The sequence below is a fragment of the Paraburkholderia translucens genome (assembly GCF_020881035.1).
Taxonomy (GTDB): Bacteria; Pseudomonadota; Gammaproteobacteria; order Burkholderiales; family Burkholderiaceae; genus Paraburkholderia; species Paraburkholderia translucens.
This window is the reverse complement of sequence record NZ_JAJITC010000016.1, coordinates 1-55,815: the sequence shown is the minus strand read 5'-3', so window position 1 is coordinate 55,815 and position 55,815 is coordinate 1. Positions and strand designations below refer to the sequence as shown.

55 protein-coding genes and 1 tRNA gene (1 of these 56 only partly in view) are annotated in these 55,815 nt (G+C 64.3%); 23 read left to right on the top strand and 33 right to left on the bottom strand.

Annotated elements, in window-relative coordinates; genetic code table 11:
• From LJ655_RS24675 to LJ655_RS24650, 6 genes are all read left to right on the top strand, one after another.
• Positions 1-443, top strand: partial view of a cytochrome b gene (locus tag LJ655_RS24675; protein WP_230563833.1) — the 3' end only. It extends 937 nt beyond the left edge of the window; the window shows 443 of its 1,380 coding nt (coding positions 938-1,380); the start codon falls outside the window, past its left edge; it ends in the stop codon at positions 441-443.
• A 23-nt stretch (positions 444-466) separates the two neighbouring features.
• On the top strand, positions 467-1,222 hold the full coding sequence (locus tag LJ655_RS24670; RefSeq protein WP_230563832.1) for a cytochrome c1: 756 nt from the start codon (positions 467-469) through the stop codon (positions 1,220-1,222).
• Positions 1,223-1,317: 95 nt separating this feature from the next.
• Entirely contained in the window at positions 1,318-1,929 is a 612-nt protein-coding gene (locus LJ655_RS24665) for a glutathione S-transferase N-terminal domain-containing protein (RefSeq protein ID WP_006052302.1), read from the top strand.
• Between the two features lie 66 nt (positions 1,930-1,995).
• Positions 1,996-2,490 (top strand): ClpXP protease specificity-enhancing factor, encoded by a 495-nt coding sequence (locus LJ655_RS24660; RefSeq protein ID WP_230563831.1) that lies wholly within the window; start codon positions 1,996-1,998, stop codon positions 2,488-2,490.
• Positions 2,491-2,509: 19 nt separating this feature from the next.
• Positions 2,510-2,585, top strand: a tRNA-Thr gene (locus LJ655_RS24655).
• A 428-nt stretch (positions 2,586-3,013) separates the two neighbouring features.
• Complete coding sequence (locus LJ655_RS24650; protein ID WP_230563830.1) at positions 3,014-4,138, top strand: methyltransferase; 1,125 nt, start codon at positions 3,014-3,016, stop codon at positions 4,136-4,138.
• 15 nt (positions 4,139-4,153) lie between these two features.
• On the opposite strand, the gene LJ655_RS24645 is transcribed toward LJ655_RS24650, so the two are convergent.
• Positions 4,154-5,425: a TIGR03862 family flavoprotein gene (locus LJ655_RS24645; RefSeq protein ID WP_230563896.1), complete on the bottom strand. Its 1,272-nt coding sequence runs from the start codon at positions 5,423-5,425 to the stop codon at positions 4,154-4,156.
• A 442-nt stretch (positions 5,426-5,867) separates the two neighbouring features.
• On the opposite strand from LJ655_RS24645, the gene LJ655_RS24640 reads away from it, so the two are divergent.
• A complete protein-coding gene (locus LJ655_RS24640; RefSeq protein ID WP_230563829.1) occupies positions 5,868-6,077 on the top strand; it encodes a DUF1059 domain-containing protein in 210 nt (69 codons plus the stop codon).
• A 137-nt stretch (positions 6,078-6,214) separates the two neighbouring features.
• Here the strand turns inward: LJ655_RS24640 and LJ655_RS24635 are convergent, their stop codons facing one another.
• Entirely contained in the window at positions 6,215-6,535 is a 321-nt protein-coding gene (locus LJ655_RS24635) for a type II toxin-antitoxin system HicA family toxin (protein ID WP_230563828.1), read from the bottom strand.
• A gap of 388 nt (positions 6,536-6,923) precedes the next feature.
• Between LJ655_RS24635 and LJ655_RS24630 the strand changes: the two genes are divergently transcribed.
• The gene (locus tag LJ655_RS24630) at positions 6,924-7,766 is read left to right on the top strand and encodes a class I SAM-dependent methyltransferase (RefSeq protein WP_230563827.1); all 843 of its coding nucleotides are present in this window, start codon (positions 6,924-6,926) and stop codon (positions 7,764-7,766) included.
• Between the two features lie 8 nt (positions 7,767-7,774).
• Here the strand turns inward: LJ655_RS24630 and LJ655_RS24625 are convergent, their stop codons facing one another.
• Positions 7,775-8,329: a DUF1415 domain-containing protein gene (locus LJ655_RS24625; RefSeq protein ID WP_230563826.1), complete on the bottom strand. Its 555-nt coding sequence runs from the start codon at positions 8,327-8,329 to the stop codon at positions 7,775-7,777.
• A 58-nt stretch (positions 8,330-8,387) separates the two neighbouring features.
• Positions 8,388-9,032 carry a TetR/AcrR family transcriptional regulator gene (locus tag LJ655_RS24620; protein ID WP_230563825.1) on the bottom strand — a complete coding sequence of 215 codons (645 nt, stop codon included), beginning with the start codon at positions 9,030-9,032 and terminating at the stop codon, positions 8,388-8,390.
• Between the two features lie 153 nt (positions 9,033-9,185).
• Between LJ655_RS24620 and LJ655_RS24615 the strand changes: the two genes are divergently transcribed.
• Complete coding sequence (locus tag LJ655_RS24615; RefSeq protein WP_230563824.1) at positions 9,186-10,469, top strand: MFS transporter; 1,284 nt, start codon at positions 9,186-9,188, stop codon at positions 10,467-10,469.
• 103 nt (positions 10,470-10,572) lie between these two features.
• Positions 10,573-11,166 carry a nitroreductase family protein gene (locus LJ655_RS24610; protein WP_230563823.1) on the top strand — a complete coding sequence of 198 codons (594 nt, stop codon included), beginning with the start codon at positions 10,573-10,575 and terminating at the stop codon, positions 11,164-11,166.
• Between the two features lie 103 nt (positions 11,167-11,269).
• On the opposite strand, the gene LJ655_RS24605 is transcribed toward LJ655_RS24610, so the two are convergent.
• Positions 11,270-12,763, bottom strand: a complete 1,494-nt coding sequence (locus LJ655_RS24605) for an MFS transporter (protein ID WP_230563822.1) — start codon at positions 12,761-12,763, stop codon at positions 11,270-11,272.
• Between the two features lie 190 nt (positions 12,764-12,953).
• Between LJ655_RS24605 and LJ655_RS24600 the strand changes: the two genes are divergently transcribed.
• On the top strand, positions 12,954-14,204 hold the full coding sequence (locus tag LJ655_RS24600) for an Hsp70 family protein (protein ID WP_230563821.1): 1,251 nt from the start codon (positions 12,954-12,956) through the stop codon (positions 14,202-14,204).
• 136 nt (positions 14,205-14,340) lie between these two features.
• Here the strand turns inward: LJ655_RS24600 and LJ655_RS24595 are convergent, their stop codons facing one another.
• Entirely contained in the window at positions 14,341-14,544 is a 204-nt protein-coding gene (locus LJ655_RS24595; protein ID WP_013090665.1) for a cold-shock protein, read from the bottom strand.
• A 431-nt stretch (positions 14,545-14,975) separates the two neighbouring features.
• On the opposite strand from LJ655_RS24595, the gene LJ655_RS24590 reads away from it, so the two are divergent.
• On the top strand, positions 14,976-16,571 hold the full coding sequence (locus LJ655_RS24590) for an APC family permease (protein WP_230563820.1): 1,596 nt from the start codon (positions 14,976-14,978) through the stop codon (positions 16,569-16,571).
• Between the two features lie 115 nt (positions 16,572-16,686).
• Here the strand turns inward: LJ655_RS24590 and LJ655_RS24585 are convergent, their stop codons facing one another.
• From LJ655_RS24585 to LJ655_RS24555, 7 genes are all read right to left on the bottom strand, one after another.
• The gene (locus LJ655_RS24585; protein WP_230563819.1) at positions 16,687-17,472 is read right to left on the bottom strand and encodes a DODA-type extradiol aromatic ring-opening family dioxygenase; all 786 of its coding nucleotides are present in this window, start codon (positions 17,470-17,472) and stop codon (positions 16,687-16,689) included.
• A 130-nt stretch (positions 17,473-17,602) separates the two neighbouring features.
• A complete protein-coding gene (locus LJ655_RS24580) occupies positions 17,603-18,205 on the bottom strand; it encodes a UbiX family flavin prenyltransferase (RefSeq protein WP_230563818.1) in 603 nt (200 codons plus the stop codon).
• A gap of 40 nt (positions 18,206-18,245) precedes the next feature.
• Positions 18,246-18,557: a Grx4 family monothiol glutaredoxin gene (gene grxD / locus LJ655_RS24575; protein WP_008918687.1), complete on the bottom strand. Its 312-nt coding sequence runs from the start codon at positions 18,555-18,557 to the stop codon at positions 18,246-18,248.
• Positions 18,558-18,669: 112 nt separating this feature from the next.
• Positions 18,670-19,557 carry a peptide chain release factor N(5)-glutamine methyltransferase gene (prmC, locus tag LJ655_RS24570; protein ID WP_230563817.1) on the bottom strand — a complete coding sequence of 296 codons (888 nt, stop codon included), beginning with the start codon at positions 19,555-19,557 and terminating at the stop codon, positions 18,670-18,672.
• A gap of 10 nt (positions 19,558-19,567) precedes the next feature.
• On the bottom strand, positions 19,568-20,650 hold the full coding sequence (prfA, locus tag LJ655_RS24565; RefSeq protein ID WP_230563816.1) for a peptide chain release factor 1: 1,083 nt from the start codon (positions 20,648-20,650) through the stop codon (positions 19,568-19,570).
• 120 nt (positions 20,651-20,770) lie between these two features.
• A complete protein-coding gene (hemA, locus tag LJ655_RS24560; RefSeq protein WP_230563815.1) occupies positions 20,771-22,057 on the bottom strand; it encodes a glutamyl-tRNA reductase in 1,287 nt (428 codons plus the stop codon).
• A gap of 79 nt (positions 22,058-22,136) precedes the next feature.
• Entirely contained in the window at positions 22,137-22,847 is a 711-nt protein-coding gene (locus LJ655_RS24555; RefSeq protein ID WP_230563814.1) for a response regulator transcription factor, read from the bottom strand.
• Positions 22,848-23,074: 227 nt separating this feature from the next.
• Between LJ655_RS24555 and LJ655_RS24550 the strand changes: the two genes are divergently transcribed.
• The 3 genes from LJ655_RS24550 to LJ655_RS24540 are packed head-to-tail and all read left to right on the top strand — an operon-like array spanning position 23,075 to position 25,828.
• A complete protein-coding gene (locus tag LJ655_RS24550; RefSeq protein WP_230563813.1) occupies positions 23,075-23,341 on the top strand; it encodes a hypothetical protein in 267 nt (88 codons plus the stop codon).
• Positions 23,342-23,359: 18 nt separating this feature from the next.
• Positions 23,360-25,174, top strand: coding sequence for an aminopeptidase P family protein (locus LJ655_RS24545; RefSeq protein ID WP_230563812.1), 1,815 nt, complete (start codon positions 23,360-23,362; stop codon positions 25,172-25,174).
• Between the two features lie 30 nt (positions 25,175-25,204).
• The gene (locus LJ655_RS24540) at positions 25,205-25,828 is read left to right on the top strand and encodes an HAD family hydrolase (protein WP_230563811.1); all 624 of its coding nucleotides are present in this window, start codon (positions 25,205-25,207) and stop codon (positions 25,826-25,828) included.
• 8 nt (positions 25,829-25,836) lie between these two features.
• On the opposite strand, the gene LJ655_RS24535 is transcribed toward LJ655_RS24540, so the two are convergent.
• From LJ655_RS24535 to ychF, 7 genes are all read right to left on the bottom strand, one after another.
• Positions 25,837-26,961: a DUF748 domain-containing protein gene (locus LJ655_RS24535; RefSeq protein ID WP_230563810.1), complete on the bottom strand. Its 1,125-nt coding sequence runs from the start codon at positions 26,959-26,961 to the stop codon at positions 25,837-25,839.
• A gap of 209 nt (positions 26,962-27,170) precedes the next feature.
• A complete protein-coding gene (ettA, locus tag LJ655_RS24530; RefSeq protein ID WP_230563809.1) occupies positions 27,171-28,835 on the bottom strand; it encodes an energy-dependent translational throttle protein EttA in 1,665 nt (554 codons plus the stop codon).
• Between the two features lie 236 nt (positions 28,836-29,071).
• Positions 29,072-30,160: a sn-glycerol-3-phosphate import ATP-binding protein UgpC gene (locus tag LJ655_RS24525; RefSeq protein ID WP_230563808.1), complete on the bottom strand. Its 1,089-nt coding sequence runs from the start codon at positions 30,158-30,160 to the stop codon at positions 29,072-29,074.
• A 50-nt stretch (positions 30,161-30,210) separates the two neighbouring features.
• Positions 30,211-31,056 (bottom strand): sn-glycerol-3-phosphate ABC transporter permease UgpE, encoded by an 846-nt coding sequence (gene ugpE / locus LJ655_RS24520; RefSeq protein WP_230563807.1) that lies wholly within the window; start codon positions 31,054-31,056, stop codon positions 30,211-30,213.
• Entirely contained in the window at positions 31,053-31,937 is an 885-nt protein-coding gene (gene ugpA, locus LJ655_RS24515; RefSeq protein ID WP_230563806.1) for a sn-glycerol-3-phosphate ABC transporter permease UgpA, read from the bottom strand. The genes ugpE and ugpA overlap by 4 nt, the downstream gene beginning before the upstream one ends.
• Positions 31,938-32,012: 75 nt before the next feature.
• On the bottom strand, positions 32,013-33,338 hold the full coding sequence (gene ugpB / locus LJ655_RS24510) for a sn-glycerol-3-phosphate ABC transporter substrate-binding protein UgpB (protein WP_230563805.1): 1,326 nt from the start codon (positions 33,336-33,338) through the stop codon (positions 32,013-32,015).
• Positions 33,339-33,643: 305 nt separating this feature from the next.
• Positions 33,644-34,738 carry a redox-regulated ATPase YchF gene (gene ychF / locus LJ655_RS24505; RefSeq protein ID WP_230563804.1) on the bottom strand — a complete coding sequence of 365 codons (1,095 nt, stop codon included), beginning with the start codon at positions 34,736-34,738 and terminating at the stop codon, positions 33,644-33,646.
• A 270-nt stretch (positions 34,739-35,008) separates the two neighbouring features.
• Here ychF and LJ655_RS24500 point away from each other — a divergent pair, with 270 nt between their 5' ends.
• From LJ655_RS24500 to LJ655_RS24480, 5 genes are all read left to right on the top strand, one after another.
• Positions 35,009-35,377 (top strand): hypothetical protein, encoded by a 369-nt coding sequence (locus LJ655_RS24500; protein ID WP_230563803.1) that lies wholly within the window; start codon positions 35,009-35,011, stop codon positions 35,375-35,377.
• 85 nt (positions 35,378-35,462) lie between these two features.
• Positions 35,463-36,635 (top strand): UbiH/UbiF family hydroxylase, encoded by a 1,173-nt coding sequence (locus tag LJ655_RS24495; RefSeq protein WP_230563802.1) that lies wholly within the window; start codon positions 35,463-35,465, stop codon positions 36,633-36,635.
• A 196-nt stretch (positions 36,636-36,831) separates the two neighbouring features.
• The gene (locus LJ655_RS24490; RefSeq protein WP_230563801.1) at positions 36,832-37,557 is read left to right on the top strand and encodes a DsbC family protein; all 726 of its coding nucleotides are present in this window, start codon (positions 36,832-36,834) and stop codon (positions 37,555-37,557) included.
• A 146-nt stretch (positions 37,558-37,703) separates the two neighbouring features.
• Positions 37,704-39,494 (top strand): M61 family metallopeptidase, encoded by a 1,791-nt coding sequence (locus LJ655_RS24485; RefSeq protein ID WP_230563800.1) that lies wholly within the window; start codon positions 37,704-37,706, stop codon positions 39,492-39,494.
• Between the two features lie 191 nt (positions 39,495-39,685).
• Complete coding sequence (locus LJ655_RS24480; protein WP_230563799.1) at positions 39,686-40,282, top strand: FMN-dependent NADH-azoreductase; 597 nt, start codon at positions 39,686-39,688, stop codon at positions 40,280-40,282.
• A 121-nt stretch (positions 40,283-40,403) separates the two neighbouring features.
• Here LJ655_RS24480 and LJ655_RS24475 read toward each other — a convergent pair whose 3' ends face one another.
• The 8 genes from LJ655_RS24475 to rpe all read right to left on the bottom strand — a co-directional run bounded on the left by LJ655_RS24475 (position 40,404) and on the right by rpe (position 47,706).
• Positions 40,404-41,225: a uracil-DNA glycosylase gene (locus LJ655_RS24475; protein ID WP_230563798.1), complete on the bottom strand. Its 822-nt coding sequence runs from the start codon at positions 41,223-41,225 to the stop codon at positions 40,404-40,406.
• 33 nt (positions 41,226-41,258) lie between these two features.
• The gene (locus LJ655_RS24470; protein ID WP_230563797.1) at positions 41,259-41,885 is read right to left on the bottom strand and encodes a CYTH domain-containing protein; all 627 of its coding nucleotides are present in this window, start codon (positions 41,883-41,885) and stop codon (positions 41,259-41,261) included.
• A 53-nt stretch (positions 41,886-41,938) separates the two neighbouring features.
• Positions 41,939-42,724 carry an indole-3-glycerol phosphate synthase TrpC gene (gene trpC, locus LJ655_RS24465; protein WP_230563796.1) on the bottom strand — a complete coding sequence of 262 codons (786 nt, stop codon included), beginning with the start codon at positions 42,722-42,724 and terminating at the stop codon, positions 41,939-41,941.
• An 18-nt stretch (positions 42,725-42,742) separates the two neighbouring features.
• A complete protein-coding gene (trpD, locus tag LJ655_RS24460) occupies positions 42,743-43,774 on the bottom strand; it encodes an anthranilate phosphoribosyltransferase (protein WP_230563795.1) in 1,032 nt (343 codons plus the stop codon).
• 19 nt (positions 43,775-43,793) lie between these two features.
• The gene (locus tag LJ655_RS24455; RefSeq protein ID WP_230563794.1) at positions 43,794-44,411 is read right to left on the bottom strand and encodes an aminodeoxychorismate/anthranilate synthase component II; all 618 of its coding nucleotides are present in this window, start codon (positions 44,409-44,411) and stop codon (positions 43,794-43,796) included.
• Between the two features lie 13 nt (positions 44,412-44,424).
• Complete coding sequence (gene trpE, locus LJ655_RS24450; protein WP_230563793.1) at positions 44,425-45,918, bottom strand: anthranilate synthase component I; 1,494 nt, start codon at positions 45,916-45,918, stop codon at positions 44,425-44,427.
• Positions 45,919-46,293: 375 nt separating this feature from the next.
• A complete protein-coding gene (locus tag LJ655_RS24445; RefSeq protein ID WP_230563792.1) occupies positions 46,294-47,010 on the bottom strand; it encodes a phosphoglycolate phosphatase in 717 nt (238 codons plus the stop codon).
• A gap of 12 nt (positions 47,011-47,022) precedes the next feature.
• Complete coding sequence (gene rpe, locus LJ655_RS24440) at positions 47,023-47,706, bottom strand: ribulose-phosphate 3-epimerase (RefSeq protein ID WP_230563895.1); 684 nt, start codon at positions 47,704-47,706, stop codon at positions 47,023-47,025.
• A 315-nt stretch (positions 47,707-48,021) separates the two neighbouring features.
• On the opposite strand from rpe, the gene apaG reads away from it, so the two are divergent.
• Positions 48,022-48,396 (top strand): Co2+/Mg2+ efflux protein ApaG, encoded by a 375-nt coding sequence (gene apaG / locus LJ655_RS24435; RefSeq protein WP_230563791.1) that lies wholly within the window; start codon positions 48,022-48,024, stop codon positions 48,394-48,396.
• A 94-nt stretch (positions 48,397-48,490) separates the two neighbouring features.
• Here the strand turns inward: apaG and LJ655_RS24430 are convergent, their stop codons facing one another.
• Complete coding sequence (locus tag LJ655_RS24430) at positions 48,491-48,664, bottom strand: hypothetical protein (protein WP_230563900.1); 174 nt, start codon at positions 48,662-48,664, stop codon at positions 48,491-48,493.
• 16 nt (positions 48,665-48,680) lie between these two features.
• Here LJ655_RS24430 and mltA point away from each other — a divergent pair, with 16 nt between their 5' ends.
• A complete protein-coding gene (gene mltA / locus LJ655_RS24425; protein WP_230563790.1) occupies positions 48,681-49,799 on the top strand; it encodes a murein transglycosylase A in 1,119 nt (372 codons plus the stop codon).
• A 107-nt stretch (positions 49,800-49,906) separates the two neighbouring features.
• On the opposite strand, the gene paaK is transcribed toward mltA, so the two are convergent.
• The 4 genes from paaK to paaN all read right to left on the bottom strand — a co-directional run bounded on the left by paaK (position 49,907) and on the right by paaN (position 54,600).
• On the bottom strand, positions 49,907-51,211 hold the full coding sequence (gene paaK, locus LJ655_RS24420; protein ID WP_230563789.1) for a phenylacetate--CoA ligase PaaK: 1,305 nt from the start codon (positions 51,209-51,211) through the stop codon (positions 49,907-49,909).
• Between the two features lie 112 nt (positions 51,212-51,323).
• The gene (gene paaI / locus LJ655_RS24415; protein ID WP_230563788.1) at positions 51,324-51,785 is read right to left on the bottom strand and encodes a hydroxyphenylacetyl-CoA thioesterase PaaI; all 462 of its coding nucleotides are present in this window, start codon (positions 51,783-51,785) and stop codon (positions 51,324-51,326) included.
• A gap of 1 nt (position 51,786) precedes the next feature.
• Complete coding sequence (gene paaG / locus LJ655_RS24410; protein ID WP_230563787.1) at positions 51,787-52,578, bottom strand: 2-(1,2-epoxy-1,2-dihydrophenyl)acetyl-CoA isomerase PaaG; 792 nt, start codon at positions 52,576-52,578, stop codon at positions 51,787-51,789.
• A 321-nt stretch (positions 52,579-52,899) separates the two neighbouring features.
• Entirely contained in the window at positions 52,900-54,600 is a 1,701-nt protein-coding gene (gene paaN / locus LJ655_RS24405; RefSeq protein ID WP_230563786.1) for a phenylacetic acid degradation protein PaaN, read from the bottom strand.
• A gap of 132 nt (positions 54,601-54,732) precedes the next feature.
• Between paaN and LJ655_RS24400 the strand changes: the two genes are divergently transcribed.
• Positions 54,733-55,509, top strand: coding sequence for an enoyl-CoA hydratase (locus tag LJ655_RS24400; protein WP_230563785.1), 777 nt, complete (start codon positions 54,733-54,735; stop codon positions 55,507-55,509).
• The last annotated feature ends 306 nt before the right edge of the window (positions 55,510-55,815 follow it).

Below are 55,815 nucleotides of genomic sequence, written 5' to 3'. Positions count from 1 at the left end.
ATCCGTTCAAGATCGTGCTGATGATCGTCATCGCGCTACTCGGGCTGCTCGCGCTCGTGCGGGCCCGCGGCACGTGGAAGCTCGGTCTGCCGGTGCTCGCGGTGCTGGTGATCATCGCGATGGCATTTACCGAATCGAAGTTCTGGGGCGTCGTGGTGATGGGCAGCGCGGTGATTTCGCTGTTCTTCCTGCCGTGGCTGGACCGGTCGCCCGTCAGGTCGATTCGCTACCGCCCGCTTTTCCACAAGGTATTCTTCGGGATCTTCGTGATCGCGTTTCTGACGCTGGGCTTCCTCGGCACCCGACCGCCGTCGCCGGCCTCGACGCTGATCGCCCAGATCTGCGCACTGATCTACTTCGCGTTTTTTCTCGGCATGCCCTTCTGGACGCGGCTTGGCAAGTTCAAGCAGCCGCCGGAACGGGTGCGGTTCAAGCCTCACTAATCGCGAGCCAGGAGAACACGAAGATGAAGAAACTGCTTTCGATGTGCGCGCTGATCGGCGCGACCGTACTTGCCCTGCTGGCCGCTCCGGTCCGCGCGGACGAGAGTTTCCCGCTTGATCGCTCGCCGGATAACACGAACAATTTCGCTTCTTTGCAGCGCGGCGCGCAATTGTTTGTAAACTATTGCCTGAATTGCCACAGCGCGAACCTGATGCGCTACAACCGTCTGACCGATCTCGGCATCACGCCGAATGAAATCCAGGCGAACCTGCTGTTCACCACCGACAAGGTCGGCAACACGATGACCGTGGCGATGCGCCCGGAAGACGCGAAAGCGTGGTTCGGTGCGACGCCGCCGGATCTGTCGGTGGAGGCCCGGGCGCGCGGCACGGAGTGGCTGTACACGTATCTACGCAGCTTTTACCGCGACGATACGCGGCCGACCGGCTGGAACAATCTGGTGTATCCGAACGTCGGTATGCCGCATGTGCTGTGGCAGCTTCAGGGGCAGCGAGCGGCGAAATTCGGCGATGAAACCGACGAAAGAACCGGCGAAACGGTACGCAAATTCCTCGGCTTCAAGCAATTGACTCCGGGGACGATGTCGCCGGTAGATTATGATTCTGCTGTGGCCGACCTCGTGTCGTACCTGTCATGGATGTCCGAGCCGACGCAGCAAACCCGCAAGCAACTTGGCGTGTGGGTGCTGTTGTTCCTCGGTATCCTGAGCTTTTTCGCCTGGCGACTGAACGCCGCGTACTGGAAACATATCAAATAATCACGCCGTTACACGGCGTGGGGCCGGCGCCAGGAAAGACCTGCTGAACGGTTTTTCCGCGCGCTGGCCCTTCAGCTTTTTGAGGAAACGTAAATATGATGGTTCTGTATTCCGGCACTACTTGCCCGTTCTCCCAGCGTTGCCGACTGGTGTTGTTCGAAAAGGGCATGGACTTCGAGATCCGCGACGTCGACCTGTTCAACAAGCCGGAAGACATCGCGGTGATGAATCCGTACGGTCAGGTGCCGATTCTCGTCGAACGGGACCTGATTCTGTATGAATCGAACATCATCAACGAGTACATCGACGAGCGCTTCCCGCACCCGCAGCTGATGCCGGCCGATCCGGTGCAGCGCGCGCGCGCGCGCCTGTTCCTGCTCAACTTCGAGAAAGAGCTGTTCGTGCACGTCGGCACGCTCGAAAACGAAAAAGGCAAGGCGGCCGAGAAGAATCACGAGAAGGCGCGCCTCGCAATCCGCGATCGCCTGACGCAGCTTGCGCCGATCTTCCTGAAGAACAAGTACATGCTCGGCGAAGAGTTCTCCATGCTCGACGTCGCGATCGCTCCGCTCCTGTGGCGTCTCGACCACTACGGCATCGAGCTGTCGAAGAACGCCGCGCCGCTGATGAAGTACGCCGAGCGCATTTTCAGCCGCCCGGCTTATATCGAAGCGCTGACGCCGTCGGAAAAGGTGATGCGTCGTTGAGTTTGGCTTTGGAGCGCGAGCGCCGCATCGCCTTGATGCGCGCCCGCGCCCGCAAGAGGACTGTTGATGCAAGAGATTTCCACGAAACCTTATCTGCTGCGCGCGCTGTACGAGTGGTGCACGGATAACGGCTACACACCGCACATCGCGGTCAGGGTCGACAATCAGACGCGCGTGCCGCGTCAGTTCGTCCGTGACAACGAGATCGTGTTGAACATCAGCTTCGAGGCGACGAGCCAGCTGCAGATGGGCAATGAGTGGATAGAGTTCAACGCGCGCTTCTCCGGCAAGTCGCACAAGATCGAGGTTCCGGTCGCCAATATTCTCGCGATCTACGCGCGCGAAAACGGCCAGGGCATGGCGTTTCCGGTCGAATCGGCGGGCGGCGAGGCGCAGGATTCAGGCGCGGATGCCGCGGACGAAGCCGACGCACCGGCCCCGCACGCAGTCGATACCGCGCCGGCCGCCCCGGACTCGGACGCCGACGCCGGCGACAAACCGCAGCCCGACGACGACGGCTCAAAAGGCAGCGGAAGAGCTCACCTCAAGATCGTGAAATGAAGTAGAATCACGGCCTCATGCCGGCTTAGCTCATCAGGTAGAGCGCTTGACTTGTAATCATGAGGTGGCGGGTTCGAGTCCTGCAGCCGGCACCAAATTGCTTTAGTCGCAGCAAATGGAAATACCCTAGAACCCCGTCGAAGCTGAGGCTTCGGCGGGGTTTTTCCTTTTCGGCATTCAAATCGCCCGGCCGGGTCGACTTGACTCGAACCTGAGCGGATAAATCGGCTGCTGAGGTAGCCGTATCGCGCAGGCGAAAGGCAAGAGAGGCGTGAAGTGAGCCGCCCGATGGCTCAAAAATCACGATATCTCTTTCACCTTGTCGATTGTGGACTGTTTAGTCTGCATTTGGCGCGGCTAAACTTACCTCATCACTATCACCGATTCACGTCGCGTCGCGAATCCGCGCGGCGGCGGTACGGTACTATTCGGGCGTCGCCCGGGATGGCAGTCTGCCATCGGGGATGTTGAGCCGCTGCCGGCTCCAACGTCACCGGCGACGTCACATCGACACCATTGCACCATGACCAGCCCCGCAACGCTCTCCTGGCCCGAAGCCGACGGCCCGCGCACCGCGCGCTGGCGCTCCGAAGCGGCCGTGCCGCCGCCGAAGCGCGTCGTCGTCGCCGACGACCGCACCACCGCCGATTCGGCCTACCGTCTCGCGTGCGAAGGCACCGCGCTGCTGTGGCACGGCGACTTCCAGAACGCGCGCCAACTGCTGCAGGCAGTCACGCGTCGGCTCGAACGCAAGCCGCGCAAGCCGGGAGCGACACCGCTCGACGCGTTCAACCTGCATCGGCAGGCGCAGTCGCAGCGCGCGCGCACGCTCGGCATGATCCTGATTCCGCTCGATGCCGACTACGGCATTCCGCTGCGCCGCGCCCCCGACGTGCGGCAGGCCTGCATCGAAGCTTACGGGCCGGCGACCGGCGAGGCGTCTGTGGTGTCGTTGCGCGAGTTGCTCGGCTTGATCGGCGCGCACGAATGGCGCAAGAAGGGCGTCGAGATTGCGGCGCTCGGCGAGCGGATCCATCCGCATTACGGCGTGTTTTCACCGGTGCGCGGCGAATACGTCGATCTGGTTGCGCGCACCTCACTGCCGTCGCTCGACCTCGCGTTCGATATCGGCACCGGCACCGGCGTACTGGCCGCCCTGCTGGCCAAACGCGGCGTGCGCAAGATCGTCGCGACGGACCAGGATGCGCGCGCGCTGGCGTGCGCTCGTGAAAATCTGGCGCGCCTTGGCTACGGCGAGCAGGTCGAGATCGTGCAGGCGGACCTGTTTCCGGACGGGCGCGCGCCGCTCGTCGTCTGCAATCCGCCTTGGGTGCCGGCACGGCCTGCGTCGCCGCTCGAATACGCGGTCTACGATCCGGACAGCCGCATGCTGCTCGGCTTCCTGAACGGCCTTGCCGATCATCTGACACCGGACGGCGAGGGCTGGCTGATCATTTCGGATCTCGCCGAGCACCTGGGGCTGCGCACGCGCGAGTGGCTGCTGGCCGCGATCGATCACGCAGGTCTCAGTGTCGCGGGGCGCGAGGACATTCGTCCACGGCACCCGAAGGCGAGCGATCAGAACGACCCGCTCTATGTCGCGCGGGCCGCCGAGGTCACGTCGCTATGGCGGCTCAGGGTGCGTTGATTGCGATGACGCGCGTTACGCCAACGCGCCGCGCGCTTCCAGATAGGCACATGCTCCCTGACCGGCCACCAGCCCGCTGGCAAAACAGGCGGTCAGCAGATAACCGCCGGTCGGCGCTTCCCAATCGAGCATTTCACCCGCACAGAATGCGCCGGGCATGCGCTCGATCATTAGATGCGCGTCCAGCGCCTCGAACGGGATTCCTCCCGCCGAGCTGATCGCTTCCCCGATCGGTCGCGCGCGCAGCAGCCGGACCGGCAGCGCCTTGATCGCATGGGCGAGGCGGCGCGCGTCGGCGAACGCATCTTTCGCCAGAACCTCGTGCAATAACGCCAGCTTGACCCCGCCGATACCGATCCGCCCATGCAGATGACTCGCGACCGAGCGTGAGCCGCGCGGCCGCGTCACTTCCTCGACGACCCGTTCGAGCGGCAGACCTGGCGCCAGATCCAGCACGATCGTGACCTCGCCGTCGGCCAGAATTCGCTCGCGGATCGCCGCCGACAACGCATAGATCAGGCTCCCTTCGAGGCCAGTTTCGGTCAAAAGTATTTCACCTTGTCGATTGTGGACTTTATTGTCTATATCAGTGAGGGAGATCGCGACCGGCTTGATCGGCTGACCGGCGAAACGCTCGCGCAGATACGGGCTCCAGTCCGCGTCGAAGCCGCAGTTCGCGGGACGCAGCGGCGTCACCTGCACGTCGCGCGACGTCATCAATGGCACCCACGCGGCGTCGGAACCGAGACGCGGCCAGCTGGCGCCGCCGAGCGCGAAGACCACCGCGTCGCAGGCGACAGTCTGCGCGCCGCCCGGCGTATCGAAGCGCAGGCGGTGCCCGGTTTCAGTGTCGCAAGCCGACGTCCAGCCGCTCCACTTGTGACGCATGTGGAATTGCACGCCCGCTTCGCGCAGCCGATGCAACCACGCGCGCAGCATTGGGGCGGCCTTCATGTCGGACGGAAACACGCGCCCGGAACTGCCGACGAACGTCTCGATGCCCAGCTCGCGCAGCCACGCACGTAGTGCGTCGGGCCCGAACGCGTCGAGCAACGGCGCGATGCGCTCGCGGCGCGCGCCGTAGCGGCCGAGAAATGGCTCGAGAGGTTCCGAATGCGTGATGTTCATGCCGCCTTTGCCCGCCATCAGGAATTTGCGGCCGACCGACGGCATCGCGTCGTACACGTGGACTTGCACGCCGCGCCGGGCAAGCGTCTCTGCGGCCATCAGGCCGGCGGGGCCGCCGCCGATCACGGCGACACGGACGGAATCGAGCGAGGAGTGCATGAGGTTCAGCGGATCAGCGGGGGAAAAAAGACGGTGCGCCGTAGAGACCGGACGCACGGGCGGCGCGAACAGCGCGAAGGGCGCTATTGTCACACCGCGCGCGGTGCGCGGCAAACATCGCCGGACGCTGTCCCGTGCGGGCAAACCGGCGGGAAACCAGCGAGGCGGCAGGGCCTGAGCGCTCTAGGCCGGAAAACACTGGATTCAGTCGTTCCTCCCGCCGCTGCGCATCGCATTCACCGCTTGGCTCGCGCGGCACGCGACCTATACTTTTCAAGCACCTTCCATCAGACGCCGTTTGCGCCGTCCTCTGCGTCAAGCTTCAAACACATCGGTTCCGACGCAGCCGCTGCGGCGCGCCTTGACGCCGCACGCCGGCCGCCGACGCGCGTCGCGCTTCAAATCGGTGGAAGGGTCGATTGTCGGAATCGAGGAGGTTGCCATGACCCGCAAATACATCGACTGTCGTGAGTTTCCGAGCGAAATGAACTGCACTGTCGCGCTCTCCGCCGACAGCGAGGGCGAACTGCTCGAAGCCGCGGTCCAGCATGCCGTCAGCGTACACAAGCACGCGGATTCGCCGGAGCTGCGTGCGCAGCTGAAGACGCTATTTCATGAGGGAACGCCGCCCGTCGAGGCGCCGCGCGCGTGAGACAACCGTGTAGAGGGATCGCGGAAGCCAGCGTCGCGAGCGGCAGCGAGCCGCCCGCGCGCGGTCGTGTTGCAGCAGTCTGTTTGTCTTGCACGAGAGACGCTGTGCCTGGCCCTTTTGATCGAGCTGGCAACGCGCTAACCCGGATAGGCTTCGTCGACCTTCAGCCCGGCGAGCTTGAAGATCACCCGCAGCGTCTGCGGCTTGATGTCGCGTCGCGAAGCGAGCGTCGTCATGACGAAGTCGAGCACTTTGGCGTACTTGAGCATCGTCAGGCAAGTTTCGAGGTCCACGCGGCCATCGCGCATGACCTCGGCGAGCCGCAGCATTTCCGTGGAGATGTCGCGCGCCATCTCCAGCTCGAGTTGCTGCTTTTCCGACCATGCGGGCGCGGCCGTGAGCTTCGCCAGCATTTCCTGGAACTTCTGTTCGACATTTCCGTTGGGTACCGTATCCATTGCCGCCTCTTGTCTGATCGTCCGAGCGCGTCCGGTTGCCGAGCCGGCGCTGCTGGTTACGTAATGTTCGGCCCATGGTCCGGGGCCGCTCTCCCCCAATGCATCCGGTTCGCGTGTCCGGCAGCACGGCCGGCCAGCCTCCTGTTTTTCAGCGACACACGGCGTGCACCCGCAGGCTCAGCGGGCGCGCAGGCAATTTTCAGCCATCCCCGAGACGCTTGCGCACATCGCCGCTCGCGCGGGAAATGTTCCACGTTGATCGCATGTCTCGCGCGATCCGCGCGGCGTCCTCGCTGGGTATGCCGCACTTTCGGTAAACTGGCAGCAACTTTTCTCTTTCTCCGTCATCTGTCGCACGTTCGCGCGCTAATTGATGGCGGTCTACACGATGTCCGGCAAAACCCACGAAATCCGCCCCAATCAATCTGTCGAACTGCTTAAGGAACTCCACATCCTCACGCGCGACGGCAAGATGAATCAGGACAGCCGCCGCAAGCTGAAGCAGGTCTACCATCTGTTCCAGTTCATCGAGCCGCTGCTCAAGGACCTGAAGGACCAGCAGGGGTCGCTCACGCTCGTCGATCATGGCGCCGGTAAGTCATACCTCGGTTTTATTCTGTATGACCTGTTTTTCAAGGAGTTTCAGGATGCCGCTGGTGGGGCTTCGCACATTTACGGCATTGAAACGCGCGAAGAGCTGGTGACGAAGTCCGAAGAACTGGCGGCGCGGCTCGGCTTCAAGGGGATGTCGTTTCTGAATCTGTCGGTGGCTGAATCGATCACGTCGACGCGCCTGCCCGCCGAAATCGATATCGTCACCGCGCTGCACGCCTGCAATACCGCCACCGACGACGCGATCCGCTTCGCGCTCGAAAAGCACGCGAAGTACATCGTCGTCGTACCCTGCTGTCAGGCCGAAGTGGCCGGCGTGCTGCGGCAAAACAAAGGCCGCGCGCTGAAGAACGCGTTGACGGAAATCTGGCGGCATCCGTTGCATACGCGCGAATTCGGCAGCCAGATCACCAACGTGCTGCGCTGCCTGCAACTCGAAGCACATGGCTATCAGGTCAGCGTGACTGAGCTGGTCGGCTGGGAACACTCGATGAAAAACGAGCTGATCATCGCGCAGTACAAGGATCTGCCGCGGCGCCGGCCGGCCGAGCGGCTCGGCGAGGTGCTGGAAACGCTCGGGCTCGATGCGCTGAAGGAGCGCTTTTTCGTGCCGGCCTGAGGTGCGGCCTAGCGCTTCATCAACGCATCCCAGCCCGCGAGGCCGATGCGCCGCAGCGTTTCCTGATTGCGTTCGTAAATCGCTTCCGCGTCAGGAAAGGCCTGCACGGCCCGCTCGATGCTGTCCTCACGCAGTAGATGCAGGATCGGATAGGGCGCCCGGTTCGTGTAGTTTTCGATGTCGTCCGGCGCGCTGCCTTCGAACTGGTAACGCGGATGAAAGCTCGCGATCTGGATGACCCCGTCGAGCTTCAGCTGCTGGATCAGCCGGTCGGCGAAGAACAGGCAGTCATTGAAGTCGAGAAAGTCGCTGAACGCGCGCGGCAGGATCAGCAACGTCGTGTCGATGGCGGCGGGGTCGGCCGCGACGAGCGTCTGCAGTTCGGCTTCCAGATCGGTGAGCACCGCTTCGAGACTGTCCGCTTCGCTGACCACATAGCGAATTTGCCCCTTCACGTGCACGGCCTTTGCGAACGGACACAGGTTCAGGCCGATCACGGCCTCGGTCAGCCAGTGACGGGTCGCGGTGATAACGGCATCGTGGGATTCGGCGGGCAACGGCATGGCGGACGGACGTGGCAGGAAAAAACGGAATTTTAATGGACCCGGCCGACCGACCGGTTCAGCGAGCCCGAGTCTCCCCGCAAGCGGCTGCGATCAACTGAGCGGCGACCTTCGGCGCGGCGAGGATCGGCCCGCAGCCCGGCCCGTAAGTCTGGCTCGCGGCATATACACCCTCGATCAGCAGACCGAGCCCATCGGCGAGCGCTTGCGGATCGCCGGCGCCGGCCGCTGTCGACAGTTCGAGCAGGCGCGCCAGCAGGCGCTGCTTGTTGCGGAACACGAACTGTCGCGCCGGATGCGCGGTATCCGAAAACTCCACCGACACGTTCACGAACGGACAGCCGCGGTAATCGTCGACCGAGGCACGCACCGCGAGGTCGTCGAAATACTGTTGAAGCTGCTTCGCCGGCTCGCCCGGATGCTTCGCGAAACTCTTCTCGACGTAGCCGAAGAACTGCTCGTCCTTCTGCTCCAGATACGCCATCACCAGTTCGTCCTTCGACGAAAACTGCCGGTACAGGCTCATCTTGTTCACGCCCGCGCGCTCGACCACCGCGTCGACGCCGACGCTGCGCACGCCTTCACGATAAAACAGCTCGCTAGCCGCGCGCAGCAGATGCTGCTGCGCCTGCGGCCCGGCGGTCTGCGCGCCGCGCGCGCGCCGGGCACGGGCGGGCGCGGGCTTGAGAGTTTCGGCGGACATGGAAAGTCACCCAAATGGAATTGACGCCTTGACATGTTACCGACCGGTAACTAACATCGCAACACCATTGTGACCGATCAGTCACAAATCCTTTACCGAAGCCGTAACAACGCGAACGACGCCACCATCCGTGCCGCGTCGATGGGAGAACCGATGAACTGGGCTGCGCGACTGATAGGCGGACGTTTCCACTACGGCTGGTTGGCGGTTGCCGTGGTGTTTCTGGTGTTGCTCGCGGCTGCAGGCACGCGGGCTACGCCGAGCGTGATGATGGTGCCGCTCGAGCATCAATTCGGCTGGAGCCGCGCGACCATTTCGCTCGCGATCTCGGTGAACATTGCGCTGTACGGGTTGATGGGGCCATTCGCGGCTGCCGCGATGCAGCGCTTCGGAGTGCGGCCGACGCTGCTAACCGCGCTCGGCACGATGGCCGCGGGCGTGGCGCTGTCGTCGCTGATGACGCATCCGTGGCAGATGGTGCTGATCTGGGGCGTAATGGTCGGCGGCTCGACCGGGGTCGCGGCGCTGTCGTTGTCGGCGACCGTCGTCACGCGCTGGTTCACGACGCGACGCGGTCTCGTCATGGGCATCCTGACCGCCAGCTCGGCGACCGGGCAGCTGGTGTTCCTGCCGCTGCTCGCGGCCATCGCCGAGCATTACGGCTGGCGCCAGGTCGTGTGGGTCGTCGCGCTGGCGGCCGCCGTGGTGATTCCGCTCGTCGCGTTCCTGCTGCCGGAGCATCCGGCCAGCATGCAGTTGCGCCCGTACGGCGAACCGCATGACGCGCCCATCACGACGACCGTGACTAAGCAGAATCCGTTGGCGATCGCGTTCGGCACGCTCGCGTCGGCGAGCAAAACGCGCGACTTCTGGCTGCTGTTCTTCAGCTTCTTCATTTGCGGCGCGAGCACCAATGGCTACGTCGGCACCCATCTGATCGCGATGTGCGGCGATTACGGGATGACGGAAGTGCAGGGCGCCTCATTGCTCGCGGCGATGGGCGTGTTCGACCTGTTCGGCACGACGCTGTCGGGCTGGCTGTCGGACCGCTTCAATAGCCGTGTGCTCCTGTTCTGGTACTACGGGTTGCGCGGGCTGTCGCTGATGTATCTGCCACACGCGTTCGGCATCGACTTCTTCGGGCTGCCGCTGTTCGCGGTGTTCTACGGCCTCGACTGGATCGCGACCGTGCCGCCGACCGTGCGCCTCGCTACCGACGTCTACGGCAAGGAATCGGCGCCGGTCGTATTCGGCTGGGTGGTGGCGGGCCACCAGCTCGGCGCGGCGTTTGCGGCGCTCGGCGCAGGCATGCTGCGCGCGAGCCTTGGCACTTACACGGTGGCATCGATGATTTCCGGCGGCTTGTGCCTCATCGCCGCGGTGATCGTATTGCGCATCAACCGCCCGGCCAAGGCCGCAATGCCACAGGCAATCTGACCCTGGCGTCGCGTCGCGAGGTGGAGCGCGCGCCCAAACCCCGTTATCCTATGTGGCCCCGGGCAGCCGCCCGGCGATCATGAATTTCTACCGAGAGAAGCGCATGGCCAACAAACCCGCCTCAACCGAAGTTGCCATTCACGAGCTGATCGCAGGCCGCTGGAGCCCCCGCGCGTATTCGAGCGAGCCGGTGAGCCGCGACCAGTTGCGCGCCGTGCTCGAAGCGGCTCGCTGGGCGCCGTCTTCGTACAACGCGCAGCCGTGGCGTTTTGTGGTGTTCGATCGTACCGTCGACGAACTCGCGTTCAAGAAGGCTTTCGCCACACTGGTGCCGTTCAACCAGGGCTGGAACGCGCCCGCGCCGGTGCTGATCGCAGTGACCGCGCACACGCTGACCAACAAGGGCGACGTGAACCGCTGCGCGTTTTACGACGCAGGCGCGGCGGCGATGTCGCTGGTGCTGCAGGCGCATGCGCTCGGCCTCGCCGCGCATCAGATGAGCGGCTTCGACGTGAACGCGTTCCGCACCGCCTTCGAATTGCCGAAGGACGTCGAGCCGATCGCGATGATCTCGCTTGGCCACTACGGTGACATCGATAAACTGGACCCGGTTCTGCGTGAGCGCGAGAAGGCGCCGCGTCAGCGTGCGGCGCTCGCGGACATCGCGTACGGCGGCGGCTGGAAGAAGGCGTTCTGAGCGACGGATTCACGGCGCTTGCCGCCTGATTTCGCGCAAAGCGAACCAGGCAGTCCCCCGGCAACGAAGCAGTCAGGCACGCGCGGCACGGTCCGCGCGTTTTTTATGCGGCGCCGTTCACGCCGTTCCCGTCGTCCGACACGCTCGACAGTGGCGTCGCCACATGTTCGAGCGACTTGCGCTCCGCGTCGACACCCCAGATCGCCGCGACGAGCGCCGCCGCGAGCATCAGCGCCGAGCCGACCAGATAGCCCGAAAACACTTCGCTGCGCTGGTGCGTATCGATCAGCCGGCCGAAAAACGCCGGCCCGATGATGCCGCCGAGCGCGGTGCCGAACGCATAGAAAACCGCAATCGCGAGCGCGCGGATTTCGAGCGGAAACGACTCGCTCACGGTCAGATACGCGGAACTCGCGGCCGCCGACGCGAAGAAGAAGATCACCATCCAGGCGATCGTCTGGGTGACGACGGTGAGCAGTTGCTGCTCGAACAGATAGCCGGACAGCGTCAGCAGGATCGCCGACATCGCATAAGTCGCGGCGATCATCTTGCGTCTGCCGATCACGTCGAACAACCGGCCGAGCACCAGCGGTCCCATGAAATTGCCGAGAGCGAAAGGCAACAGATACCAGCCGATGTCGTCGCCCGGCACGTGATAAAAGTCGGTGAGGACGAGCGCGTAGGTGAAAAAGATCGCGTTGTAGAAAAACGCCTGCGCGGTCATCAGCGTCAGGCCGACCAGCGCGCGGCGCCGGTGCACGTTGAACAGCACATGGAACACCTCGCGCAACGGCGTATGGTCGCGCGCGCGCAGGCGCAGCCGCGTGAGGGCGTCGTCGGCGAGCGTGTGGCCGTCGTAGCGAAAACGCGTCTCGATCCCCTCGACGATCATGCGCGCGTCGCGCTCCTCGCCGTGCGTAAGCAGCCAGCGCGGGCTTTCGGGCACCCACATGCGCATCGGCAGAATCACGAGCGCGAGCACCGCGCCGATGAAAAAGCACGCGCGCCAGCCCCAGTCTGCCGGCAGCAGATGCGGATCGAGCAGCACCAGCGAGCCCGCGGCGCCGAGCCCCGCGCCGATCCAGAACGTGCCGTTGATGCCGAGGTCGGTCCAGCCGCGCACGCGCGCCGGCGTAAATTCCTGGATCGTCGAGTTGATCGCCGTGTATTCACCGCCGATACCCGCGCCGGTCAGAAAGCGAAACACCATGAAGCTCATCAGATTCCACGACAGCGCGGTCGACGCGGTTGCGGCCAGATAGAGCGCCAGCGTGATGAAAAACAGCTTGCGGCGGCCGAGCCGGTCGGTCAGCCAGCCGAAACCGAGCGCGCCGAGCACCGCGCCGGCAATGTATGCACTGCCCGCGAGGCCGACGTCGGCATTCGAGAAGCGCAGCGCCGGGCTCGTTTTCAGCGCGCTTGCGACCGCGCCGGCCAGCGTCACTTCGAGCCCATCGAGCAGCCACGTCACGCCGAGCGCGACGACGATCAGCGTATGGAAGCGGCCCCACGGCAGGCGGTCCAGCCGCGAGGGGAGATCGGTTTCGATCAGCGCGGCGTGGCGGTTATCGATGGCGGCGGCGGACGGCAGGCTCATGGCGCGGAGTCTCCTCGACAACGAAAATGGGGCGGCATATCCGGACCACGTGAGCAATGTCCGTACCGCGCCATGGTTTTCAAACAGTGCGGCGGCCGTCCCGACAGCTTCAGTTGATGCTGCCGGAGTTTTCGTGATACAAAGCCGCTCCCCTTTCTGTGCGCGCCAGCCGTGAGCGGCCATTCCTGCCATGAACTATTGCGCGATTGACTTCGGTACTTCCAATTCTGCTGTCGCGGTCCCGGACGGTGCGAAGCTGAAGCTGGCTCCGGTGGAGGGCGCCTACACGACGCTGCCCACCGCGGTCTTCTTCAATACCGACGAACACACCAGCGAATTCGGGCGCGCGGCGCTCGCGGCGTACATCGACGGATTCGACGGCCGGCTGATGCGTTCGATGAAAAGCATCCTCGGCTCGCCGTTAGCCGAGAATACGACCGACCTGGGCGACGGCAGCGCGATCAGGTACACCGACGTGATCGCAACTTTCCTCACTCACCTGAAGCGCTCGGCCGAAGCCGCCGCGGGCGGCGCGATCGACCGCGCGGTCCTCGGCCGCCCAGTGTTTTTCGTCGACGATGACCCGCGCGCCGACCAGACGGCGCAGCAACAGCTCGAAGCCGCTGCGCGCACGGTCGGCTTGCGCGACATCCACTTTCAGTATGAACCGATCGCGGCCGCGTTCGACTACGAATCGCATCTGAGCGCCGAGGGCCTCGTGCTAGTCGCCGACATCGGCGGTGGCACGTCTGACTTTTCGCTCGTGCGAGTGGGGCCAGAACGGATGAAGCGCGTCGAGCGCAAGGACGATGTGCTTGCGCATCACGGGGTGCACGTCGCCGGTACGGACTTCGACCGTCGCGTCGAACTGGCGACGATCCTGCGAGAACTCGGCTACCAGTCGCTCGACCCGCAGGGGCGCGAAATCCCGAACCGGATCTATTTCGATCTCGCGACCTGGCACCTGATCAACACGGTCTATACGCCGAAGCGCGTCAGCGAGCTCGCGCTGATGCGGCACCTTTTCACGGAGACCCGGCACCACGATCGACTGATGCGCGTTGTGGAGCAGCGGTTCGGGCACGCACTGGCCGCGCATGCGGAAGAGGCGAAGATCGGGGTGGCGGCGGGCGGCGAGACCGTCATCGATCTCGGGGAAGTGGAAGAAGATTTGCGCCTCGCGTTCGACGAAGCGCAACTCGTCAAGGCCGGCGAGGACGAAACGCGACGCATTGTCCAGGCGGCGCGCGACACGGTGCAGGCGGCGGGTGTCGCGCCGCGGAGTGTCGACGCGATCTATTTCACGGGCGGCTCGACGGGCCTCGCGTTTCTTTCGGGTGCGCTGGCCGCGGCGTTTCCGGACGCGCAGGCGGTGTTCGGCGATCGTCTTGCGAGCGTGGCGACAGGACTCGGTATTCATGCCCGGCGCGTGTTTGGATAATGTCGATTAATCGGCGACTAATCCGCCGCGAATTGCGAAGTCACGCAAATTTAATCGGCAGATTATGGAATTGCCGCCGATAATAAAAAACCCCGCCGAGGCGGGGTTTTTTTGCGTCCGGAAGGAGGCGCTGAGCTTACACCGGCTTGATGTTAGCCGCTTGCTTGCCCTTCGGGCCCGTCTTCACTTCAAACGTGACCTTCTGGTTTTCTTGCAGCGTCTTGAAGCCGTCGACGCGAATTTCCGAGAAATGCGCGAACAGATCTTCACCGCCGCCGTCCGGAGTGATGAAGCCAAAGCCCTTAGCGTCGTTGAACCACTTGACGGTACCGGTTTCCATATTACTTTTTCCTAAAAATGGTGAATAAGGCCGAAGCCCGGGGGTGCATGAAAATCAAGGAAGGGGTAATGGGACCAACCGGAGTACCGTTGATGGGCGACCTACGAAAGAACCACTTCACTCGCCGCTTGAAATCCTGCCCGAACGTTATACGGCGAAATCGGACGAACGTCAACTGTCCGGACGAAACTTTGCCAGGACTGGTCGGAATATTTCTTACAAAGCTTGCGCAACCGGCCAACTTTATGCCAGGGAGAACCCTTGGTTCGGTGGCGGTTCCGCTGCAGTAACCCGGTGCAACCGTTAAACTACGCGCCGCGCGTCGGTTGCACCTATTCAGCACACTGGACGCGCTTCCATGCGCGTCACCCGTCCCTCCCGCCACGAGCGAGCTCACGCGGTGCCGACATGGTTCTGATTTAGGAGAAGACGTGAAAAGTTCTATACAACGGAACATCGGGCCGTTCGCGCTATTGCTGACCGGCCTGGGCTCGATCATCGGATCGGGCTGGCTGTTCGGGGCGTGGAAGGCCGCAAAAATTGCCGGTCCGGCCGCGATTTGCGCATGGATCATCGGCGCGGTCGTGATTCTGGCGATTGCGCTGACCTACGCTGAACTCGGCGCGATGTTTCCGGAATCTGGCGGGATGGTGCGCTATGCGCGCTACTCGCACGGCGCACTGGTCGGTTTTATCAGTGCGTGGGCCAACTGGATCGCGATCGTATCGGTGATTCCTATCGAGGCCGAGGCATCGATCCAGTACATGAGTACATGGCCCTATCCCTGGGCGCATGCGCTCTTTGTCGACGGGTCATTGACCACCAACGGCCTGCTGTTGTCCGCGGCGCTCGTGATCATCTACTTCCTGCTCAACTACTGGGGCGTCAAGGTGTTCGCGCGCGCCAACTCGGCGATCACGATCTTCAAGTTCCTGATCCCCGGCGCGACGATCGTGGGTCTGATGATGACCGGCGTCCATACCGAGAACTTTGGTCAGACGACCACGTTCGCGCCGTACGGCTGGTCGGCGGTGCTGACCGCTGTCGCGACAAGCGGCATCGTGTTCGCGTTCAACGGTTTCCAGAGTCCGATCAACCTGGCCGGTGAAGCACGCAATCCGGCGAAGAGCGTGCCTTTCGCGGTGATCGGTTCGATCCTGCTCGCGCTGGTGATCTACGTGCTGCTGCAGATCGCGTATATCGGCGCGGTGAACCCGGCCGATGTGATGAAGGGGTGGAGCCACTTCAGCTTCGCTTCGCCCTTCGCGGAACTGGCGATCGCGCTGAACCTGAACTGGCTGGCGATCCTCTTGTACATCGACGCGTTCGTGAGCCCGAGCGGCACCGGGACGACCTATATGGCGACCACGACACGGATGATCTATGCGATGGAGCGCAACAATACGATGCCGAAGATTTTCGGTCAGGTGCATCCGTTCTACGGCGTGCCGCGTCCGGCGATGTGGTTCAACCTGTTGGTGTCGTTCGTCTTCCTGTTCTTCTTCCGCGGCTGGAGCGCGCTCGCGGCGGTGATCTCGGTCGCGACGGTGATCTCGTACCTGACCGGCCCGATCAGCCTGATGGCATTGCGCCGCGCGGCCACCGATCTGGAGCGCCCGCTGCACATCGCCGGCATGAAGGTGATCGCGCCGTTTGCGTTCGTCTGCGCGTCGTTGATCCTCTACTGGGCGAAGTGGCCGCTGACCGGCGAAATCATTCTGCTGATGGTTGTCGCGCTACCCGTGTACTTCTACTTCCAGGCCAAGCAGGGCTTCGAGGGCTGGGGGCGCGATCTGAAGGCGGCGTGGTGGCTGGTCGCGTATCTGCCGATCATGGCAATCCTGTCGCTGATCGGCAGTAAGGAGTTCGGCGGCTTCGGCATCCTGCCCTACGGTTGGGACATGCTGGTCGTGATCGCCTTCTCGCTGATGTTCTATTTCTGGGGTGTCAACAGCGGCTATCGTTCGGAGTATCTGGACGAGCGGCTCGTGCACGACGAAGTGCTCGAAGGCATCGGCGCGCACTGAGCGCCGTGCGAGTCTGACGGATCCGCTCGCGGCGGATCCGCGTCAAACAAAAAGCCCGCCTGACGTGATCAGGCGGGCTTTTTGTTTGTTGGCTATCGAGCAGGATCGGGCAGGATCAAGCGGTACCGAACACATAGTTCGTCATCGCGAGCGAGCGCTGGTAGGTGCCGAGCGACTGGATCGCAAGCGAGTAGTCGTCGTCGGCAGCGCCGAGCGCGGCGAACACCGGCAACAGGTGCTCGTCGGTCGGGTGCATCAGCAGCGCGTGCGGCGCCTGGCGGCGATAGTCGAGCAGCGCGTCGATATCGCGCGCGACCAGCTTATCTTCGAACCAATCGGTGAATTCACTCACGCGCGGATCGGCATCTTCAGGGCGCGCGGAGAAATCGGCGGCACGCAGATTGTGCGTGATCTGACCGGACCCGATCACCATCACGCCTTCGTCTTTCAGCGCGCGCAGTGCCCGGCCGACGCGGAAATGATGCGCGGCATCCTTGTGCGGCTGAATCGACAGTTGCGCGATCGGCACGTCTGCCTCGGGGAACATGAGCAGCATCGGCACCCACGCGCCGTGGTCGAGTCCGTGCGGCTGCACGTCGGCGACGATACCGCTCGCGCCGAGCAGCGCGGCGGCACTGCGCGCGACGTCGGGCGCACCCGGCGCGGGATATTGGATTTCGTAGAGCTGGCGCGGAAAACCGTAGAAATCGTGGATGGTTTCAGGCGCCGTCGCGATGCTCGCGAGCGGCTGGGCGGTGCCCCAGTGCGCCGACAACATCAGGATGGCGTCGGGGCGCGGCAATTGCGTGCTCAGCGCGCTGAACTCGGCGGAGGGCATGGACGGATCGATCGGCAGCGTGGGTGCGCCGTGAGACAGGAAAAGCGACGGTAAGCGGTTCATGACGGCAACGCGGCCGGGCGAACCGGCACGGAAAATTGGGTTCTTACCAATATAGGTCCGCACGACGGCTTGATAAATGGGTCCGGGCGGAATTGATTGTGTCGCGCCTGTTGTTAATCGTCTTGGAGCGTTATTCCTGCGCGCCGCGCAACCCTTCCCACGCGGGCGACAGCGCCGGCCCGAGCGCAAATAGATCGAGCACGCGCGCGACCGTGTGGTCGACCATCTCGTCGATCGAAGCAGGCTGGTTGTAAAACGCAGGCAGGGGCGGGAAGATTACACCGCCCATTTCAGTGACGGCCGTCATATTGCGCAGATGCGCGAGATTGAACGGCGTTTCGCGCACCAGCAGCACGAGGCGGCGACGCTCCTTCAGCGTGACGTCGGCGGCGCGGGTGATCAGGTTGTCGGCAAAACCGTGCGCGATGCTCGCGAGCGTTTTCATCGAGCAAGGTGCGACGATCATGCCGTCGGTCGCGAACGACCCGGACGCGATGCTCGCGCCGACGTCGCGCACCGAATGAACGACATCCGCGAGCGGATGCACGTCTTCCTTCGTCAACTGGAGTTCGTGCTGGATGTTGAGCCAACCGGCGCTCGAAATCAGCAGATGGCTCTCGACGCCGCCCAGCCGGCGCAGCGTCCCGAGTAGCCGGACGCCGTAGATGGCGCCGGTGGCACCGGTGATCGCGACGATCAGCCGGCGGGGCGCCGCAGCATGGGATTGCAGCATGGCTCGCGGCGCCTGATGAAGCGAACGAAGCGAAGAACGCTCAGGCTGCGGCGAACAGCTGCTGCAGCTCGCCCGATTCGTACATTTCCATCATGATGTCCGAGCCGCCGATGAATTCGCCCTTCACGTACAGCTGCGGAATGGTCGGCCAGTTCGAGAACACCTTGATGCCCTGACGGATTTCGTCGTCTTCGAGCACGTTCACGGTCTTGATTTCGCCGACGCCGCACGCCTTCAGGATCTGGATGGCGCGGCCGGAAAAACCGCACATTGGGAACTGGGCCGTGCCTTTCATGAAGAGAACGACGTTGTTGCCGTCGACGATTTGCTTGATGCGTTGTTGCGTATCCATGACTGACCTTGCGGTTCCGATAGAGGAAGGGAATAGGCTGAAATGATAGCGGATTTCGCTACGCGCGGCCGCAGCCGCGTTGCGGCAAGGGTCTTAGCTGCGGCGACTGCGCTTATGCCGAGGTGCCACGCAACACGCCTCCGCTGATCCGCTCGATGCCGGCGAGATCGCGCTCCGAGCGGACCTCGGCAAACCCCCGCGCGCTCAGTAACGCGCGCACGGCTTCGGCCTGGTCGTAGCCATGCTCGATCCACAGCACGCCGTCGGCGGCGAGGCGCTCAGGCGCGCCGGCGACGATCGCGCGGATTGCGCTGAGGCCATCGGCTCCGTCGGTGAGCGCATCGCGCGGCTCGAAGCGCAGATCGCCTTCGAGCAGATGCGGGTCGCCGCTGGCGATATACGGGGGATTGCTGACGATCGCGTCGAAGCGCAGCGCGGCGTCGAGCGAGCTGTACCAGTCGCTGTGGAGGAAGGCGAGCGCGCCGCCCGGGCGCTTCGCGTCGAGCAGGCGAGCGCCGTTGCGCGCGGCGACCGCGAGCGCGTCGGCCGACCGATCGAGCGCCCAGACCTGCGCGTCGGTCCGCATCGACGCAATCGCCACTGCGATTGCGCCGGTTCCGGTGCCGAGATCGAGCACGCGCGGACGCGGCCGATGTTCGATCGCCGCGAGCGCGGTCTCGACCAGCAACTCGGTTTCGGGGCGCGGAATCAGGACGTGCGGCGTGACTTCGAACTCGAGCCCGAAAAACTCGCGCGCACCGACGAGCTGTGCAACCGGCTCGCCGGCCAGGCGCCGCGCTTCGAGCGTGCGGTAACGTTCGATGCTCTCGCGCCCGAGCGGCTCCTCGCCGCGCGTGATCAGCTGCGTGCGTCGCCAGCCGAGCACGTGCGTGAGCAGAATCCGCGCTTCGAGCGGCGGCAGCGGCGAGGCGCGCAACAGCGCGCCCGCCGTCGCGGCTTGAGCACCGGGGTGGAGCGAGGTCGGGGCGGCGTCGGTCATCGTCGAGGCGTCAGTCCGCGTCACCGAGCGAGGCCAGCAGTTCGGCCTGATGCTCGCTGACGAGCGCCGCGATCAGTTCGTCGAGATCGCCGTCCATGATCGCGTCGAGGCGATACAGCGTCAGGTTGATGCGGTGATCGGTGAGGCGCCCCTGCGGGAAGTTGTACGTGCGAATCCGTTCCGAGCGGTCGCCCGAGCCGATCAGGTTCTTGCGCGTCGCCGCTTCCTTCGCCTGCTGCTCGTGCGCCTGCTTGTCCTTGATGCGCGCGGCGAGCACCTTCAGCGCGCGGTCCTTGTTCTTGTGCTGAGAGCGGTCGTCCTGACATTCGACGACGATGCCGGTCGGCAAATGCGTGACGCGCACCGCCGAGTCGGTTTTGTTGATGTGCTGGCCGCCCGCGCCCGATGCGCGAAAAGTGTCGATCCGCAGATCGGCAGGATTGATCTCGACTTCGCCGATCTCGTCCGCTTCCGGCATCACGGCGACCGTGCACGCCGAGGTATGGATGCGGCCCTGCGTTTCGGTGGCCGGTACGCGCTGCACACGATGCCCGCCCGACTCGAACTTCAGCTTCGAATACGCGGCGTCGCCGGCGATCCGCACGATCACTTCCCGGTAGCCGCCAAGGTCCGATTCGCTCGCCGACATCATCTCGACTTGCCAGCGATTGCGCTCGGCATAGCGCAGATACATGCGCAGCAGATCGCCCGCGAACAGCGCGGATTCGTCGCCGCCCGTGCCCGCGCGGATTTCGAGGAAGATGTTGCGGTCGTCGTTCGGGTCTTTGGGCAGCAGCATTTTCTGCAGCTCGACGCCTAGCGTCTCCATGCGATCACGCGCCGCACGGATTTCCTCTTCGGCAAAATCGCGCATCGATGCGTCAGTGAGGAGTTCCTGCGCGGTGGCCGCGTCGCTCTGCGCCTGGCGCCAAAGCCCGTACTGCTCGACGACCGGGCCAAGCTCCGCGTGTTCGCGAGTGAGCTTGCGGTATTGGTCGAGGTTGGCTGTGATGTCCTCGCGGCTCAACAGGTCGTTCAGTTCGGCCAGCCGGGTGGTCAGCTGGTCGAGCTTGCGTTGCATGCTCGTTTTCATCGGGCGGTAGTGGAGCGGGCTCCGGAAAGTATGCGGCGTGGGGAACGGGCTGACGCCCGGGTGCGGAAGCACTTCGCGAGCCACAGCGGTGACGCGCGGGGTGCGGCGAGCACTGCGCCGCTAACGCTCCGAGGAGTCGGAGTGTTTGTAGAAGCCGCTCATCAGCTCGATCAGCTTGTCGCGGTTGTCGCTGCCCGCGCGATTCAGTGCGTGCGTGGGACCGTGGATCAGCTTATTGGTGAGCGATTGCGACAGTGCTTCGAGCACCGCGGCCGGGTCGTCGCCGCGCGCGAGCATTTTCTGCGCGCGTTCGACTTCGGCGCGGCGCAGCGCGTCGGCTTGTGTATGCATGTGGCGGATCACCGGCACGATGCTGCGGGCGTCGAGCCACTGCATGAAGGTCTGCACGCGCGTTTCGATGATCGCTTCAGCCTGCGCGACCGCGGCTTGGCGCGACGCATTGCCTTCCCGGACGATCGTGCCGAGGTCGTCGACGGTGTACAGGAATACGTCTTCGAGGTGGCCGGCTTCAGGTTCGATGTCGCGCGGTACCGCGAGGTCGACCATGAAAATAGGCCGGTGACGCCGGGCCTTCACCGCGCGCTCGACCGCGCCCAGACCGATGATTGGCAACGTGGACGCCGTGCACGACACGATGATGTCGAACTCGTGCATTCGTGCGGGCAACTCGGAGAGCGGAATAGCGTGGCCGTTGAAGCGCTCGGCGAGCCGCATGCCGCGCTCCGCGGTGCGATTCGCGACAACGAGCTCGCGCGGATGCTGTGCGGCGAAATGGGTGGCGCACAGTTCGATCATTTCGCCAGCACCGATGAACAGCACCCGCTGGTTCGCGATCTTGTCGAAAATGCGTTGCGCGAGGCGAACCGCGGCGGCCGCCATCGATACCGACTGGCTGCCGATTTCGGTCGTGCTGCGCACTTCCTTCGCGACGGCGAAGGTGCGCTGGAACAGCTGGTTCAGATAGGTGCCGAGCGCGCCGGCTTCGGACGCGGTACGCACCGCATCCTTCATTTGTCCGACGATCTGCGTTTCACCGAGCACCATCGAGTCGAGCCCCGACGCGACCCGGAACGCATGCCGCACCGCTTCGGACTGCGGCAGCGCGTAGACGTGCGGCGCGAGTTCGTCGATCGGTAAGTGGTGATATTTCGAAAGCCACTGGATCGCGGCTTCGCGCGCGGCGAGGTCGTCGGTCGCGCAGTAGAGTTCGGTGCGGTTGCAGGTGGACAGAATTGCCGCTTCTGGCGCATTGGGGGCCATGCGGCCCAGCCAGATGCCTTTGAAGGTGTCCAGTGCGGGCTTGATCTGTTCGAGCGGAAACGCCACGCGTTCGCGCAAGGCGACAGGCGCAGTGTGATGGTTGATTCCGATCGTTAGAAGCTGCATTTGGGGGAGCTATCGTTCAGCTTTGCATTATAGCGTTTCCACGATTCTCACATCCTGCACGCAGTGCACCCCGCGTGCGTCAGCCCGGGCCTGTCAGGCTTTCCAGCGGAATCGCATCGAGCTGGTAACCGTAACCATAGACCGGCGTTAGCGCATAGCCAAGCTCGGGGCGCAGTCGCAGCTTGCTGCGCACGCGCGACGCGTGGGTGTCGATGGTGCGCGACTTTACGTCGCGGCGGCGTGACCATACCGTCTCGAGAATGTGCGCGCGCGACACCGGCCGCGCCAGATTGTTGAACAGCAGCAGCGCGAGGTGGAATTCTTTCGGCGTCAGGACGACGGTCAGCTCGCGAAAGGTGACGGCGAAATTCGCCGCGTCGAACGTGTAACCGCCGATCACGTCGCGCCGCCGGTTGGAAGGTCGCCGCACGCCTGCGCGGCGCTGCAGCGCCTCGACGCGCGCGAGCATTTCTGGCCCGCGCACGGGCTTGCTCAGGCAATCGTCGGCGCCTGCATGCAGCGCTGCGACAATCTGGCTTTCGCGCGGTGCCGTCATGAGCATCATGACGGGCAGGCCGGGCAAAATGGAGCGCGCGCGCGGGATCACGTCTTCGGCGCAATGGTCGCCGGCCCAGCTTTCCGTGATCAGCAGGTCGAAGAATTCGTCGGTGGCGCACCGCAAGAACGTGGCGCTGTTTGTGAAGTGCAGACACACATGGCCGCCGGCAAAAATGAGCCGGTCGACCAGTTTGGCGTGTTGCACGTCCGGTTCGATAAGGGCGATGCGCATGGCGCGGCGTCAGCCTGGCAACGGGCGGGTACAGGCGGTATCGTCGGACTTACAACTTGCCTAAGCACACCCCGACCCCTAAACTCAACCGCTATGCGGAAAGCGCCGTGCTGAACTGCTGTAGTTAAAGAGGCCAAAATGCTAGCCTTGGCTGCTCCTTCCGCCTATGAGACGAATCTGAAATTGATCCTGCCGTGTTTCAACTCCGGGTCCGGAGCCCACGCCTGATGGGTTGGCCCGGCATTCTCGTGCTCGGCGTCATCATCGGCCTCGCGGGGTGGTGGTTGCACCCGCTGCGCCGGGCGAGCCGCGCCCGCTGGTGGGCCGCGCCGTTGGCCGGCGTGCTTGGTGCGAGCGTTGCGCGCATGGCCGGCAATGTGACAGGTCTCTTCCATGACGGCGACATGCTTGAATGGCCGATATGTGTCGCCGTCTCGCTCATCGCCGTCGCCGCGACGGTCGGCCTCTTTTCGCGCCGATCAATCCGTCGATGAATCCTTGCAGGTAACGCCATGAATGCCCGACTTCCCGACAACTCCTCGATTCCCGAGCGCCTCGCGAGCCTGCGCGCCGTCATGGCGCGCGAAGGCATCGCCGCTTACCTCGTGCCGTCGGCGGACCCGCACCTGTCCGAGTATCTGCCTGGGCGCTGGCAAGGTCGCCAGTGGCTGTCCGGCTTCACCGGCTCGGCCGGCACACTGATCGTCACGGGTGATTTCGCCGGCGTCTGGACCGACAGCCGCTATTGGGAGCAGGCGAGCGCCCAGCTCGCCGGCACCGGCGTCGAGCTGATGAAGATGACCGGCGGCCAACTGACCACGCCGCATTTCGAGTGGCTCGCGCAGAACGTCGCGAGCGGCGCTACGGTCGGTGTGGACGGCGCGGTGCTCGGCGTCGCGGCGGCGCGTGCCTTGAGCGCGGCGCTGAACGCGCGCGGCGTGCAGTTGCGCACCGACGTCGACCTGTTCGATGCGATATGGGCGCAGCGCCCGGCGCTGCCCACCGACGCCGTCTTCGAGCACACCGCGCCGCAAGCAGGCGTCGCGCGCGCGGAAAAGCTCGCGCAGGTGCGCCGCGCGATGACCGGCCAAGGCGCGCAGTGGCACTTTATCTCTACGCTCGACGACCTCGCATGGCTGCTGAACCTGCGCGGCGCCGACGTCAGCTACAACCCGGTGTTCGTCGCGCACGCGCTGATCGGGATGGACCGCGTGTCGCTTTTCATCGCAGAGGGCAAGGTGTCGCCGGCGCTCGCCGACGTGCTCGCGCGCGACGGCATCAGCGTCGAGCCGTACGCGAAAGCCGCCGACGCGCTCGCCGCGCTGCCGTCCGGCAGCACGCTGCTGATCGATCCGCGCCGCATCACGTACGGCTCGCTGCAGGCGGTGCCGTCGTCGGTCAAGGTGGTCGAAGCGGTCAATCCGTCCACTTTCCTCAAGTCGTGCAAGACCGCCGCCGACGCCGCGCATGTGCGCGAGACGATGGAGCAGGACGGCGCCGCGCTCGCGGAATTCTTCGCGTGGTTCGAAAGCGCGCTGGGCCGCGAGCGCATCACCGAGCTGACGATCGACGAACGTCTGACGGCCGCCCGCGCGCGCCGTCCCGGCTTCGTGTCGCTGAGCTTCGCGACGATCGCGGGTTTCAACGCGAACGGCGCGATGCCGCACTATCGCGCGACCGAGGAGTCGCATGCGGTGATCGAGGGCAACGGGCTGCTGCTGATCGATTCGGGTGGCCAGTACCTGAGCGGCACGACCGATATCACGCGAGTCGTCCCGGTCGGCACGCCGAGCCATGAACAGCGGCGCGATTTCACCGTCGTGCTGAAGGGCATGATTGCGCTGTCACGCGCGCAATTCCCGCGCGGCATCCGCTCGCCGATGCTCGACGCGATCGCGCGCGCGCCGATCTGGCAAGCGGGCGCCGACTACGGTCACGGCACCGGTCACGGGGTCGGCTACTTCCTGAACGTGCACGAGGGCCCGCAGGTGATCTCGCACTACGCGCCGGCCGAGCCTTGGACCGCAATGGAGGAAGGCATGATCACGTCGAACGAGCCGGGTCTGTATCGGCCGGGCAGGTGGGGCGTGCGCATCGAAAACCTCGTGCTCAATGTTGCTGCGGAAAAAACCGGATTCGGCGATTTCCTGAAGTTCGAGACACTGACGCTGTGCCCGATCGACACGCGCTGCATCGAACTGTCGCTGCTGCGGGACGACGAGCGCGCGTGGCTCAACACGTATCACGAGACCGTGCGCACGCGGCTCGCGCCGCATGTGTCGGGCGACGCGAAGGCGTGGCTCGAGCTGCGCACGCAACCGATCTGAATTAGCGACGAACTTCCAAGCGGAGCGTGTATGGCGATCAAGGCAGTGGTGTTCGATTTCGGCGGTGTGCTGATCGACTGGAGTCCCGAGTACCTGTACCGCCAGTTGATTCCCGACGAAGCCGAGCGCCGCTGGTTCCTCACGCATGTGTGCTCGATGGACTGGGTGATCCGCCAGGACGGCGGCCAGCCGATCGTCGAAGCCACCAACGAGCTGATCGCCCGGTTTCCCGATCACGAACCGCTGATCCGCGCGTTCTACGAGCGCTGGCACGAGATGGTGGCGGGCGTGCTCGATGACGGCGTCGCGCTGATGGAAAGGCTCGAGGCGGCCGACGTGCCGCTCTTCGGCCTCACCAACTGGTCGGCCGAGACTTTCCCGTATGCGTGGGAGCACTATCCGGTGCTGCGGCGGTTTCGCGACATCGTCGTGTCGGGGCGCGTCAAGCTCGTGAAGCCCGATCCCGCGATCTTCGCGGAAATGCGCCGGCGCATCGAACTGCAAATGCCGGGCGTCGAGCCGGCCGAACTCGTCTTCATCGACGACAACGCGAAGAACGCGGAGGCCGCGACCGCGCTCGGCTGGCACGGCGTGCATCATACGAGCGCAGCGCAGACGCAAGCGCACCTTCGCGCGTTGGGCTTGCCGGTTTGAACTGACCGCTACTGTCCAAACAGATTCTTCAACGCATTGCCGAGACCCTTGACGGTCTCGCCCGCGCCCTTCGCGACACCTTCGACGCTCACACCCAACGCCTTTGCAAACCCCTCGCCGATGCGCGCGAGGATCCCTTCGCGCACCGAGAACTTCGGATCGCGCAAATCGCCGTCGAGGACGAAATGCAACGAGATGTCGCCGTTATGCGTGCGCAGCGCCGCGACGGCGGCGCGCGTCGGAATCGACATGAACGTTTCGAGTGGATTGTCCGTTTCGGCGAGCCGGAGATTGTGGACCGTCACGGCGCCGGGCGCATGCAGATGATAGTCGCGCACCGTCGATTCGATGCTCAGGTCGACGGTACCTCCCGACACCTGCGCTCGCGTGCCGGCCTTTTTCAGCAGATACGGATCGAGCATTGCGATATCGACGCCGCGCAGCGTGGTTGTCGTCTGTGAATCGCGGCTGGCGATTTTGATCCAGCCGTCGAATATGACCGTACCCGTATGCGCCGGCCCCTTCAGCGAGCCACGGACGCTGACGTTGGTGGGCTCCGCGAGCGACGGCAGATGCAGATTGTCGACACTCGCGTTCGCGTTGCTGAGCGTCACCCTGAACGGCGGCGGTCCGACGGTCATGTCATAGAAGTGGAAGTTGCCCTGCTCGAAGCGGATATGGTCGATCAGCTTTTCGCGCGGTATCGGCGACGCGGTGCCGCTGCCGCCTGGTTGACCGTCGCGATTCAACGATTCGCGCAGGTTCGGCAGCAGATTCAGCGAGCCGTCCTTCGTGCGCAGCACGGCCATGTCGAAGCCGCTCACGACGATCTCGCGAATATGCATGTGCCGCGCGATCAGATCGCGCACGTCGGGGGTGATCGTGATTTCGTCGGCACGCAGCGGTTCGCCTGCCGGCCAGCCGGGCGGCGCTTTCAGCACGACGTGGGTGAGGTGAACCGAGGTGAGGCCGACGTCGATACTGTCGGCGCTGCCGAGCGGCCCGAGCGCCGCGCTCACGCGATTCTTGACTTCCTGTTGCGCGAATTGCATCGCGCCGATCGCGATCAGAATCAGCGCCAATAGCGTTCCGCCCACGACGACGATCCAACGCCTGCCCTTCGACATCCCCATGCTTGTCTCCTGTCGACGGTCGCCCCGAGTTATGGCTTCAGCGCTTATTCGTGTCCCATGCAAGGCCGTCTTCGCGTTGCGCGGCGTTGTGTCGATCGTCGGTCGCCTGCGAGGGACGTTCACGCGCGCTGCCACTATCCGGTAATTAGCAACGCGCATGCCCCGCGGGCCGCCCGGTATTGCGCCGGACGAGCCATTGTTCCCGCCGCTTAACGCGAGATCGGCTTATAGCGCAGACGTTTCGGCCGCGCGCCTTCCTCGCCGAGGCGGGCGCGCTTGTCTGCTTCGTATTCCTGGTAGTTGCCGTCGAAAAAGGTGACCTGCGAGTCGCCCTCGAACGCGAGGATGTGCGTCGCGATGCGGTCGAGAAACCAGCGATCGTGGGAGATCACGAGCACCGAGCCCGCGAATTCGAGCAGCGCGTCTTCGAGCGCACGCAGCGTTTCGACGTCGAGGTCGTTCGACGGCTCGTCGAGCAGCAGCACGTTACCGCCCGCGATCAGCGTCTTCGCCAGATGCAGACGACCGCGCTCGCCGCCTGACAGATTGCCGACGATCTTCTGCTGGTCACCGCCCTTGAAGTTGAAGCGGCCGATATACGCGCGCGACGGCGTTTCGTACTTGCCGACCGTCAGCACGTCCGCGCCGCCCGAGATTTCCTCGAACACGGTCTTGGTGCCATCGAGCGCTTCGCGGCTCTGGTCCACGTAGGCGAGCTTGACGGTCGGGCCCTTCACGATTTCGCCCGAATCGGGCTGCTCGCGGCCGGTCAGCATGCGAAACAGCGTGGACTTGCCGGCGCCGTTCGGACCGATGATGCCGACGATCGCGCCCGCCGGAATCTTGAAGCTGACGTTATCGAGCAACAGCCGGTCGCCGTACGACTTGCTGACGTTCCTGAACTCGATCACTTCATTGCCGAGGCGGTCGCCGACCGGAATGAAGATTTCCTGCGTTTCGTTGCGCTTCTGGTAGTCCTGGCTGTTCAGTTCCTCGAAGCGGGCGATACGCGCCTTCGACTTCGCCTGGCGGCCCTTCGGGTTCTGGCGCACCCACTCGAGCTCCTTCCTGATTGCTTTCTGGCGCGCGGATTCCGACGCTTCTTCCTGCTTCAGCCGCTCTTCCTTCTGGTCGAGCCAGCTGCTGTAGTTGCCCTTCCATGGAATGCCGTGGCCGCGGTCGAGTTCGAGAATCCACTCGGCGGCGTTATCGAGGAAGTAGCGATCGTGCGTGACGGCGACCACCGTGCCCGGGAAGCGCGTGAGGAACTGCTCGAGCCATTCGACCGATTCCGCGTCGAGGTGGTTGGTCGGCTCGTCGAGCAGCAGCATGTCGGGCTTTTGCAGCAGCAGCTTGCACAGCGCCACGCGGCGCTTTTCGCCGCCCGACAGATGCTCGATCTTCGCGTCCCACGCCGGCAGACGCAGCGCGTCGGCGGCGATTTCGATCTGCTGCTCGGCGCTGCCGTCGGTGGTCGCGAGGATTGCTTCGTACTTCGCCTGCTCGGCGGCGAGCGCGTCGAAGTCGGCGTCCGGCTCGGCGTAGGCGGCGTAGATTTCGTCGAGCTTCTTCTGCGCGTTGAAGACGTCGCCGAGGCCTTCCTCGACCGCTTCACGCACGGTCTTCTGCGGATCGAGCTGGGGCTCCTGCGGCAGATAGCCGATGTTCAGGTTCGGCATCGGCGTGGCTTCGCCTTCGATCTCCGTGTCCACACCGGCCATGATGCGAATCAGCGTCGACTTGCCCGAGCCGTTCAGGCCGAGCAGGCCGATCTTCGCGCCGGGGAAGAACGACAGCGAGATGTCTTTGAGGATCTGGCGCTTGGGCGGCACGATCTTGCCGACCCGGTTCATGGTGAAAACGTATTGGGCCATTTGCTTGTAGTAGACGTTGACGACGCCGGCCGCGTGGGGGCGGGCGGGCAGCCGAGGGTGGATGGGTAATCGGTGCGAGCGCCGGGCGGAACACCCGGCGCCGGCCGGCGCTGCGTCGGACTCGGACGACGCTGCCGCGCGCGGCGCGTGGTTCAGCTCGCATTGTACTTCGCGGCGCGGGCCGGGCGGCAGGGGAGTTGCGGCGGCGGTCCGCCGTCACGGCGTTCCGGGAGATGTCAGTTGGCGCGACGCCCCGTCGCCGGATCGAAGAAGTGCAGATGCTGCGCGGGCAGCGCGACCTGCAGCACCTCGCCCGCCGCCGGACGATGCGCATGCGGCAGACGCGCGGTCACGTCGTGCTTGCCCCAGCGGCCGTGCGCGAGATTGTCCGCGCCGAGAATTTCGCAGGATTCGACGGTCAGCGTCGCGCTCGGTGCGTTGGCCGTGCCCGGGCTCAGATGCTCGGGGCGGATGCCGAGCGTCCATTCGCGGCCCGTCGCGACTTCGCGGCCGATCGACGGCACGCCCGCGAGCGGCAGCTTCGGGCCGTTGCCGGCGACGTCGAACGTCGAGCCGTCGTCCGACACGCGACCGTCGAGCAGGTTCATCCCCGGCGAGCCGATAAAGCTCGCGACGAATACCGTGGCCGGCCGCTCGTAGACCTCGGTCGGCGCGCCGATCTGCTCGGCATGGCCCTTGTTCATGACGATCACGCGTTGCGCCAGCGTCATCGCTTCGATCTGATCGTGCGTCACGTACAGGCTCGTCGTCTTCAGGCGCGCATGCAGACGCTGGATTTCGAGGCGCATCTGCACGCGCAGACGGGCGTCGAGATTCGATAGCGGCTCGTCGAACAGAAACACGGCCGGCTCGCGCACGATCGCGCGGCCCATCGCGACACGCTGCCGCTGGCCGCCTGACAGCTCGCGCGGCTTGCGCTGCAGCAGCGCGCCGAGTTCGAGAATCTGCGCGGCGGCTTCCACGCGCTTCGCGATCTGCGCTCGGTCGACGCCCGCGATCTTCAATGCGTAGCCCATGTTCTCGGCCACGCTCATATGCGGATACAGCGCGTAGTTCTGGAACACCATCGCTATGTTGCGATCCTTCGGCTCCAGCTCGTTGACGACCTTCCCCGCGATCGAAATGCTGCCATCGGCGATGCGTTCGAGCCCGGCGACCATCCGCAGCAACGTCGATTTGCCACAGCCGGACGGGCCGACCATCACGACGAATTCGCCGTCGGCGACGTCGACGTCGATGCCGTGCAACACGAACTGTTTGCCGTCGTAAGTTTTCTTGACACCTTGCAGGGTCAGTGCAGCCATACTGTTTTTGCCTTTGCTTTTGAGTGCTTGTCGCAGTTCGCCATACCCGATCATTTTTCCGAATCGACGAGGCCGCGCACGAACCAGCGCTGCATCGCCAGCACGACCACCAGCGGCGGCAGCATCGCGAGCAGCGTGGCCGTCATCACCAGATGCCATTCGGTCGCGGTGTCGCCCGAGGCGATCATCCCCCTGATGCCGATTACCGCGGTGGTGAGCGACTGCTGGCTCGTGATCAGGATCGGCCACAGATACTGGTTCCAGCCGTAGATGAACGTGATCACGAAGAGCGCCGCCATGGTGGTGCGCGACAGCGGCAGCACGACGTCCCAGAAGAAGCGCAGCGCGCCCGCACCGTCGATGCGCGCGGCTTCCATCAGTTCGTCCGGCAGCGTCTTGAAGAACTGGCGGAACAGGAACGTCGCGGTCGCCGACGCGATCAGCGGCAGCGTCAAGCCGGTGTACGTATTGCTCAGATGCATCGACGACACCACCTGCACGGTCGGGAAAATGCGCACTTCGACCGGCAGCATCAGCGTGACGAAAATCAGCCAGAACGCGAACGTGCGAAACGGAAAGCGGAAGTAGACGATCGCATAGGCGGAGATCATCGACACGGCGATCTTGCCGATCGCGATCACGAGCGCCATCACGAGGCTGTTGAACAGCATGCGATTGAACGGCGCCGCCGCGTTGCCGGTGCCGTGCGTCCAGATCGTGGCGATGTTCTCGAACAGATGCGTGCCCGGCACGAGCGACAGCGGCACCGTGAACACTTCGTGCTCGCTCATCGTCGCCGCACAGAATGCGACGTACACCGGGAACACCACCAGCGCGACGCCGACGATCAGCACCGCGTGACAGAAGAGGTCGAAACCGCGTCGGTTCTCGATCATGCGTATTGAACCCTGCGTTCGATGAAGCGGAATTGCACGACGGTCAGCGCCACGACGATGATCATCAGCACGACCGACTGCGCGCCCGAACTGCCGATGTCGAGCCCCTGGAAGCCTTCGGCGAAGATCTTGTAGATCAGCGTGCGGGTGGCCTGGCCGGGGCCGCCGCCGGTCGCGGCGTCGATCACCGGGAAGGTGTCGAAGAACGCGTAGGTGATGTTGATCACCAGCAGGAAAAACGTGGTCGGCGAGAGCAGCGGCAAGGCGATGCCGAAGAAGCGGCGCACCGGACCGGCACCGTCGATCGCCGCCGCTTCGATCAGCGAGCGCGGAATCGCCTGCAGGCCCGCGTAGAAGAACAGGAAGTTGTAGCTGATCTGCTGCCAGACCGACGCGAGCACGACGAGGAACATCGCCTGACCCGGATTCAGCGCGTGATTCCAGACGATGCCGTATTTCGCGAGCGCATACGTGACGAGCCCGATGCTCGGGTTGAACAGGAACGACCACAGCACGGCGGCGATCGCGGGCGCGACCGCGTACGGCCAGATCAGCAGCGTTTGATAGGCCTTCTTGCCGCGCGTCACGCGATCCGCGCAGACCGCGAGGAGCAGCGAGATCACGAGGCCCGAGACGGTGACGAGCGCGCAGAACACGAGCGTCGTGTTGAACGACGCCAGATATAGCGGGTCGGCGAAGAGCTGTTTGAAGTTCGCCAGTCCGACGAACTGGCTCGACGTGCCGAACGCGTCCTGGCTTTGCGTCGACTGCCAGAGCGCCTCTCCGGCCGGCCACAGGAAGAACAGCAGCGTGATCAGCAACTGCGGCGCGACGAGCAGGTAGGGCAGCGTGCTGGTGCCGAAGTAGGAGCGCTTTTCCATCGGGATTCTCGGGGTGTGTTGCGACGACATCGGGTTCCAGCGCAAGAGCGCCGGAACTCCGCCAGCAGACGATGCTTAGTTAGCGGCCTTTTCGAAACGGCGCAGCAGATCGTCGCCGCGCGCGACGGACGAGTCGAGCGCCTGTTGCGGCGTCTTCTTGTCGGCCCAGACCTGCTCGAGCTCCTCGTCGATCACGGTGCGGATCTGCGGCATGTTGCCCAGACGCAGGCCCTTCGTGTACGGCAGGGGCGGCTTGTTCATCATCTGACGGATCGCGGTGTCGCTGCCCGGGTTCTTCTCGTAGAAGCCTTGCTGGCGCGTCAGGTCATACGCGGCGGTCGTGATCGGCAGATAGCCGGTGTCCTGATGCCACTTCGCGGCGACCGGCGGCGTAGCCAGATAGGCGAGGAACTTCGCGACGCCCTTGTAGACGGCCGGGTCCTTGCCCGACAACACCCACAGGCTCGCCCCCCCGATGATCGCGTTTTGCGGCGCACCCTTCACGCTGTCGTCGTACGGCATCATGCCGGTGCCGAAGTTGAACTTCGCGTATTTCTTGATCGTCGCAAGCGAGCCCGACGAGTTCGTGATGATGCCGCAGTCGCCGCTATAGAACTTCGAGATTGGTTCGTCCTTGCGGCCGACATAGGTGAACGTGCCGTCCTTCTGCATGTTTTGCAGGAACTGGATGTGCGCGACCTGCAGCGGCTTGTTGAATTCGAGCTGCGCGTCCATGCCGTCGAAGCCGTTGTTATGCGACGCGAACGGCGCGGCATGCCACGCGCTGTAGTTCTCGAGCTGAATCCAGCTTTGCCAGCCCGACGAGTAGCCGCACGACATGCCCGAGGCCTTCAGCTTCTGCGCGTCGGCGTGCAGTTCGGCCCAGGTCTTCGGCGGCTGATTCGGATCGAGGCCAGCCTTCTTGAACGCATCCCTGTTGTAGTACAGCACCGGCGTCGAGCTGTTGAACGGCATCGAGATCAGTTCACCGGTTTTCGAGTCGCTGTAATAGCTCGCGATGGTCGGCACGAAGGCCTTCTGATCGAGCGGCACGCCCGCGTCCTTGAAGACCTGCGTGACCGGGACGATGGCTTTCTTCGCCTGCATCATCGTCGCGGTGCCGACTTCATAGACCTGAAGGATGGCCGGCGCGTTGCCGCTGCGATACGCGGCGATGCCGGCGGCGAGGGTTTGGTCGTAGGTGCCCTTGAAGACCGGCACGATCGTGTAGTCGCTTTGCGATTTGTTGAAGTCGTTCGCGATGTCGTTCAGACGTTCACCCAGTGCGGCTTCCATTGCATGCCAGAACTGAATTTCGGTCGCGGCGTGAGCCGCCTGGCTGACGCCGATGCTCAATGCGGCGGCGACGGACAGTGAACGGAACAGCGGCTTGTAATTCATCGATTTGTCTCCGGTTCGGAAGGGTGCGGACGCGAATCGCGCGATTCTAGTTGTGTTCGATGACATTCCGGCGTCGGTGGCCGGGCGGCGCGCACCATGGGTGGCGGCGCGCCGGAAGCCGCAATTTAGCATCGCCTGTCAGGGAAAGGAAAGAAACGGGAGGGATCAGGGAAGATCGTGCGCGATACACATCAACGCTCGTTGTTTCGATGCGTTGCGTCAGGCATGGCGCGCAAATGAACAGGCCCGCAACGCCTGAGCGTTTGCGGGCCTTCTTGCGCAGCGCAGGTTGCGGTGCTTAGCGCTTAGACGTTGAACAGGAAGTTCATCACGTCGCCATCGTGCACGACGTATTCCTTGCCTTCCGCACGCATCTTGCCGGCTTCCTTCGCACCTTGCTCGCCCTTGTAGGTGATGTAGTCGTCGAAGCTGATCGTCTGCGCGCGGATGAAGCCGCGCTCGAAGTCGGTGTGGATCGCGCCGGCTGCCTTCGGCGCGGTGTCGCCGATGTGGATCGTCCACGCGCGCACTTCCTTCACGCCGGCCGTGAAGTAGGTCTGCAGGCCGAGCAGCTTGAAGCCCGCGCGGATCACGCGGTTCAGGCCCGGCTCGTGCATGCCCATGTCTTCGAGGAATACTTCCATGTCGGCTTCGTCGAGATCGGCAATTTCCGCTTCGACCGCCGCGCACACGGCCACGACCGGCGCGCCTTCCGCGGCCGCGAACTTCGTAACGGCATCGAGGTGCGGGTTGTTCTCGAAGCCGTCTTCCTTCACGTTGGCGACGTACATGGTCGGCTTCGCGGTGATCAGGCAGAACGGCTTGAGCGTGGCTTTCTCTTCGTCGGTCAGTTCGAGCGCGCGGACCGGCTTCGCCTGGTCGAGTTGCGCGCGGACCTTCTCCAGCACCGCCACATTCTTCACGGCCTCCTTGTCGTTGCCCGACTTGGCCGCCTTGGTATAGCGCGCGAGCGCTTTCTCGACGGTGCCGAGGTCGGCGAGCGCGAGTTCAGTATTGATTACTTCGATGTCCGACAGCGGATCGATCCTGTTCGCGACGTGAATCACGTTGTCGTCCTCGAAGCAGCGCACGACGTGCGTGATCGCGTCGGTTTCGCGGATGTTCGCGAGAAACTGGTTGCCGAGGCCTTCGCCCTTGCTCGCGCCGGCGACCAGACCCGCGATGTCGACGAACTCGACGACGGCCGGCAGGATGCGCTCCGGCTTGACGATTTCGGCAAGCGCCTTCAGTCGAGGGTCCGGCACTTCGACGATGCCGACGTTCGGCTCGATCGTGCAGAACGGGTAGTTCTCGGCGGCGATGCCCGCCTTGGTCAGTGCGTTGAACAGGGTGGACTTGCCGACGTTAGGCAGGCCGACGATGCCGCATTGGAGGCTCATGGAAATCCTTCAGTGAATCAGTAGGTTGCGTGATGCAGCTCGACGCTGCGCGCGGATTCGGAAAACCGTCGCGTGGGGCGTGGTGTAGCAGGCTCAGCGGAGCGGACAAGTCACCGGATCGGGGCGTTGGCTCGGCGATTGAGTGCGAGTTGTCACGGAAAGCGCAATTGTAACCCGTTCGCCCGGGCGGACTGGCCGGCGCACTTGGGTAAAGCCGCTGTAGAATCGTCCATTCAGAGCCGACAGAGCTCAATATCCGGGGGGAACAGCGTGCGAGTCATCAGATGGGTCGGAATCGGCGTCGTCGTTGCGATCGTGGCGGGCGTGGTCGCGACATGGGTTGCGCCGAATTTCGACGAAGCACAGGCCACCACGGACCGTCAGACGATCGATTGCCTGACGAGCCACCTCACGCAAGAAGACCTGGCCAACATCGCCCGGTTTGCGGACAAGAACGACGATGACTCGTTGTGGCGCGTCTATGACCGGGTGTTCCCCGACTGCGCGGTGCGCGGCGACCAGCGTGATCGCAAGGCGCAGCTCGAGGCGGCGGCGTGGCGCATCCTCTCGTCCGATCCCAATTTCATGCGCATGCGCGAGGCGAACGCGGCGCTAGCGGCGCGCGCCGCGGGGCATTAGCACGGCGCGCGGGGCCTCATCCGCCAGGCCCAAATGCCGCGCCGGTCGATCCGTCCCCAGCACCCCCCGCGGCTATAATGCGCGCATGAACGCACACCACCAGACCTTTGATGCCGCAGTGATCGGCGGCGGGCTCGTCGGCAAGACGGCGGCGCTCGCGCTCACGCAAGGCGGACTGCGCGTCGCGCTGCTCGCGCAGCGTTGTGCGGCGCTGCCTGCCGGTGCCGTCTTCGACTCGCGGGTCTATGCGTTGTCGTCGAGCTCGCAGGCCTTGCTCGAACGGCTGCGGGTCTGGCAAGCGCTCGATCACTCACGGCTCGGCCCTGTCTACGACATGCGCGTCTACGGCGATGCGCACGCCGAGCTGCATTTTTCCGCGTTTCAGGCGTCGGTACCGCAGCTGGCGTGGATCGTCGAGTCGTCGGTGATCGAGCGCGCGCTCGATGCCGCGCTGGGCTTCCAGTCGAACCTCACGTGGATCGATACGCGCGCCCAGGCGCTCGATTTTTCCGCCGACAGCGCAAGCGTCGGCCTCGCGAACGGCAGCGTGCTCGAAGCGGACCTGGTGATCGGTGCGGACGGCGCGCATTCGTGGGTACGTGCGCAGATCGGCTCGAAGATGGTGCGGCGCGATTACAGGCAGACCGGTGTGGTGGCCAATTTCAAGGCGGCGAAGCCGCACGGCGAAACCGCTTATCAGTGGTTCCGCGACGGCGAGATCATCGCATTGCTGCCGATGCCGGACGGCCATGTGTCGCTGGTCTGGTCGGCGCGCACCGAGCACGCCGAGCAGTTGCTTGCGCTCGACCCCGAGCGGCTCGCCGCCGAAGTCGAACGCGTGAGCGGCGGCCAGTTCGGCGCGCTCGAGTGCGTCACGCCCGCGCAGGGCTTCCCGCTCGCGCTACAGACCGTGGACCGGCTCGTTGCGTCGCGTGTCGCGCTGGTCGGCGATGCCGCGCATCTGATTCACCCGCTTGCGGGGCAGGGCATGAACCTCGGCTTGCGCGACGTCGCCGCGCTCGCGAGCACGATCGGCGGCAAGGAGTCGTTTCGCGATGTCGGCGACATGGTGCTGCTGCGTCGCTACGAACGCGCACGCCGCGAAGACATTCGCGCGCTGATGATCGCGACCGACGGCCTGCAGAAACTCTTCTCGGTGCCCGGTCCGCTTGCGCGCGCCGTGCGCAATACCGGCATGGCCTTTGTCGGCGCGCAGCCGTTCATCAAGCGCTGGCTCGTGTCGGCCGCGCTGGGATGAGCGACGACGAGGCGCCGCGCGGATAGCCGATGGCGGGTCACCGGCGTGCTGGACAGGTATCATGAGCGGAGCGACGCGCTGCGATCCGACCCCTATCGGACTCCGATCGACTTCGATCAACCCAATAGGTGGCCGAAACGCGCGGCCGGAGCGTGAAACAATGCGCACGATGCGCGACTGAACCCAGGACTCCAGCATGAAAAAGACTTTCCGCATCGCCGCCGCCGCGCTCGCGATCGCCGCCGCTACGCTCGGCTGCTCGGCGCAAGCCGACCAGGCCACCGACAAGCTCAAAGCCACGCTGCAAACGCGCCTTTCGGACGTAACGATCAAGAGCGTGTCGAAGACGCCAATCGCGGGCCTGTACGAAGTGAATCTCGGCACGCAGATCATCTACAGCGATGCCAACGGCGACTACCTGATGCTCGGCGACCTGGTCGACGCGAAGACACGCAAGAATCTGACCGACGCACGCCTGTCGGAAACCAACCGCATCGATTTTGCGAGCCTGCCGTTCGGCAACGCGGTGAAGGTTGTGCGCGGCGACGGCTCGCGCAAGATCGCGGTGTTCTCCGACCCGAACTGTCCGTACTGCAAGCAGCTCGAAAAAACGCTGCTGTCGATCGACAACGTGACGGTCTACACGTTCCTGTATCCGGTGCTGTCGCCGGATTCGACCGCGAAGTCGAAGTCGATCTGGTGCTCGGCCGATCGCGCGAAGGCGTGGGAATCGTGGATGCAGGACCATCAGGCGCCGAGCGCAGCCGCCACCTGCGACACCGCCGCGATCGACAAGAATCTCGCGCTGGGCCGTTCGATGAACGTCGAGGGCACGCCCACGGTATTCCTCGCCGACGGCCGCCGCCTGCCCGGCGCGGTGCCGGCCGACCGGCTCGACAAGGAGCTGTCGGCAGTGCACTGAACGGCGCGCTGCGCCCGGCGCGATGCACACCGCCGGGCGCGCAACCGATGTGACACCCGAAGGAAAGGAGGCGCATGCAGCGCCTCCTTTCGCATCGAGCCTCGAACTTCTCCGCCTCATTCTCCTGACACTCCCACGCGCCGCCGATGAAGCCGATCCGCTACACCATCGTTCCGAGTAACCCCGCCGCCCACCTGTTCGAAGTCACCGTGACCGTCGCCGATCCCGATCCGGCCGGCCAGCGTTTCATGCTGCCGGTGTGGATTCCGGGCAGCTACATGGTGCGCGAATTCGCGCGTAACATCGTCACGCTGCGCGCGGTCAACGCGGCGGGCCGCAAGGTCCGCGTCGAGAAGGTCGACAAGCACACCTGGCAGGCCGCGCCGGTCAAGGGAGCGCTGACGCTGCGCTACCAGGTCTACGCATGGGACCTGTCGGTGCGCGCCGCGCATCTTGACGACACGATCGGCTTTTTCAACGGCACGAGCGTGTTCCTGTCGCCGCTCGGTCACGAAGACGCGCAGTGCGTGGTCGATATCCAGAAGCCGCAGGGCGCCGCGTATCGCGGCTGGCGCGTCGCGACCGCACTGCCGGAGGCGCGCGGCACGAGGCGCTACGGCTTCGGCGAGTACCGCGCGCAGAACTACGACGAGCTGATCGACCATCCGGTGACGCTCGGCGAATTCGCGCTCGCGACGTTCGAGGCGCACGGCGTGCCGCACGACGTCGTGATCAGCGGTCGCGTGATCGGGCTCGACATGGAGCGGCTGTGCAAGGACTTGAAGCGCATCTGCGAGGCGCAGATCGCGCTGTTCGAGCCGACCTCGAAGAAGGCGCCGTTCGAGCGCTACGTGTTCATGACGCAGGCTGTCACCGACGGCTACGGTGGCCTCGAGCATCGGGCATCGACCGCGCTGATCTGCAATCGCACCGATCTCCCGGTGCAGGGCCGCGAGGCGATGAGCGAGGGTTACCGGACCTATCTCGGTCTGTGCAGTCACGAGTATTTCCACACGTGGAACGTGAAGCGCATCAAGCCGGCTGCATTCGCGCCGTATGACCTGAGCGTCGAAAACTATACGTCGCTGCTGTGGCTGTTCGAGGGCTTCACGTCGTATTACGACGACCTGATCCTCGTGCGCAGCGGCGTGATATCGCAGGACGACTATTTCGGCCTGCTCGGCAAGGTGATCGGCGGCGTGCAGCGTGGCAGCGGGCGTCTGAAGCAGAGCGTCGCCGAAAGCTCCTTCGACGCGTGGGTCAAGTACTACCGGCAAGACGAGAATGCGCCCAACGCGATCGTCAGCTATTACACGAAGGGCTCGCTGATCGCGCTCGCCTTCGATCTGACGATCCGCGCGCAGACCGGCAGCCGTAAGTCGCTCGACGACGTGATGCGTCTGCTGTGGAAGCGTTTCGGCCGTGACTTTTATCGCGGCAAGCCGAGCGGCGTCGACGAAAGCGAGATCGAGGCGATTTTCGCCGAAGCCAGCGGCGCGCAACTGGCCGAACTGTTCGCCGAGGACGTGCGCGGCACGCGCGATCTGCCGCTCGACGCGCTGCTTGCGCCGTTCGGCGTGGCACTCGCGCCGGACCTCGACAAAAACGGCAAGCCGTCGCTCGGCGTGCGGCTGCGCGGCGGCGCGGACTGCACGCTCGCGACGGTGCACGAGGGCAGCGCCGCGCAGAAGGCGGGCCTGTCCGCCGGCGACGTGCTGATTGCGCTCGACGGCCTGCGCGTGACCGGCGGGAATATCGATGCTTTGCTGTCGCGCTATCAGCCGGGCGCGAAACTCGACGTGCACGCGTTCCGCCGCGACGAGCTGCGCGTCGCGCAAGTCACGCTCGACGGCCCCGAAGTGACGCGCTACAAGCTCGCCGTGAGCGATAACCGGTCCGCCGCGCGCAAGGCCCGCGAGCGCTGGCTGGCGAATTGATTGGAACGGTGGTGGGCCGCACTTGACGGCCCACCGATCGTCGTCCGTCCTGTCGCCAATGGGCGGCCGAGGGGTGCGGATTGTTCTACGCATGCAACAATCCGTCGCTGCCGGATGGCTTTTTCAGTGGCCGGTAAAAAAACACAATGGCTCCACTCGCGCGACACTGCGCGCCCCTACTGGAGTCAAACATGACCACGATCCTGCAAATCAACTCGGCAGCCCGTTCGCAAGGCGCGAACTCGACGCTGCTCGTCAATGAGCTGACCGCAAAGCTGCAACAGTCGAATCCGGGCGCGCAAGTCGTCGTCCGTGACCTGCAAGCCCAACCCCTGCCGCACCTCGACGACGAAGTGCTCGGCGCGTTCTTCACGCCGGCCGAGCAGCGCACCCCGGAACAAGCCGCGATCGCCGCGCGCAGCGAAGCGCTGATCGCCGAACTGCAAGCCGCTGACGTCATCGTGATCGGGGCGCCGATGTACAACTTCGGCGTTTCCTCGCAACTGAAGACGTACTTCGACTTCATCGCACGTGCGGGCATCACGTTCCGCTACACCGCGAACGGCCCGGAAGGCCTCGTGACGGGCAAGAAGGTCCACGTCGTGTCGGCGCGCGGCGGCAAGTATCTCGGCACGCCGAACGATAGCCAAACGCCGTACCTGAAGAGCTTCCTCGGCTTCCTCGGCATGACCGACGTGAACTTCATCTACGCCGAAGGCCTGAACATGGGCCCGGACGCAGCGAACGCCGCGCTGAGCGCAGCGCGCGAAGCGATCGCCGCGGTTTAAGCGGGTTCGTCTTGCCGCATTGCGCTGCTCCGATGCAGCGCAAGGGACCAAATGAATACGCCACGGATGGGTTCCCATCCGTGGCGTATTCGCTTTACATCTCACACTTTCGACGGCTCGCTCAAGCGAGCATTCGAGCGTCGTCCGGCAGGCGCCAGTCGATCGGTTCCCGGCCGTGCTGTATCAGATATTCGTTCGCCTTTGCGAAGTGCCCGCAACCGAGAAAGCCGCGATGCGCGGACAACGGCGACGGATGCGGCGCCTCCAGCACGCAGTGCGACTTGCCGCCGAGCAGCGCGCGCTTGGCCTGCGCATGCGCGCCCCACAGCATGAATACGAGGTTCTGATGCCGCGTCGCGAGTTCGTGGATCAGCGTGTCCGTGCATTTCTCCCAGCCGCGTTTCGCGTGGCTCGCGGCGCTGTCGCGTTCGACGGTCAGCACCGTGTTCAACAGCAACACGCCCTGTTTGGCCCAACTGTCCAGACAGCCGTGCTGCGGCGTTTCGTGACCGAGACTCCCGGTGATTTCCTTGAAGATGTTGCGCAGCGACGGCGGCGGGCGCACGTGCGGCGCGACCGAAAACGCAAGGCCGTGCGCCTGCGGCGTGCCGCGGTCTTCGCCGTGGTACGGGTCCTGGCCGAGGATCACGACTTTCACTGCGTCGGGGCTCGTCAGGCGCAGCGCGCGGAACACGTCGGCCGGATAAATGGTTTTGCCGGCCGCCCGTTCGCCGTCGACGAAGCGGCACAACGGCGCGTAGGTGTCGCTATCGATGAATGGTTTCAGATGCGCGCGCCATGCGGCGGGCAGCGCGGCGAACTGGGCTTCGAGGGTGGGCGGCGCGGCGGTCGTGTCGGCCGGGGCCTCGGCGGAGACTGGCGCGGCATCGTCGAACAACGATGTCTGCGGCGAACTGGCGCGGGTACGGGAAGCGGAGGTCATGGCGGGGAAGTGTCGCAGCAAACGCGGGCTAGCTCAACCCGCGCGCAACCGATACCCGCGCTGCGCCTTGCTGATGTCATCCGGCGCCAGGCCCGCGATTCGTTTGCCGAGCTCGGCGGCGAGCCCACGAAGCGCCGCTTCGTCGCCTGACTTCAGTTCCAGCTCGATCTCCGAGATCGGCGCGCGGCGCGCTTGGCCGTCAACGTCGGCAAGCACGTCGCCCTGATCGATCGCGGCCTCGATCTGCGCGCCGTCGTTCTCGATCAGCCATAGCGTGCGCGTGAAATTCGTGCGGAACAGCGCGATCAGCGATGGCGCGGCCTGTCTCAAAGCGTCTGCGGCGGCCGGTTCGTCGCAAGCGCTCAGCATCGTCTCGATTTCGAGCTTCGCGCCCGCGACCGGCATTTCCCATTCGTGCCGGCTATGCAAGCCGTTCGTCGCGACGCCGACCGTCTTGAACGTCTGCAGCCAGCCGTCCGGCGTTTGCCGCAGACGCAGCGCACTCTTCGACGACGCCAGCGTCAACTGCGGCGTATCGAAATAAATGTTCACGAGCTTGATCGCATGGCCGGTCGTGCCGGCGCGCGCGACGAACCATTGCGTCGCCGCGTGCACCTGCGACGCCGGCAGCGCCAGCTTGATTTCGCGTTCAATGCCCAAAATGCGCTTCCTTGATGCAAGTGTTCATCTGCCTCGACACGCCGATTCGGTGCCTAGAAAAACATCCGCGCAAGTTCCACGCCGGGCTCTTCCGCGCGCATGAACGCCTCGCCGACGAGGAACGTATGCACGTTGCGCGCGCGCATGCGATCGACGTCGTCGCGCGACAGAATGCCTGACTCGGTCACGACGATGCGATCGTCGGGAATCGCGTCGAGCATGCCGAGCGTTGTGTCGAGCGAGGTTTCGAACGTGCGCAGGTTGCGGTTGTTGATGCCGATTAGCGGTGTCTTCAGCGTCAGCGCTTCCTCGAGTTCGTCGCTGTCATGCACTTCGACGAGCACGGCGAGACCGAGCGAATGCGCGAGCGCTTCGAGCTCCTGCATCTCCGGGGTTGCGAGCGCGGCGGCGATCAGCAGGATCGCGTCGGCGCCCATCGCGCGGGCTTCGACGACCTGATACGGATCGACGATGAAGTCCTTGCGCAGCACCGGCAACTGGCACGCGGCGCGCGCTTGCTGCAGATACGCGACGCTGCCCTGGAAGAACTGCACGTCGGTCAGCACGGACAGACATGCCGCGCCGTGCTTTTCGTACGAACGCGCGATGTCGGCGGGCACGAAGTGTTCGCGCAGCACGCCCTTCGACGGGCTCGCCTTCTTCACCTCGGAGATCACCGCGGCGAGACCCGCCGCGTGCCTGGCGCGCAGCGCGCCGACGAAGTCGCGGATGTCGCGCGACGACGCTTCGAGCCGCAGTTCTTCGAGCGGCACGCTTTCTTCGGCCGCCCGGACTTCTTCGCGTTTGACCGCGATGATGCGGTCGAGGATGTCGCTCATAAATGTCTCGTTACGTGACTACTGCTTGAATTGCTGGGTGAAGCGCACCAGTTCGTCGACCTTCGCGCGCGCCTTGCCGCTCGCGATCGCTTCGCGCGCGAGCTCGATGCCATCCGCGATCGTGGCCGCGACGTTCGCCGAATAGAGCGCCGTGCCCGCGTTCAGCGTGACGATTTCCCGAGCGACGCCGGGCTTGTTGCCGAGCGCGTCGAGCAGCATAACCTTCGACTCGCCCGCGTCGGCGACTTTGAGCGTGCGATTCGACACCATCTGCATGCCAAAGTCTTCCGGATGGATTTCGTACTCGCGGATCTCGCCGTCGCGCAGCTCGCCGACCAGCGTGGCGCCGCCGAGCGACACTTCGTCCATGCCGTCCATACCGTACACCACGAGCACGTGCTTCGCGCCGAGACGCTGCATCACGCGTACCTGAATGCCGACGAGGTCGGGGTGGAACACGCCCATCAGCTGATTCGGCGCGCCGGCCGGATTGGTGAGCGGCCCGAGAATGTTGAAGATCGTCCGCACGCCGAGTTCGCGGCGTACCGGCGCAACGTTTTTCATGGCCGGATGATGGTTCGGCGCGAACATGAAGCCCATGCCCGTTTCCGCGATCGATGCCGCGACCTGTTCCGGTTGCAGATCGATGTTGACGCCGAGCGCTTCGAGCACGTCCGCGCTGCCCGACTTGCTCGACACGCCGCGATTGCCGTGCTTCGCGACCTTCGCGCCCGCCGCGGCCGACACGAACATCGTCGCCGTGGAAATGTTGAACGTGTGCGCGCCGTCGCCGCCGGTGCCGACGATATCGACGAAGTTCGAGTTGTCCGGCACGTCGACGTGCCGGGCAAACTCTCGCATCACCGTGGCGGCCGCGGTGATTTCGCCGATGGTCTCTTTCTTGACGCGCAGGCCGGTGATGATCGCCGCCGACATCACGGGCGAAAGCTCGCCGCGCATGATGAGGCGCATCAGGTGCAGCATTTCGTCGTGGAAAATCTCGCGGTGCTCGATAGTCCGCTGCAAGGCTTCCTGGGGCGTAATGGTCATGATCTCGTCTCTCGTCGGGTCAGGCATTGCGGGACGCCGCGTGATTCGAGACCTTCCCGGCGACGGCGAGCTTCGATTGCTTGACGAAGTTTTCGAGCAGCGCGTGGCCGTGTTCGGACAGGATCGATTCCGGGTGGAACTGCACGCCTTCCACGGCGAGTTCCTTGTGCCGCACGCCCATGATTTCGCCGTCTTCGGTCCATGCCGATATTTCGAGGCAGTCGGGCAGCGATTCGCGTTCGATTGCGAGCGAGTGGTAGCGCGTCACGGTGAAATGCTTCGGCAGGTCCGCGAACACGCCCTTGCAGTCGGTTTCGATCGTGCTCACCTTGCCATGCATGATGGTCTGCGCGCGCACCACGCGGCCGCCGAACGCTTCGCCGATCGCCTGATGGCCGAGGCACACGCCGAGAATCGGCGTCTTGCCGGCGAATTCGCGCAGCACGTCAAGCGTGATGCCCGCGTGCTGCGGGTTGCTCGGGCCCGGCGACAGGCAGATGCGCTCGGGGTTCAGCTTCGCGATTTCATCGAGCGTGATCTCGTCGTTGCGGTAGGTGCGCACGTCTTCGCCGAGTTCGCCGAAGTACTGCACCAGGTTATAGGTGAACGAATCGTAGTTGTCGATCATGAGCAGCATGATGTGTCTCCGGTCAGAAGTCGCTGTCGAGGCCGTCCTGGACCTGCTCGGCCGCGCGCAGCACCGCGCGCGCCTTGTTCTCGGTCTCCTGCCATTCGGATTCCGGCACCGAATCGGCGACCACGCCCGCGGCCGCCTGCACATACAGATTGCCGTTCGCGATCACGCCGGTGCGGATCGTGATGGCCAGATCCATTTCGCCGGTGAACGACAGATAGCCGACCGCCCCGCCATAAAGGCCACGCTTGATCGGCTCGAGCTCGTCGATCAGTTCCATCGCGCGGACCTTCGGCGCGCCCGACAGCGTGCCGGCCGGGAAGGTGGCGCGCAGCACGTCGAAATTGGTCATGCCGGGCTTCAGCTTGCCCTCGACCGAGCTGACGATGTGCTGCACGTGCGAGTACTTCTCGATCACCATCTTGTCGGTCACGACGACCGAGCCGATCTGCGCGATGCGGCCGACGTCGTTGCGCGCGAGGTCGATCAGCATGACGTGCTCGGCGATTTCCTTCGGGTCGTTCAGCAGTTCGGTCGCGAGTGCGGCGTCGCGCTCGGGCGTGTTGCCGCGCGGTCGCGTGCCCGCGAGCGGGCGAATCGTGACGATGCGGTCCTCGCCGCGCTTTTCCTGACGCACCAGAATCTCCGGCGACGCGCCGACCACATGAAAGTCGCCGAAGTTGTAGTAATACATATAAGGCGACGGATTCAGCGAGCGCAGCGCGCGATACAGCGACAGCGGATTGTCGCGGTACGGCTTGGTCAGGCGCTGGCCGACCTGCACCTGCATCAACTCGCCGGCGGCGATGTATTCCTTCGCCTTGCGCACGGCGGCCAGGTAATCGTCTTTGGCGAATTCGCGGTAGATCTCGGTACGTACGCTGGCCGACACGACGGGCGGCTCGACGGTGGCGTGCAGCCGCTGGCGCAGTTCGCGCAGACGTTGCTTCGCTTTCGTGTAGGCCTCGGCCTGGGTCGGGTCGGCGTAGACGACCAGATAAAGCTTGCCCGCGAGGTTGTCGATGACGGCGACTTCCTCGGTCAACAGCAACTGGATATCGGGCAGGTTCAGATCGTCCTTCGGCGCGCTGTGTGCAAGCTTCTTTTCGATGTAGCGCACCGCGTCATAGCCGAAGTAGCCGGCGAGACCGCCCGTGAAGCGCGGCAGCCCTGGGCGTTGCGCTACCTTGAAGCGCGCCTGGAACTGCTGGATGAACGCGAGCGGATCGCCGTCGTGCGTTTCGACGACCTTGCCGTCGCGCAACACTTCCGACACGCCATTGCGCGTGCGCACGACGGTGCGAGCCGGCAGGCCGATGAACGAGTACCGTCCGAAGCGTTCGCCGCCCACCACCGACTCCAGCAGGAACGAGTTCGCGCCGCTGCGCTCGGTCTGCGCGAGCTTCAGGTACAGCGACAGCGGCGTTTCGAGGTCGGCGAGCGCTTCGGCGATCAGCGGGATGCGGTTGAAACCCTCGTTGGCGAGGGACTGGAATTCGAGTTCGGTCATGTTCCGATCCTGTACGGTGGTCTTGCGGCTGCAAGCGTCGGGCAAAGCGGGGCTAGGCGCCTCCGGTCAGGGCGTGAGTCGATGTTTCGACACGATGATACCGACCGGCGCGGGTCTTCCATCGGCGCGTGCGAGCAGTTCGGGTGGGCAGCGGTACTTTGCGGGTACACGCGCGCCCAATCAGCCGATGCAGCAGCGCAATAACAGAACGATGGAAAAAGCGCGTGAGCGCAGCGAAGTAAAAAACGGTTGCCGAAGACGAGCTTCAGCGTACCTCGGGCGAGGTTAGCGCGACCAGCGACGCCAGGGCCAGGCTCCCCGGTCGATGCTAATCAGACTCCGTTTTTTATTCAGAAACATGAGGATGAAGGACTGTTAAGTCGTGGATTGGTGCGCTGCGATCGCCTTGGCGGCGTCGAGCAGCGAGGCAACTATACCATCGGATTTTATCGTTTGTATAGCTTGCCCGTGGTTGTAGCCGTAGGGTACCGTCAGCGTCGCCATGCCGGCCGCGCGGCCCGCCAGCGCGTCGTTTTCCGAGTCGCCGATCGCGACCGTGGCGCTCGGCTCGACGCCGAGTTGGGCGGCGGCAGTCAGCATCGGCAGCGGGTCCGGCTTCTTTTTGGCGAGACTGTCGCCGCCGAGCACGACGCTGAAATACGGCGCCAGCCGGTACTGCCGCAGCAGCTCGAGCGCGAAGCGGTGCGGCTTGTTCGTCACGCAGGCGAGCTTCAAGCCCGCGTCGCGCAGCGCGCGCAGACCGGCTTCGACGTCCGGATAAAGCCGCGTGTGCAGACCGTTGATCTGCGCGTACTCGGCCTGATAGATGGCGAACGCTTCGTCGAAGCGCGCTTGCGCATGCTCGGCTTCGAAGCGCGGCGCGAGCACGCTGCGGATCAGATGCTCCGAACCCTTGCCGACATAGCCGACCACTTCCTCGCGCGTGGTTTCCTCCGCGTCGAGCTGAGCGAGCATGCCGTTCAGGCTGGCCGTGAAGTCGTCGGCGGTGTCGATCATCGTGCCGTCCAGGTCGATGATCGCAGCTTCGAGGCGCGGGCCGGTGAAGGTCGGGGCGGGATACGGAGCGGTCATGAGGCGCTGGATTTATCGCTGAACGGTGGCCAGGGCGGTGCGCATCTTGTCGATCACGACCTTGTGGTCGGGCTGGCCGAAGATCGCCGAGCCGGCCACGAACGTGTCCGCGCCGGCCGCCGCGATTTCCGCGATGTTGTCGACTTTCACGCCGCCGTCGACTTCGAGATGGATGTCACGGCCGGTGCGCTCGTTGTAGGCGTCGATGCGCTTACGCGCCTCGCGCAGCTTATTGAGCGCCTCGGGGATGAACGACTGGCCGCCGAAACCCGGGTTCACCGACATGATCAGCACGAGGTCGACCTTGTCCATCACGTGATCGAGGTAGTTCAGCGACGTCGCCGGATTGAACACGAGGCCGGCCTTGCAGCCGTGGTCGCGGATCAGCGACAGCGTGCGGTCGATGTGGTCCGAGGCTTCGGGGTGAAAGCTGATCAGGTTCGCGCCGGCTTTCGCGAAGTCCGGCACGATGCGGTCGACGGGACGCACCATCAGGTGCACGTCGATCGGCACGTCCACGTGCGGGCGGATCGCTTCGCAAACGAGCGGGCCGATGGTCAGGTTCGGCACGTAGTGGTTGTCCATCACGTCGAAGTGGATCCAGTCAGCGCCAGCGGCGACGACACTGCGGACCTCTTCGCCCAGACGGGCGAAATCGGCGGAGAGAATGCTGGGGGCGATGCGAAATTGCGTCATGAGAGGGGCCGGCTGCAAGCGGGAAAGCGTCATTTTACCGTTTTTGCGCGTGCCGGCCGTGGCGCGGGCGGCAGTTGGCGTGGCGCATTCGTGCGATGGAAGGACGCAAAAAATCGGCGTGGAGAAGCGGCGCGGCAAGCAGTCATGTCCCAACGTCCTGGACGCTCCTGGCCGAATGGAGCGTCTGGTTGCGGCCATGCCGCGCATCAAGCAGAATGCCACTCCATGAGCGCCGCATCGCCGCTGCACCCGCAGACCACTGGCGTTCGGGCCTTCCACGATTTTTCACACCCGTTTGACCAGACCGGAATCAGGATGAGCCAGTACGAATTCAGCGTCTCGGCGCAAGTGCAATATCTGCCCGAAGAATCGGACCCGGAGCGTCGCCAGTATGCCTTTGCCTATACGTTGACCATCCGTAACACTGGCCATGTGCCTGCGCAATTGATCGCGCGTCACTGGATCATCACTGACAGCGAGAACACCGTGCAGGAAGTCAAAGGTCTAGGCGTGGTCGGTCATCAGCCGCTGCTCAAACCGGGCGAGCAATTCGAATACACGAGTTGGGCAGTGATCGCGACGCCGGTCGGCACGATGCGTGGCGATTACTTCTGTGTGGCGGAGGATGGCGAGCGCTTCGAGGCTGCGGTGCCGGAGTTCGTATTGCGCATGCCGCGGACGTTGCATTGAACCGGCGCTGCGCTGCTCGGTCTCTATTGACTTTGTATGGGCGTGTGGCGCAGCGAGTGGTTGAACAGGGCGGTGAGCAGTGCGCCGGTTAAGATCACTGTGGCTCTTGCGATTGGGACACTTTCGCCGACTTGGCTCGCGCCGTTTTTTTCTTTCCGGACGACGTCCATACGACGATAAAGACGAGCAGGAAGAGCGCGAGCAGCGATTCCAGCGCGAAGATGAGCATCGGGTATTCGTCGAACAGATCAGACATGGCGGTTTCCATCAAGAACGAACATTGTATGCGTTTTGTCCGCCGGGCCGGTGCCTGGTTCGGCGCACTGTCGGTCGCGGTGTTGCTTGCGTCCTGCGGTGGCGGCGGAGCTATCCGGCCTTCACCGCCGACCGGCGCGGCGATCATTCCTGGCCAGATCGCTTCGGCGCGTTTGACCGCGGTTGCGTGGCAGCAGGTGCCGGGCTGGCAGGACGACTCGCTGATCGGCGCGACGGCCGCGTTGCGGCAAAACTGCGTGAAGCTCGCGCGTCAGGCGAACTGGTCGCGTGCATGCGCGGCGGCCGCGCAAATTGACGATCTCGACGTCACCAGCGCACGCGCTTTCTTTGAAGCCTACTTTACGCCGTTCCAGCTCGCGAACAGCGACGGCACACTGGACGGTCTTGTCACCGGCTACTACGAGCCCCTGCTGCGGGGCTCGCGCACCCGGCACGGCCTGTATCAGACCGCGTTGTACCGTTGGCCCGCCGGCTATCGTGCGGGGGCGCCGTTGCCGCCACGCGCGCAGCTCGAGCGCTCGGGCGCGCTCAGCGGCAACGAACTCGTCTGGGTCGACGATCCGATCGAGGCGTTCTTCCTGCAGGTGCAGGGCTCCGGACGCATCGTGATGGAAGACGGCAGCGTAATGCGCGTAGGCTTTGGCGGTACCAACAATCAACCATACAAGTCGATTGGGCGCTGGCTGCTCGATCATGGCGAAATCACACCCGCGCAAGCGACGATGCAAGGCATCAAGGCGTGGGCGCGCGCGAATCCGGCGCGCGTTGATGACCTGCTAGACACGAATCCGCGCTTCGTGTTTTTCCGCGAGATGCCGTCGGCAGAAAGCATTCCGAGCGGCGGCGCGGACGGTCCGATCGGCGCGCTCGGCGTGCCGCTGACGCCGGAGCGTTCGATCGCGGTCGACCCAAGCGCGATCCCTCTCGGCACGGCGGTGTTCCTGCAGACTACGCGGCCGCTGACGAACTCGCCGATGAACCGCCTTGTATTCGCCCAGGACACCGGCACAGCGATCAAAGGTGGCGTGCGCGCCGACTACTTCTGGGGTCTCGGGGACGATGCCGGAGATCTGGCCGGCAAGATGAAGCAGGGCGGCCGGATGTGGTTGCTGTTGCCGAATTCGTGAGGCGGCGAGGCGGCGTCACGTCGAATCACGATCCGTGTTTGACGCCGTTTTGGGTTGGGTTGTTACGTTCTTGCCGGTTGCCATTCGCCGGAAGCCCCTCGCCCAAATCAGACCCCCGACCGACGCTTGTCCACCACGCGCCGCGCCTTGCCCACCGAGCGCTCGATTCCATTCACCGCCAGCACGTTAACCACCGCGCTCACGCCGATCAGTGCCTTGATGTCGTAAGCCAGTGCGTCTTTCGCGGCGGTGAGCGCGGACGTGTCGGGCGCGCTTTCGGGGCACGGTTCGACGTTCAGCGTCAATACGTCGAGCGGCCCTTCCCTGGTCAGTACGATCTGATAGTGCGGCGCGAGCGCGTGCTGCTTGAGCAGCAGTTCTTCGATCTGCGTCGGGAACACGTTGACGCCGCGCACGATCATCATGTCGTCCGAGCGGCCAGTGATCTTTTCCATGCGCCGCATCGTGCGGGCGCTGCCCGGCAGGAGGCGCGTGAGATCGCGCGTGCGGTAGCGGATGATTGGCAGCGCTTCTTTCGTCAGCGACGTGAATACGAGTTCGCCGAATTCTCCATCGGGCAGCACCTCGCCCGTTTCAGGGTCGATGATCTCGGGATAAAAATGGTCTTCCCAGATCGTCGGGCCGTCTTTGGTTTCGACGCACTCCGAGGCGACGCCTGGGCCCATCACTTCGGAGAGGCCGTAGATGTCGACTGCGTCGATGCCCATGCGTCTTTCGATGGCAGCGCGCATATCGTTGGTCCACGGCTCGGCGCCGAAGATGCCGATGCGCAATGAGCAGTTGGCCGGGTCGATACCCTGGCGTTCGAGCTCGTCGGCGATCGACAGCATGTAGCTCGGCGTCACCATGATGATGTCCGGCCGGAAATCCTGGATCAGCTGTACCTGCTTTTCGGTCTGGCCGCCGCCGAACGGAATCACGGTGAGCCCCGCACGTTCGGCACCGTAGTGCGCGCCGAGGCCGCCCGTGAAGAGGCCGTAGCCATAGCTCACATGCACCTTGTCGCCGCGCTTCGCGCCCGCGGCGCGAATCGAACGCGCGACGAGGTTCGCCCACGTGTCTATGTCGCGCGCCGTATAGCCGACGACGGTCGGCTTGCCGGTCGTCCCGGACGACGCATGGATTCGCGAAATCTGCTCCTGCGGCACGGCGAACATCCCGAACGGATAGCCGTCGCGCAGATCCTTTTTCGTCGTAAACGGAAAACGTGCGAGGTCTGCGAGCGACTTGACATCGCCCGGATGAATGCCGGCTTCGTCGAATTTGCGCCGATACACCGGTGAATTCTCGTACGCATGGTTCAGCGACCATTTGAGCCGTTCAAGCTGGAGCGCGGCGAGCTCGTCGCGGCTGGCGGTCTCGATCGGATCGAGCGGAAAGGCGGTGCTCATCGAATGTCTCCTCGCTGCCTCAGTATCTGAATCTGACACGCGGCGCGTTGGCGCCAGAAAGCCAGGCGGACGGTTGTCCGTGAAGGCGGCTCCGGTTGGCCGCCGTTTGCTGTTAGTTGCCGGCGGAAATCAGGCTGCCCTTGATTTGCGCCGATTTGCCGCGAAACATCGCGACGGTTTCTCCAGCGCGATTTGTTACGCGGATATCGTAGATGCCGGTGCGTCCGTTCAATGTCTGCTCGACCGCTTCGGCAATGAGTACGTCGCCGCCGTAGACCGGCCGCAGATACTCGATCGAGCAGCCGGCCGCGACCGTATTGATGTTGTAGGTGTTGCAGGCGAACGCGAAGGTCGAATCGGCGAGCGTGAAGATCAGGCCGCCGTGGCAGATTCGATGGCCGTTCAGGAAGTCATCGCGTACCACCATGCGCAGCCGCGCATAGCCGGGGCGCACTTCGAGAATATCGAGCCCGTGCGCGCGACTGCAGGCATCGTTTTCATACATTGCGGCGGCCGTCGCGCGGGCGAGTTCGTCGGGCGTCATCGGCTCGGGGCCGGTAGTTCGCGTGGACATCTCAACGCCCCTCGAAGCGCGGCGCGCGCTTTTCGATAAATGCCTGCACGCCTTCCGCGTAATCGTGCGAGGCGCCGAGTTTGCGTTGCAGATCACGCTCGAGATCGAGTTGCTGGTCGAGCGTTTGCGTCGCTCCCGCGCGCATCGCCTGCTTGATCGCGGCGATCGCGCGTGTCGGTTGCTGGGCAAGCTGGGTCGCGAGTTTCGCCGCGGCCGAAGCGAGCTCGGCGTCGTCGACCACCTGCCAGATCAAGCCCCAGCTTTCGGCTTTCTCGGCACTGAGTTTGTCGCCGGTGATCGCGAGACCGAGCGCGCGTGCCATGCCGACGCGTTGAGGCAGGAACCACGTGCCGCCCGAATCCGGCACGAGACCGATCTTCACGAACGCCTCGATGAAGCTCGCCGAGCGTGCCGCGAGCACCAGGTCGCAGGCCAGCGCGAGATTGGCGCCCGCGCCGGCGGCCGTACCGTTGACCGCCGCGATTACAGGAAACGGCAGCGCCTGCAGACGGCGGATCAACGGATTGAAGTATTCATCGATCACGGAGCCAAGGTCGGTTGTGGCGCCGGGCGTGAAATCGAGGTCGGCGAGATCCTGCCCGGCGCAGAAGCCGCGCCCCGCGCCGGTGAACACGAGTGCGCGAGCATCGGACTTTTCGACCTGATCGAGCGCGGCGCCGAGTTCCTGATGCATTGCGCGCGTGAAGCTGTTCAGCTTGTCCGGGCGGTTCAGCGTGATGGTGGCGACGTGGCTCGATGAGTCGATGTCCAGCCGGATCGCTTCATATGACATGGGGTGTCTCCTCAGAGTCTCGTTGCCGATGGGTGTACGCAGGCTCGACTAGCGACAAAACGGCTCGATGCGGCGATGCTCGGCAACGCGGCGCGGCACGTGCCGCCGGCGCGCGTCGCGTTCGAAACCCCGCCGCCGCCGACAACCAGGTGGCGAATCGCATCGCGGTTCAAGTTGGTGATCATCGAAACTCCGACTCGGTGGAATCGGCGTGCGATGCTTTTCCGATGTTTGATATTAGTGAGAGTGCACGACCCGGTCCATCCGCCGAAAGGCATAGGACGAACTCGTGCTTCGTGCTGATGTTGTGTCCTATGCCTTTCAGCCAGCTACCGCCGGCGCCGTTTTCGGTTCAACATGAACGCGGCTTTGAACGACGCGGAAGCGGTTCGCGACGAAAGCAGCATCGGTCAGCGCGGCATTGGCGGCCGGGTTGGCGCCAGTGCCGTGAAAGTCCGAGAACGCCGCCGATTGGTTGACGAACACACCGCCGGTCAGGTTGATCGACAGCGCAACGCCGCCGCGAATCGACGCTTCGTGCGCGGCGTCGAGCACCGCGTTGTCGGTGCTATAGACCGATAGCGTCAGCGCGCCATGCTTGGCGGCAATCTCGCCTGCGAGGTCGAGCGACTGCGCGGTCGAGTCCGTCGCGATGACGAACGAAATTGGCCCGAACCATTCGCTCGTGAACCGGGCACGATCGGTCGCGGCGTCCAGCTGCAATACGAGCGGCGTGCGCACGCGAGCGCCCGGAAAGGATGGATGCTCGAGCGTCTGGCTCGCGACGAGCGCGCGGCCGAGCTTGGCGGCTTCGTCGATGCGTTGCACGACGCCTTCGTTCTGGATCGCGCCGAGCAGTTCGACGGCGCGGGCCGGATCGGCGACGAGCTTTTGCACCGCACCCGCAAGCGCCTGAGCGACATCGTCGAAGCTGAGCGTGCCGGCAGCGGTGCTAATGCCGTCGCGCGGCACATAGATGTTTTGCGGCGCGGTGCACATCTGGCCCGAGTACAGCGCCAGTGAGAATGCGATGTTGCGCGCGACCGCCTGAATGTCTTCGGCCGAGTCGATCACGATCTGGTTGACGCCGGCCTTTTCGGTGTAGACCTGCGCGTGATGTGCGTTGCGTTCTAGCCAGTTGCCGTTCGGAGTGCTGCCCGTGAAGTCGATCAGCTTGATCTCGGGGCGCAGGGCGAGTTGCTGGACGAGGGCTCCGTCGTTCGGATCGGTGGCGAACAGCGTCACGACGTTCGGATCGAAGCCCGCTTCGCGCAACACGTCGCGCGCGATGCGCACGGTCAGCGCGAGCGGTAGGATCGCGCCCGGATGCGGCTTGACGATAACCGTGTTGCCAGTGGCGAGATCGGCGAACAGGCCCGGATAGCCGTTCCAAGTCGGGAATGTGCAGCAGCCGAGCACGAGACCGATGCCGCGCGGCACGACGGTGTAGCGCTTGTGCATCGCGAGCGGCGGATTCTTGCCCTGCGGCTTTTCCCAATGCGCGTCGGCGGGAATGCGGCGCAACTGGTCCCAAGCGTGCGCGACTGCTTCGAGTGCGCGATCTTGTGCGTGTGGGCCGCCGGCCTGGAAGGCCATCACGAACGCCTGGCCGGTGGTGTGCATGACGCTGTAGCCGATCTCGAAGCTGGCGCGATTCAGACGCGCGAGGATTTCGAGGCTCACGCCGATCCATGCCTGCGGGCCGGCCGCGCGCCAACTGCGTTGCGCCTCGGCGGAGGCATCGACGAGCGCGTTCGGGTCGGCTTTCGGGTAACGCACACCGAGCGGAAAGCCAAACGGCGAGACTTCCGCGCCGACGGTTTCTCCAGTCGACGGTTGGTCCAGGTCGAACGGCTTGTCGAGAAGCGCCTTGAACGCGGCTTCGCCGTCCGCATTGGCAGTTTCCCCGTACACTTTGGGACTAGGCATCTCGACGAACGGGCTCCAGTAGCCGCGCGTTTCAAGCGCGGCGAGCGCTTTGTGAAGCGTGTCTTCGTGCTTGGTGAATAGCGGATGTGTCATGGCAAGGAGGCTCGGCTGTGCGTGGGGAAGACCTGTCTAATAATTGACCGACCGGTTGGTTGGTGAATGGTAGCATCACTATGAACGAGCGCGAAGCGTTTTTCGCGTGCGATCAACCCTTATGGAGGCTGAATGGCTTACGAAAACATTCTTGTTGAGACACGGGGGCGGGTTGGGCTGATCACGCTGAATCGTCCGAAGGCTCTGAATGCGCTGAACGACGCATTAATGGACGAACTGGGCGCCGCGCTGCGCGAGTTCGACGCCGACGAGACGATTGGCGCAATCGTTGTGACGGGTAGCGAGAAAGCGTTTGCGGCCGGCGCGGACATCGGCATGATGGCGTCTTACACCTATATGGACGTGTACAAGGGCGACTACATCACGCGCAATTGGGAAACGGTTCGTTCGATCCGTAAGCCGATCATTGCCGCAGTGGCAGGCTTTGCGCTGGGCGGCGGCTGCGAGCTGGCGATGATGTGCGACATCATTTTCGCGGCTGACACTGCGAAGTTCGGTCAGCCGGAGATCAAGCTCGGCATCATGCCGGGTGCCGGCGGAACGCAGCGGTTGCCGCGCGCGGTGTCAAAGGCAAAGGCGATGGACCTTTGTTTGACTGCCCGCTTCATGGATGCCGCCGAAGCGGAGCGCGCTGGACTGGTTTCGCGCGTGATCCCGGCGGCATCGCTGCTCGACGAAGCGATCGCCGCGGCTGCGACCATTGCGGAGTTCCCGCTGCCCGCAGTGATGATGATCAAGGAGTCGGTCAACCGCGCCTATGAAACGACGCTCGCGGAGGGCGTGCATTTCGAGCGCCGCTTGTTCCACTCGCTTTTCGCTACCGAGGACCAGAAAGAGGGCATGGCCGCGTTTGTGGAAAAGCGCAAAGCGGTTTTCAAGCACCGTTAATACACTTGTCAAAATATTGCTTGCAAGTCCCGATGACGCCGACTAGAATCCCGCTCTTTCGTGCTCCGGACGCCGGGGCGCGGAGGAGCGGGAAGCCTTGGATGGCGGGGACTTCCGCGGTGTGGACGGGTTAAGCGAGTGATAAAAACCTGTTGACGACCTGCTGGAAGTTGTTCATAATTCCGTTTCTCTGCTGCAGACGCAGCGACGCAAACGACGCGGTGCCGGGTGATTCAGGCGCTGCGCAGTGGGCGAACCGATCTTTAACAACCAACAGCCGATAAGTGTGGGCGCTTGATGCCGCGA

Coding starts and splice junctions, on each gene's coding strand:
- LJ655_RS24670 (WP_230563832.1), top strand. CDS start 467: ATGAAGAAACTGCTTTCGATGTGCGCGCTGATCGGCGCGACCGTACTT.
- LJ655_RS24665 (WP_006052302.1), top strand. CDS start 1,318: ATGATGGTTCTGTATTCCGGCACTACTTGCCCGTTCTCCCAGCGTTGC.
- LJ655_RS24660 (WP_230563831.1), top strand. CDS start 1,996: ATGCAAGAGATTTCCACGAAACCTTATCTGCTGCGCGCGCTGTACGAG.
- LJ655_RS24650 (WP_230563830.1), top strand. CDS start 3,014: ATGACCAGCCCCGCAACGCTCTCCTGGCCCGAAGCCGACGGCCCGCGC.
- LJ655_RS24645 (WP_230563896.1), bottom strand. CDS start 5,425: ATGCACTCCTCGCTCGATTCCGTCCGTGTCGCCGTGATCGGCGGCGGC.
- LJ655_RS24640 (WP_230563829.1), top strand. CDS start 5,868: ATGACCCGCAAATACATCGACTGTCGTGAGTTTCCGAGCGAAATGAAC.
- LJ655_RS24635 (WP_230563828.1), bottom strand. CDS start 6,535: ATGGATACGGTACCCAACGGAAATGTCGAACAGAAGTTCCAGGAAATG.
- LJ655_RS24630 (WP_230563827.1), top strand. CDS start 6,924: ATGTCCGGCAAAACCCACGAAATCCGCCCCAATCAATCTGTCGAACTG.
- LJ655_RS24625 (WP_230563826.1), bottom strand. CDS start 8,329: ATGCCGTTGCCCGCCGAATCCCACGATGCCGTTATCACCGCGACCCGT.
- LJ655_RS24620 (WP_230563825.1), bottom strand. CDS start 9,032: ATGTCCGCCGAAACTCTCAAGCCCGCGCCCGCCCGTGCCCGGCGCGCG.
- LJ655_RS24615 (WP_230563824.1), top strand. CDS start 9,186: ATGAACTGGGCTGCGCGACTGATAGGCGGACGTTTCCACTACGGCTGG.
- LJ655_RS24610 (WP_230563823.1), top strand. CDS start 10,573: ATGGCCAACAAACCCGCCTCAACCGAAGTTGCCATTCACGAGCTGATC.
- LJ655_RS24605 (WP_230563822.1), bottom strand. CDS start 12,763: ATGAGCCTGCCGTCCGCCGCCGCCATCGATAACCGCCACGCCGCGCTG.
- LJ655_RS24600 (WP_230563821.1), top strand. CDS start 12,954: ATGAACTATTGCGCGATTGACTTCGGTACTTCCAATTCTGCTGTCGCG.
- LJ655_RS24595 (WP_013090665.1), bottom strand. CDS start 14,544: ATGGAAACCGGTACCGTCAAGTGGTTCAACGACGCTAAGGGCTTTGGC.
- LJ655_RS24585 (WP_230563819.1), bottom strand. CDS start 17,472: ATGAACCGCTTACCGTCGCTTTTCCTGTCTCACGGCGCACCCACGCTG.
- LJ655_RS24580 (WP_230563818.1), bottom strand. CDS start 18,205: ATGCTGCAATCCCATGCTGCGGCGCCCCGCCGGCTGATCGTCGCGATC.
- grxD (WP_008918687.1), bottom strand. CDS start 18,557: ATGGATACGCAACAACGCATCAAGCAAATCGTCGACGGCAACAACGTC.
- prmC (WP_230563817.1), bottom strand. CDS start 19,557: ATGACCGACGCCGCCCCGACCTCGCTCCACCCCGGTGCTCAAGCCGCG.
- prfA (WP_230563816.1), bottom strand. CDS start 20,650: ATGAAAACGAGCATGCAACGCAAGCTCGACCAGCTGACCACCCGGCTG.
- hemA (WP_230563815.1), bottom strand. CDS start 22,057: ATGCAGCTTCTAACGATCGGAATCAACCATCACACTGCGCCTGTCGCC.
- LJ655_RS24555 (WP_230563814.1), bottom strand. CDS start 22,847: ATGCGCATCGCCCTTATCGAACCGGACGTGCAACACGCCAAACTGGTC.
- LJ655_RS24550 (WP_230563813.1), top strand. CDS start 23,075: ATGGGTTGGCCCGGCATTCTCGTGCTCGGCGTCATCATCGGCCTCGCG.
- LJ655_RS24545 (WP_230563812.1), top strand. CDS start 23,360: ATGAATGCCCGACTTCCCGACAACTCCTCGATTCCCGAGCGCCTCGCG.
- LJ655_RS24540 (WP_230563811.1), top strand. CDS start 25,205: ATGGCGATCAAGGCAGTGGTGTTCGATTTCGGCGGTGTGCTGATCGAC.
- LJ655_RS24535 (WP_230563810.1), bottom strand. CDS start 26,961: ATGGGGATGTCGAAGGGCAGGCGTTGGATCGTCGTCGTGGGCGGAACG.
- ettA (WP_230563809.1), bottom strand. CDS start 28,835: ATGGCCCAATACGTTTTCACCATGAACCGGGTCGGCAAGATCGTGCCG.
- LJ655_RS24525 (WP_230563808.1), bottom strand. CDS start 30,160: ATGGCTGCACTGACCCTGCAAGGTGTCAAGAAAACTTACGACGGCAAA.
- ugpE (WP_230563807.1), bottom strand. CDS start 31,056: ATGATCGAGAACCGACGCGGTTTCGACCTCTTCTGTCACGCGGTGCTG.
- ugpA (WP_230563806.1), bottom strand. CDS start 31,937: ATGGAAAAGCGCTCCTACTTCGGCACCAGCACGCTGCCCTACCTGCTC.
- ugpB (WP_230563805.1), bottom strand. CDS start 33,338: ATGAATTACAAGCCGCTGTTCCGTTCACTGTCCGTCGCCGCCGCATTG.
- ychF (WP_230563804.1), bottom strand. CDS start 34,738: ATGAGCCTCCAATGCGGCATCGTCGGCCTGCCTAACGTCGGCAAGTCC.
- LJ655_RS24495 (WP_230563802.1), top strand. CDS start 35,463: ATGAACGCACACCACCAGACCTTTGATGCCGCAGTGATCGGCGGCGGG.
- LJ655_RS24490 (WP_230563801.1), top strand. CDS start 36,832: ATGAAAAAGACTTTCCGCATCGCCGCCGCCGCGCTCGCGATCGCCGCC.
- LJ655_RS24485 (WP_230563800.1), top strand. CDS start 37,704: ATGAAGCCGATCCGCTACACCATCGTTCCGAGTAACCCCGCCGCCCAC.
- LJ655_RS24480 (WP_230563799.1), top strand. CDS start 39,686: ATGACCACGATCCTGCAAATCAACTCGGCAGCCCGTTCGCAAGGCGCG.
- LJ655_RS24475 (WP_230563798.1), bottom strand. CDS start 41,225: ATGACCTCCGCTTCCCGTACCCGCGCCAGTTCGCCGCAGACATCGTTG.
- trpC (WP_230563796.1), bottom strand. CDS start 42,724: ATGAGCGACATCCTCGACCGCATCATCGCGGTCAAACGCGAAGAAGTC.
- trpD (WP_230563795.1), bottom strand. CDS start 43,774: ATGACCATTACGCCCCAGGAAGCCTTGCAGCGGACTATCGAGCACCGC.
- LJ655_RS24455 (WP_230563794.1), bottom strand. CDS start 44,411: ATGCTGCTCATGATCGACAACTACGATTCGTTCACCTATAACCTGGTG.
- trpE (WP_230563793.1), bottom strand. CDS start 45,918: ATGACCGAACTCGAATTCCAGTCCCTCGCCAACGAGGGTTTCAACCGC.
- LJ655_RS24445 (WP_230563792.1), bottom strand. CDS start 47,010: ATGACCGCTCCGTATCCCGCCCCGACCTTCACCGGCCCGCGCCTCGAA.
- rpe (WP_230563895.1), bottom strand. CDS start 47,706: ATGACGCAATTTCGCATCGCCCCCAGCATTCTCTCCGCCGATTTCGCC.
- apaG (WP_230563791.1), top strand. CDS start 48,022: ATGAGCCAGTACGAATTCAGCGTCTCGGCGCAAGTGCAATATCTGCCC.
- LJ655_RS24430 (WP_230563900.1), bottom strand. CDS start 48,664: ATGGAAACCGCCATGTCTGATCTGTTCGACGAATACCCGATGCTCATC.
- mltA (WP_230563790.1), top strand. CDS start 48,681: ATGCGTTTTGTCCGCCGGGCCGGTGCCTGGTTCGGCGCACTGTCGGTC.
- paaK (WP_230563789.1), bottom strand. CDS start 51,211: ATGAGCACCGCCTTTCCGCTCGATCCGATCGAGACCGCCAGCCGCGAC.
- paaI (WP_230563788.1), bottom strand. CDS start 51,785: ATGTCCACGCGAACTACCGGCCCCGAGCCGATGACGCCCGACGAACTC.
- paaG (WP_230563787.1), bottom strand. CDS start 52,578: ATGTCATATGAAGCGATCCGGCTGGACATCGACTCATCGAGCCACGTC.
- paaN (WP_230563786.1), bottom strand. CDS start 54,600: ATGACACATCCGCTATTCACCAAGCACGAAGACACGCTTCACAAAGCG.
- LJ655_RS24400 (WP_230563785.1), top strand. CDS start 54,733: ATGGCTTACGAAAACATTCTTGTTGAGACACGGGGGCGGGTTGGGCTG.